Raw genomic sequence first — 57,671 nt, 5'->3', positions numbered from 1 at the left:
AATTTCGAAAATCGGCGACCATACACTGGTTCCGTTTGTTTTTTTCAAATTTATACCCCAGTAATTGTTGGCAAATATCCAGGACTTAGCGGGGGCAATGCTGCTATGTTCGTCAGGGAAAATCTCTTTGGTCCAAAAAGGAGCTGTGGCATTTGGTGTACTGTGATAGAGTCCGTTTCCAACCTTTATAAACAGCCCTTTATCATTTGCAAAGAAGCTATTTCCCTTGATACTATCTTTCCGCAAATTTTCGGGCAGCCCTTTGCTGATGTCCTGCCAGGTTTGTCCACCATCTGTAGATTTGAAAACGATGTTTACAGGCCCTGATTTAGCCCCTTCGGTTGTTTTCTCTCCCGCTACCTTTTCTTTTGGCACAAAAGAATTTAATAGAAATACCAGGAGGATAACCGGAACTAACACAAATAATCTTTTCATTTTTTTAAATTTAGAGTAAAACATATTGATTAATAATTAGCGAAAAGTAGCAGGTGGGGCAGTACATGGTCATTCCATCATAGCGATACAGCTTGCCCGTAGTTCCAACCCCTACGAACCAGACATGGTCCGATAGCGGTCAATGCAGTGCTCTTTGTCCGTTTCCTGGCAAAAACTAACATGACACTCAGGGTGTTCAAACGGGTTCCTTTATTTTTCATCTCCTGTCAAATTTTGATAAAGCGAATTACCTTGTTATTTTTCAACTGGGGAGATTTGGATTGTAAATAAAAATGTAACCTTTGTAAATAAATCGTAAATACTGTGTTTGATAGCCGAAACGTCCTCTCCGGGAAACGCAAATACCTGTTCGGGTTGATACTAACCTTGTTTATCTCTCTAGTCTGCGTGGCTTTCAGTATGGAGGATAATAATGATTTTGACATCTCCGGGAGGGAAGTTTTGCTCCGCCGGATCGGGCATGAACTGCTTTTACAGTCGGGCGACAGTACATCCAGTGTTCTTCCCGTAAAAAAGATCGCTGAAAATGAATATCAAATCAGGTTTGAGCATGAACTTACTTTTCAACCCGATTCCCTGGTAAATACTACCCGGGGGTTGCTGGCAAAAGCCCCCCTCCCGAGCGATTACTTTGTAAAAGTGCTGGACAGCGGCACCTCCAGTGTGGCCTATGGCTATGTGATATCTAAAAATAAAAAAGATGATATCATCGCCTGCATAGGGAGAAAGCAACCCAGCGCACGTTATATGATCAACATTAAATTTAAACCGACAGGAATAATATGATTGTGGCTTTTTCTCGTTCGATATGCTTGCCTATTAGCGGTTCGTTATTTTATTTCAATGTCTATTGTCACAATTTATCTGAACGTATTTGTTTTGTGAGTTTACGAATATAATACTTGGACATCCAAACGAAACCCATTCAAATCCAAATATAACTTCGGGTTTGTCTTTGAAAAGTTTTCCTATCCATTGTTCTTTCAAGTCAGGATAATTGATATTGTTTATTCCAAAATTCAACGGTGTTACGCTTGTTCCTTCACTATTGCTGAAAATTGTCTCATTAACCACATTATCAGATTGCTTATCTATTATAATTAAATGTCGGTCTTGAACCTGAATAAGATTATTTGGCTCTGTATAATCTTGAATGAAAATTTGGTGAGTTTTTGTTTCATATAAATATGCTTGTCCTTTTATTGTATTTTTATGTTTATATTCTTTTTGCTCTTCGGTCAAATTGCTTTTTCCCAATGGAAATTTTTCAGCTTTGATTTTTTGCCAAACAATGGCTTTCATTTGTCCGTGCATAAAAGGATTTTCTTTACCGATAAAAACCAAGGCTTCACTAAAATATTTTCCTAGCCCTATTAAATAATTTTTTGTCACTTCAAATCCAATCATATAGTCGGATTGACTGCAAGGACAATCTTTTATGTCCATATAATCATTTAAATAGGCAACTACATTAAGTTTTCTAACAGGAAAAGAGAGTAGTACATCTGTAGAGTAATCGTAAATAAACAGACTATCTGTTTCTGAAATGTTAGTTTTTGAAAGAAATCTCTTTCTATACGATGCATTTAATTTAAAATATTGAAGACTGTTTTTATCTACATTTTCAAGATTTGGAATAGCTAAAGAGTCTGGATGTTCGCTCAATGGATAAATGTCAGACAAGGATATAAAACCAATTTTTTTGTTTGCGTTCTCTTCTAAATCGCGTATCCAAAATAAGTCAAGCTCTTTGGTGTATGTCGTTTGGCTATCTAAGTCAGAATAATTATTGGAATTAAGTGTGTCTGAAGTTTCGAGTTTCGAATTCTGGGTTTCAGTTTTATTTTCGTTTTCTATCTCAATAGCATTTGTTTTTGTAGTTCCTGATTTATTCTCGCTACATGATAAAATAGTGAAGATTGTTATCACTAAAATTGTAAATATTCGTTTCATTCCTTTCAATGTTTGTCGCTGGTTGTGTTGTTTTACAATGATCTCTAACACTTAAATATATGCCGTTAACCGGCCTTGGCCTAAAAAAATTTCAGCATTGATAATCAAAGTAGTAGTATTCGCCTTTCCCATTTTTACGGCGCAAATACAAAATAAATATTTTCAGCCACCAAATAGCAATCCACTTTTTCCAACCCCGGCTGGCTTCTGAAATGACAATTTTGTAGTAGTCTGGCGCTTAAGGAATCGGTAAGGAACTGCGCACGGGCATCTACAAATAGTATACAAAGGCAAAACAGCACCAGGCTTATTCGACTTATTTTCTACATCAATGAATTAATCTGCTGCAAATGTACAGATGTAGCACATTGGTAGTACCTATTTACCCAGTCATGTAGATCATTTGTAGTAGTGCTCTGCTTAGATTTTTGGTTTTCTGGGTTTATTTTTGAAGCATTTATAACATTAAAAGCAAAACTGATATTCCCTATGACCCGTGAACAGGAATTAATTGCCGCTATTAAAGAGGCCGACCTCAATAATGTTGAACGACTTATTAAAGAAGGAGCAGATCTGAATTATTACGAAAGGGTATACCATGTTCGATATTGTATTCGTTGCTACCTGACCGTTCGCAACGCCAACAGATCATTAATAAACCAGACTTTACCGGATTAAAAGAAAAAATAAAATCACTATAAATGAAAAAACATAAGAACATTCCCGACGCAGCCACCTGGAATGCTGAAGATAAACAATGGGAGCTTGGACAGAAAAATGAACAGTTAAAGGAGATAGGCATTTGGGAAGCGTGGCACACGGAAGGATATTGCTGCGGTACCACTGACTATGGAGATGGTACACCGCCTTTTCTTTTCAAACGCTTCCATCCCGATGGCAAACTGGCTCAGGAAGGCAACTGGTATGGCGGTAACAAATGGCTGGGCACCTATCGTTGGATCAAAAGTAAAACGCCTTCCCCCGAAGGGTTTCCTTCAGGAGATCCCAGGCAAGGAAAAAACCTCTGGAAGGTTGAGTTCGATTACGTAGAAGAAGGCGTCTATCATGCACAACGTTTTTACGATATAAAAGATCGTCCTGTTAATATTCACGGAATTCCGTTACCGGCGCGGCCTGCATCAGTTCCTGAAAGAGCGCATTATATAGATGAGGAAGGCTCCGAAACCGGCTATGCCTGTTGGGTGATGGGACTGCTAGACGCGCACCAGGGCGCATTTATTGGCGAGTATTTTGAATGGGACCTGAATGGCGCCCCCATCGTGAAACGTCTCTACGACCGGCAAACAGGATCAGTCATTGAAGAACACACCTATGAAAACGGGAAACTATGGACTTCCAGGATATTCAACACTGACTCCCAAACACAGAGTTTCTATCACCCTGACATTGAACCCCAGGTTGTAAGCCAGAGCATACTTTACCGGAACAACGAAAAGGACAAGCAGAAAACCTATTTTGATACAGAAGGCAAGACCATCTTCGTTTTCCGATCCGAAGAGATCAGTGATCTTCATCAAAGAAAATATTACAATGGTATCCTGGTTTATGAAGGAATTCAAAGCAAAGGCAAGAAAGAAACACCTTCCAGCTTTATCTATTATTACCCGGAAGGAACCCCTTTAATAAATTACACGTCTAATGGAGATGGAACCGGTCAATGGCGGATGTATGACAAGGAGGGACATGAAATACTAAGCCTGCCGGAAGCGAAAGAGGCCAATAGAGACAAACATAATAACTGGGATGTTTTTAAGCCTTACTGGGATGACAATGAACCTGAAAAAATGGTGAATTATTGGGATGCGGTGATTGAAAAGTTTACAAACAAACATCTTAACATCGTAATAGCAGCAAGGATTGAAAACCTGGAAGTACCGCCACATCTTGCAGCCGAGCTGGCTAAGGTAGACTGGAAAAATACAAAATCGGCCATGAGTGGGTGTGAGGCTATTCCCCAGGCGATCAATGGGATGCTTTCAGATGATGAAGATGTTGCCTCTAAGTGCGAAAGTCGCATCTGGTATGAGATCGAACATCAGGGCACCGTTTATGAAGCTACTTACAAGGTGGCCACTATTCTTGCACAAATGATACCTTATTACGCGCATAATATAATTATACAGCGCCGTTTATTTCAGTTCTTATTCCAGGTACTGCAACAGGCCTATATCAGTGATGAAAAAAAGCTATACAAGGAACTGATCAAAGCCGTTCAGCAATTACTTCCAACGATCCTGCAAAACGCAAAAGATGCAGATGATGACATTGCGCTGGAATCACAATACTTACTACTGGAAGCCGGACGTAACACACCTGAAACAGAAACGTTCTTTATAGAGGAATGGCATCGCACGGAAAACACCACCTTGCGAAGAGCCTATGCCGCTTTTGCTTTGGGCGACCTGTACATTCAGACAAAGCAATCTCAAAAATTAGTTACTGCATTTACGGACGTATTTGCTGCAGAAACGGATACCCTGGTGCGATTAGTCCTCGCCATTCAACTGGTAACTGCTGCTAAAAAGGAAGCTGATGGAGCATGGCTGGCCGAACTGATTGGGGCGCTTACTGATCCCGACGCCGTCGATGAAAACTTTTATGAACTACAGCCATTTATCGGCGACTTCGATGTGCAGGAATATTTGCTGATGGTCCTTGGCTATGCCAATCCCGATGTGCTGGAAAAAAATATAGAACCCGTTATTGAGATATTGCCTGCTGCCGGCATGCTGAAACAGGAAACGCTGTTACAGGCTGTTTTCTCCGTTTTATTCCAGAAAAAATCAGCCCTTAAAAGCATTACACCCATACGTAAAAAAGCGTTGCTGGCAGCTGCTGAAGTAGCAGACCAGCATAAGAATTTATTGAATCATCAGGAGATCTTTGAAAGCTTTAACCTGCCACATGATTCTTATAAACTTCGGAAGCTGGCAGATAAGTCTTAATAAAAAACAATTAGCACGTTTTGCAAAGATCGTTGAATACCTGATCCTGAATTTTAATAAATTATGAGCTACTATATTACTACCTACGAAGTTCCCATTGACCTTCTTGAAAAACTCAAAACTTTGGCACCTGATTTTGCTCAACAGGAAGATATCTTTTATGAGTGGAAAAGGACAATTCCTCAAGTTGCGGCCACTAACGTGATGGAAGCCCCTTTCCGGGCCATTAGTAGTGGAAAAGTTTCAATGGATTTTGAACCTGATGAACATGAAAAACGCTTTTATGAGTTATTCCATAAGGTAGAAATTGAATCAGATGTCGAAAGCCAAAAGAAGCAGCAAGGAAATCGCAGGTATCTGTCTGCAGGTTATCCGGGGATTTCTGATTACGAAGAACCTGAGGAGGTTGCATTAGCATGGAAACGTATTGAAAAGGTAATTGCCCAGCATCCGGAATATGCTGTAGCTGATTTGCTGGCTCCCGATCCGTCTATGGAATTTCTGGAAATTCTGGCTGTTCCCAGTCCTCTTGAAGAATGGATCAGATTTTATTACGGGTGTGCGATGCGGAGGAGTGCCACCATAACGATTGATTGTTAACAATATTCTCCGCAGGCATCCCGGCGAATGGAAAATATCCCATTACATATTTAACCTTACTCAAATAGTATAAAAGAGAAGAAGCCGTCTTATTTATAATGGCTTCTTCTCTTTAACTTGTCTGTCGGGGTGACTAGACACTTATCGAGCTTTTGATAGAAGATTTGTCCCTAATTGATGCGTATGCCAAACAATAATTTTCAAGTGGCAAGTTCGTTTTGCCGAAAACGCCCTCTGCTTTCAGATATTGTCAAGAAGCCAACTCTGTTATTGGTTTAATATCGCTTTCAGCGGTGGATAGTTTTTAAACTCAGCTAACGCCTTTTCAGATTGTATCTGGTCTTTCATTATTTGAATGTCGTTGTATTTGTAATTAATAGCCTGTTTGTAACATTGCAATGCCTTATCAAACTCATTCATTTCAACATACAAACACAATGCATTAAAGAAAATAGCCGGATTACCAGGTGCATACGGCAGGCACTTTGCCAGGAACTTCTCATTAAGGACTTTATCAACCGGAAGGCCGGTTATGTCGTGTTGCAAAATCCACAGGGCATTGCAGTATACTTTCAAACTTAATTTACAGGGTTGGGGTGGTTGTATATCCAATGCTATTTCGTACAAACGCCTTGCCTGAATAAAAGCATCTTTATAATGAAATTTGTAAGCATATGCCCCGATATTACTGGCATAAAGACAAGAGGCACAATCACCGGAAGAACTGGTTAATCCGTACTGTCGGTTAGAGAGTTGTCGAACCAGCCTGTCTATCAGGGGTTGGTTGTTCTCCATAATAGCAGCAAAAGCAATTTTATCTACATGTGGCAATATAAAAGAATAATCCGGGGTATTCGCATCTAGCGCTTCTTCGGCCAACCGGTTCAATTTTGCATATTCCTTTTGCATATCCAGGTTTATAACCAATTGTTCTGCTGACCTGTTCACGTTTTCGTTTTCTCTATGCTTCCGGTAAAATGCCAACGTTTTCGATATATCAGGGTTGTCAAAAAGTTTTTCCAGTAACAATTCCGGAAATAAGTATTCTATCAGGGTCTCGGATGGGGTTTCAAAATCTACCTGTCCATAATGAAAGATCGCTTCCACTGCAAATCCAAACAGCTCCCGTTCCCTTTCATTTTGTTGATAAGTGCCAGGGTCCTGTTCCCATTTTTGAAGCAACCCAGGTATGGCTTCCAGGCTGGTATAATGCCAGTTAGATAATCTGGTGTCACCAGCCTCCTCAATTTCAGTGCGATACGCAAACTCAATGGGGCAAAAGGCATGTATTTCCAATAACCAGCGTTCAATATCAGCTTCAAAAGCATCCAGGGATTTTCTGCTGGCGGTAAACACCAGCATATCTTCGTCGTAATCATCAAACTCACCGGACCCAATTTCTTCCTCTTCTATTGCGGTGGGGTCATATGCTTCCTGAATATTCGTATGTAGTACATTATACCCGCCGCTGTACGCATTCAGCATCCGGCCTTCGAAATCTCCGGGATGAGGTTTAATGGGTGGTGGGGCCAGTTTAATGATCTTTTCTATCTGGTCGTCATCGGGCCTGGTAACAAAGCGAACGTATACCCCGATCCAATTGTCGAAGTTTCCATAACCTGCACCAATAAACGGAAATGGCAATGTTTGGTTGTTGATTAATGCAACCTGTTGATTCATATTGTTGGGTATAATTAAGAAATAAGGTCATGTGTATTAAACATAGCTTTTGCGTGTGTGGTCAAGTGCAACCGGGTGGTTATGCTCACTTAACAAATCAAGGATAGCATTTACTCCCTTTTGTTTTTCAAGGCATACTCCGCATCGGTGAGGAAAGTATGCCAAATATTGATTGCCTTGTCAAATTTGGATCATTTAAGCGGATTTCACCCCATTCTTACTACTACAAATGATCTACATTACCTATAATTTCTCTTTCCGCATTTATTTAGCCTAGCAAAAATCAGCACTAACTGGTTTGAAAATCTACCGTTACCGGGCACATAACAGCAAACCCGCTCAAGTAACGGGTTTTGCTTTTTAAACATCTTCTTATTTTTAACAATTCTATCATATTCAGATTAAAACAGGTTTGATACCTGTAGATATGAGATCCATTTAGAAGAGGCTTTTTTACAAGTAAACATAATAACTACAGCGACATACCACCAGTTACCTCAATACGCTGACCATTCACCCATTTAGCATCATTACTACAAAGGAAAGCCACCACGCCACCCACATCATCAGGCAACCCTACACGTCCCAGCGCCGTTATTCCTTCCACAAATTTCCGTATACCAGGATTATCCTCCATTGCCCCTCCGCCAAAGATAGCCCCAGGTGCTACTACATTTGCAGATATCCCCCTTGTGCCCAGTTCTGCAGCCAGATATCTGGTATACACATCTATTCCGCCCTTCATCATCGCGTAAGCTGATGCCCCTGGGAAAGAGACCCGCGATACCGCAGAAGAAATATTTACAATCCTTCCGCCATCCTGTAACAACGGTAACATCTTTTGAGTGAGGAAATAAACCCCTTTCAGATGAATATTCATCATCTCATCAAACTGGCTTTCAGTAGTAGCATTAATCGGCGCTTGAATACTGGTACCGGCATTGTTGATCAGAAAGTCGAAGTGGGTCGTTCCGAATGTGGTACTCAATGTATCGCTTACCTGCTCCACAAAAGCATCGAAACCTTTAATATCCGATGTATTGAGCGGCAGGGCTACAGCCTTACGCCCAAGTGCCAGAATAGAGGCCACGGTTTTCTCCGCACTCACCTTATTGCTGAGATAAGTAATAATGATATCGTTGCCTTTGTGTGCCAGGCTTAATGCAATATTTTGACCAATACCCCGGCTGCCACCCGTTACTAACGCAATTTTTGAAGAACTCATTTGTTATACTGTTTTGATTTAAGAACAGTACAAAATTCCGCCAAATGGGTAATGCGCACAATAGCAGGATCAATCCATTTTATGTATAATTCAAACTTTTGGGTTGTGAACGATAAACCCCGGGAGAAATAGAAGTTTCATTCTTAAAGAACTTCGCAAAATGTGCAAAGTCTGAAAACCCCAGACTATCTGCAATCTCAGCGATAGTCCAGTTTGTCTGACGCAATAGAATCTGCGCTTCCTGGAGAATTCTTCCGGCTATTAATGCAGATGTTGTCAGGCTTGTGGTTTCTTTCAATATTTTGTTTAGATGATTGACATGTATGGATAGTTTTTCAGCATAGTCTTTTGGAGCCCGCAGATTAATTCTTTGCCGGGGGTTTTCCACTGGAAATTGCCTTTCCAGTAACTCAATGAACAGGGATGTTGTTCGTGCAAAATTGCTGTGATTAGGATGAAGCATTGTTGTTGACTGTAACTGTTGCCCCAGATGAATGAGCTCGAGGGTATATGCACGCAACAGATCATATTTGTAAGCATAAGTAGAAGCGATGGCGGTCTGCATCTTCTCAAAGATGTCTTTTACATTCTTTACATCATTTTTCTGCAGCGGGAATACAGGATGTTCCGGTGATTTATAAATAGGCAGTTCATCCAGTACTACACCACTCCGGGTTGGATGAAGAAACTCCGATGTAAATACACAGCACCCCCCTGACTGACGTTCCAGCGGCAGCCACGTTACAGGACTTTTGGGTGTGGTAAAAACAAGTGTAGGCTGCGAAAGATCTATAATGCTATCAGGATATCCGATTTTTGAATGCCCCATTAAAAGACTGACTTTGTAAAAAGTGCGGCATTGATAAGGTTCACTGGGTGTGTTCGAAACAGTTTGCCGGATTTTCGATATATTAAATACATTGAAATGGCCGATCTCATCCTGAATACCTACAGGCAACAGAGCGTTCAGCTCGAGAGATGAGCCGGTAGCCAAGCGTTTATCAAATTCATTAAATGATAACACTGTTCATAACTTTTATTTGTAAAAATCAAATTTCAATTAAAGTTAAATCATAACCATTAAAAATCCCACCACCATTCCTTTGAAAATAATTTTCCCTTTAGTTTTCCCTGATTATTATTGATTTAGTCTATACAAATTATTAATTGTCAGAAGCATTTGGTTCGATAATCTATCGCTACTGACTGCATTAAAATTCAGTTAACACCAATATCAATCATTAAAAAGTATTTGTTCTTTTTAATGAAATCTCCCTAAATTGCCGTTGTTAAACACCTATAGCCACGAACTTAAATAACCCTATATCATTTTCCATTTTCCATTACCCATAATCACAAACCCAAAAATCAGATGAAAACAAAAATCTGTACGTTGCTGCTCTGTATGTCAGCAATCATGTTTGGCTGTAAAAAAGAAGCAGCAAAAGAAACCCACAAGGCCCGCGCCGCAACAAATGCCCGTACACTCGGTGCACGCCTCCAGGATCAGGGTGCATACCGGAAATTAATTCGTGAAGACCGCTTAAAAGGTGCAAAAACTGCGGCCCTTTGCAGCGCAGTAGACATCGCCTACTTATTCCCTGCCCCCGGAGACCAGGGCTTACAGGGAAGCTGTGTGAGTTGGGCAGTAGCATATGGCGCTAAAAGTTATTATGAAAGAGGTGAGATCGGCTGGCCACTAACCTCAAACAATCATGTTTTCAGTCCGCAGTATGTGTACAGCCAGACGCACTACGATAATTCAGAAGGAGGTGGCGGTTCCTTTTTCAGTGATGCATTGAACCTTGTGGTAAACCAGGGTGTGTCTACCCTGGACGTCACTCCTTATGATCCATGGGATGCCTATGGGTACCAGTCCACTCCAAATCTTGATCAGCGTCGCCAGGCATTCTACTTCAGGAACACCACATGGTCAGCACTTCCTACCCGCAATGTAGAAGAAATCCGCGTGCACTTATGTAACCGCGAGCCGGTAATATTAGGCTTTCCTGTATATCCGGATTTTGACAACCTTGGTCCCGGTAATGAAGTATACGACGACCTTTCCGGCACTTCTCGTGGTGGCCATGGCGTGGTAATCGTTGGGTATGACGATGCCCGCCAGGCATTCAAGATCCTCAATCAATGGACACAATGGTGGGGCTTAGATGGCTATGGCTGGATCAGCTATAACCTCATCGCCAACAACGACTGGGAAGCTTATGTGATGTACGACAGTCCGAACCCGCTGCTCGGTGAAACTTACAATGCTACCACTGCCGCCGGAATGAGTACGATCGGTTATGTCAGCGGTGACTTCAACGGAGACGGTAATACGGACATTATCCACCCCTGGGATTACAACGGCAACCTTGCTATCCTGGTACACAATATCTCCGGCGGCTCCGGCACAAACATCATCTGTAACCAAACCAGCACAGGCGCCGGCTCAGGAAACGTTGGGATGGTAGCCGGAGACTTTAACGGGGATGGTAAATGTGACCTGATCCAGGGCTGGAATAACGGTGGCCAACTGGCACTCACTGTATTCGCCTCCAATGGCTCCTCGTTCAACGTTGCCTGGAATTCCAATATGGGACAAGGCTACGGTAATATCCGCCTCCTGCCTGTGGACATGGATGGCGACGGCAAAACAGACATCGCCCAGCTCTGGAACAACAATGGTAAACTGGGTATCTTCATTTATCGCTCTACCGGCACCTCCTATTACCAGGCAGCCTACCTCCCTACGGACAACGGCACCAACAATGTTGGCTTCTTCCCGGCCGACTGGAATGGTGATGGTAAAACAGATATCATCCAATGCTGGAATAATGGTGGTGCACTCGGTATTATCGTCTATGGCTCCAACGGAAGTGGTTATACCGTCGTTCACAGTGGCACTGCACCTCAGGGCTATGGTAATGTAGGACTTGTACCGCTGGACTACGATGGAGATGGTAAAACAGACTTCGTACAATGCTGGAATAAGAACGGTATACTGAACTTAATCCTTTACAGGTCTACCGGTTCTTCATTTGAATATATCGGTAATTATGCCACTATGGAAGGCCCCACAAATTATGGAATGCTACCGGTAAAACGGGCTGGCATGAAGGATGGAATTGCGCAGATATGGAAAAATGGGTCCAGTACAGCGATCTTCAGATATGATGTGTTAAATTATCAGTAACCCCTCATCAGGTTGTAAAGTAACTAATCCATCCTCGATATGTTTGTAGAAAATCGAGTAGGAAGTAAGGGATTATTTCCCTTACTGTCCTCTCACACCACCGTATGTGCCGTTCGGCATACGGCGGTTCATTAAACGTAAACAGCTTTAGGGGCTACTATTTCTTTTAGACTTAGTAGCCCTTCTTTCTTTAAAAATGCATTGTTGAGTGCCGTCTTCAGACGGCTAAGAAGATAAATGTAATAATTCGCTTCGTATAGACTGGGAGATATTTAAATATATTGCAATGTAATAATACTTAATGAGGGATAGCCTACCTTTGCGATTCAAATATAAGAATGACATTACCTGCGCTGAAACAAGATCTGATAGATAGCTGGATAACGGCTTATGATGAATATGCAACCAGAAAGGAGATGAAGGATACATCTGTGAAGATGATGTATGCAGAAACAATCCGCTTCAGGTTAGATAAATATACTAAGGAGAAATTCCCTGCACAAGGTCCTCTTTCTACAGAAGAGCGTCCTGAACATAGTTATGCTTATGGACTGGATGAATCAGGCAAGCCCGTTTTTTCCATGTTTGAAGAGCAGAAAAGCTTTTACACTTACTCAGATTCCCTGATAGAATACCTGGAGTATGAGCCGGATTCTCCTGTTCCTGCCTGTTTACAGCGTGTGATATATGAAGGTGGCAAAAAAGTTGGTTTTCAGTCAATCATTCTGAATGATGTGAATCTTCGTCAGTTTAAGGGAATGGCAGCCAAGCCGATCATCACTAAACTACTGAAAGATGCTAAATCTGTCATCTGCATCATTGAAGCATATGATTATAAAGATGACCGTATTGTGAATGCTGATTGTTTGCATATTATGCCGGAAGTTGGGGAGTATAACCTGCGTAAAAAGTATAATTATAACGCAGGTGGAGAACTGGAGGAGGTCATCAATATGTTTAGTGACAAACGTACTTCGTATGATTATGTGAAAATACCGTCAAATCTTACATTGCAGCAACTTTCAGAGGAAGTGTCTTTGTTGATTTCCAAAGATATTATCAAGACACTTGTAGATGAAGATTTAGATGAGCCGGTTGGCATTTTAGAAATCGGTTACCAGGAAATAGGAGACTATAGTCCTGTGTTATCTGTTTTTTCAGAAAAGGAACAAAGGAAAATAGAAAAATCTGCGGATAGATTAGAGGAGTTACTGGCAAATGACGAACGTGAAAACATTATTGAGCTTTCTGAAAATACACATGAACGCTTGTTAGTAGCTTTTATGCAGGAGGTGGAAGAGCGGGAAGATTTCTCACTGGCGGAGAATATGATCAAAAAAGTAGCGGCTTTATTAAATGCGAATAAGCTGAATAAAGAAGTCGCTACAGGGCCTAAGTTTATGGCTTATTCGGTGGACTGGAGTATTGGCCCGGAAGAGTTTTCTGACCTTTTAGCCGAGTGCGGCCTACCAGACAATATTGTTAAAGAATGGAAATAAAAATAAGAAGGTGTCAAAAGTAATTGAGACACCTTCTTTAAACATTCAGAAAAACACTACTACACACTTCTCTTTCGATCTTCCTTACTTCTTTAGTGCTTATGATCATCCTTTGGGGATACTTTTCTCGGGGGTATCGGAACCGTATAGAATTTGCTGTATTATACGGTTTGAAGCCACACAATGCCTGCAAGACAGACTTCACAGATACCGAGAAAGCTCGAAGCACTCCTGCTTCGAGCTTTCTCTTTCGGGAACAATTTGTTATGACCGAGATATCAGGGTTTAAGTATTGCGATGTATACCCAGACGACGGATATTGAACATGAGGTGAATGGTATACTGACTTATGACAGGGCTATGCCTGGTTACCAGCTCAACAATTGGTCAAAAATATTTACCTCTTGTTAAAATATCCACACATCTGATTCGTCAATAAACTGACATGAAAAAATTAATCAGGATAACTATCAAATGCCTGAAGATAGCATTTGCTTTACTATTATTATTGATAATCACTGTTTTAATATATATGAGACATCCACTATTCGGGGAGAAACCTACGGGAAAGAGATTAGAATTAATCAAACAATCGCCGCATTATAAAGACGGGCAGTTCCAGAACATTCACAATACGCCGCAACTTTCAGAGGGGTATAACATGGGAGGCGTTTTATATGACTTTATGTTCAAAAAACGTTTGCGTTTGCGTCCCGTAGATTCATTACCCTCTGTAAAAACTGATCTGCTGGCGGTTGCATCCGATCAGGATGTGTTAGTTTGGTTTGGTCACTCATCTTATTTTATACAGTCAGGAGGAAAGCGTTTCCTTGCAGATCCAGTGTTTTCTGGCAGCGCTTCACCTCTGCCTGGAGGTACTAAGGCATTTAAAGGTGCTGATATTTACACAGCTGATGATTTCCCTCTAATAGATTACCTGTTCATATCACATGACCATTACGATCATTTGGATTATAAGACCATGCTCGCACTAAAGAGCAAGGTGGGTAAAGTGATCTGTGGTCTGGGAGTAGGAGCCCACCTGGAAAGATGGGGCTATAAGCCTGATCAGATCATAGAGACAGATTGGTGGCAAGATGTGGATCTGGGAGATGGATTTGTTGTACACACAGCACCTACCCGTCACTTTTCAGGCAGGAGTTTTTCCCGGAATAATACACTATGGCAATCTTATATATTGCAAACACCAGCCATGAAGATCTATATAGGAGGAGACAGCGGTTATGATACTCATTTTGCCGAAATAGGAAAAAAATTCGGTCCGATAGATTTCGCCATTCTTGAAAATGGCCAATATGACCTTGCATGGAAGTACATTCATATGCAGCCGGAAGAGGTCCTGCAGGCTGCAAAAGACCTGACGGCAAAAAGATTGCTGCCGGTGCACTCCTCCAAATTCACGCTGGGCAATCACCCCTGGGATGAGCCTTTACAGAGATTAACGGCAATTGCAGATATTCCGTTGGCTACGCCTATGATAGGCCAACTCGTAGACCTACGCAATGATAAACAGATATTTAAGGATTGGTGGAAGGGAGTGAACTAATAAAACTATTTGGTTCGAAAACGCTCCGTTACCGGGCACTTAAAACACAAAACCCGCTCTAAGAGCGGGTTTTGTGTTTTAAGCTATTTTACTTTATTTTGTAAGTATCTCATTTTCAAGTCCATATTGGTTCGATCAATGGTCAATAAGCCAATTTATTTTTCTATGACATAACCATTGTTTGAACTGATTGGTAACTGACTGTCGACGCAAATCAGAGCTATTACAACTTAATCGCAAAAAGGATAAAGAGGGCAGAGTTTCAACTTAGCTTTTTTGATAGATTCGTAGCTAACTTCAAACTCTTCAGTATTGTTGGCTTTAGGCGTCTGTGCACCTTTGATTTCTGTTAACAATGTCCGATAGCGTTCAAGGATCTTAGCCAGATTTTTACTTGATCCATCATGCTGGTACGCCTCTGTTGCTTTCTGCGTTAAGCCATCAAACGCCTTATTCGCGTTGTCGTTAATAACGACATTCGCCAATACCTCACGTTTGGCTTCAGCCAGCTTTACATTCAATGAATCTTTGGATTGTGCTTTGGTTTGCAGACAGAAAAGCAGTAGAAATCCACATAATAGTTTGTACATCTTCATAAGATTTAGTTAAAAGGAATTAAATGAGTGCTGTACAAGCAGACTAAATAGTAGCGTCTGATGTTTACTTTTGCCAGGCATTTAATCCCCGAAGCTGTAAAAATACCAACTACCTGGTAGTTTTACAAACTCACTTTCCAGATCGGGAGTTATAGTGCTCCCCTATCTCAACCTAACTTAGATCTTAAGTATAAATTACTTCATAATACAATCCATTTCTCCAAACCTTTAACAATCAATACGACTTGGTTCGAAAATGCTCTGCTACTGGGCACCCAAAAAAGAAAAGACTTTAAGTTCAACGACTTAAAGCCTTTTTCATTTCTGACTAACTTCATTTTTTATAAACTAATATCTAAATCATTATACAGGAATAGTTTTTAGGGTCGAGTTTCATCAGTCCAGTAATTTAAAACACCCCTTCCTGAGAGACATCTGGCGATGTGTTTTTACTTAATGCCAATGAAAGAGAAAATTATGTAAATTTATATATAGATGGATGGTAAATATCCATGACGGACTATGGCAGTTAAATCCCTCATATCAGTTGCATTACTCTCCGCCATTTGCTCACTATCCTGTGAACGCGCCGCAATGGTCGCCATCTCCAATAAAACCACTACCGATAAGAAAATTAAAGTCATTTATCCACCCAAATTCATATTCCCGGGTGAAGGTCAGGGACGACTTAAAACGGGCAAAGCGGATTCTATAAAGATTTACAACCTTGAATCTGGCGACATTGATGAGGATATAAAATTCATTCCTATACTTTCCCTGGATACAGTAGCAAGAACGTATTCATTCGTTCTTAAGGGAAATCAACAAGCAATGGTTGAAAACCGCTACCTCATGTATAAACCAACGTATAAACAGACCTTCATTATTGATGATACTGATACTATAAAGCTGGTACGGCGGGGGAAAAAATTCGAAAAAAAGCCAAAACTGGCGTTGGGCGGGATCTGGGAATATTGCATTACAGACAGCCTGTCACCAGGATGTCAGTGCTATAGCCAACCCGTTAAACGTGAAGAACCTGATGAGCTAAGTCAAATGCTTGATATCATAGAAAAGGCTATATCTTCCATGCCAAAGAATTAGACTTGTAATGGTAATTTGTTTGCCCTCGTACTTGCCCGTACTTATTTGGATTTACCCTGAAGCAGCGATGCGGAAGTAAACCTCAGAATTAATAACTCCTGCGTTTTTGTTTTAAGTCATCCCTTTTTTATTTAATGACTATATTAGCTATACTATGAATAACTATTGCCTATATCCCCTAATGGTCTACATGCTAGTTACCTCATGTAAACCCAAAATGCCTACGGCCAACCTACAAAAGCAGCCAGATCGTATAACACTAGCATCTGTTGATTCTAATACTCCAGATTCCCCTCCTGAAGACGTTAAAGGAATACCTACCGATATAAAAGAAATAAAAAAAGCCTATTTATATATTATTACCCAGCGGGGAAATGGAAGATTAGATTCAGTATCCTTCACGTATTCGTGCGAAGAAAACCATGGAACTATGATCTACTTTTATGAACAAGGAAAGCTACGCATGATCGACTACGACTATTCAGAGGGCGATCATTCTGGTGTAGTTGAACAATATTTCATAAAAGACAGTACACTGTTTTTTGTTTATACAGAAGATGGAGCCTGGTCTTTCGAAGCAAATGGAGGGCCGGCAACTGTGGATAGGATTAACGAAAAACGAACATACATTGTAAACCAACAGCCTGTAAAATGCCTGCAAAAATCTTATGAGATACATTCTGCCGCTCAAATAAAAACGACTCCGGAAAACATATCAAACAAAGAAGTAGATTGCTCTTCATATCAATCTTTGATGGAACCTTATCAAATGTTGATTCGATACCTGAAAAACCCTACTTCTGCATGCCCGGAGAAATACACCTTTGATAATCATTGATTCAATATGAAAAATCGTTTTTGGAAAGATGATTTAAACGAATTAATTCTATTACACTCAAAACTCCCTTTTGTAACCATCCATTCTATTGCTGTTTATGCATTACGCCATAGCCGACTACTAATATGTCTGCTTTCACCTTACTCAAATCAGGTTCTGTATGTTTGTCATATTCATCTCTCATTAAAAACACAACGGTAAATAAAATCGTTTCTGTCTTCCCTGAAGGCGCTGCATCAAATTTAGGCAGGGTATTCAATAAACGTTCTACCTCTTCTCCCATCTCTTTTCGAGCCGCATTAATTACTTTTACACCTTTAACACTTCCATCCGGAGATAACTGGAATTGGGCCGTCACTACTCCACTTGCGTTTGCTTCCTGAGCAACACGTGGATAACGAATATTCTTCGATACAAATTTAGTAAAAGCCTCTGCTCCACCCGGGAAACGTTTTTTATAAAGGCTGTCTGTTATTAAGCTACCCCAGTTATGTGGAGTAAGAATAACATAGGTATTCCCATTAGCTGTTTGTATGTATTTTTCTCCATTTACCTTTACAAGAGGTGGGTTAGACGCCGATAACAAACCTGCTGTAATAATAAGGGCCGGAACGATCAACAGGTATTTCCATGTATGTCTCCGGGAAGATCGGTTTTTGTTTAACATGATGATTTTTTTGAAAGATTTACTGAAGTGATTCGCTATGGATTTATGTATGATGATAATAACCTGAATCAACGATACCCATAACAATTGCTGCTGTTATCCGATTTATATTCCGGAGAGTCTGGTGGACAGTGGCAGATACCATGCTATTGGATTTTGTCCCCTACTTAAACGACAAATTTTCCTCAAAAAATTGCAACATTTTCTTTTCAATCCTTTTAGCAACACGATTAATATGGTCACCTTCATAAATTTCGAAGGAATGTTGAATACCGTATCTGCTTAGCTCCTTATCCAGTGTTTTAATGCTCTCAGCAATATCTATGTCTTTATCTCCCGCATCAAAACCAATGGCCCTTAGCTTCTTGATGTTATAGATATATTGATCTAAGTTATTCAGAGGACGATTGGCATCCCATTTTTGCAACACTTGTGGCTGTAACTTTCCATCCTTTACCGGAAGATCAAGATAAAACGGAGGATTCATGGGATTGGGCGACCAGGCTGCTGCTGAAGCAAAGAGTGCTTTAGTAAAGAAATCGGCTTTTTGAAATTCTTCTGTTGTCTTAATACTTTCTGCACGCAAAAAGGGTGCTGGTACAGTTTCCCCGGATAACGTTGAAGACGAACTTAAGCAACAAGGACTTAACAGATATACCGCAGAAAACACATCGGGATTCTTTTCTCCAATCCGCAATGCTCCATAACCACCCATAGAGTGACCGCATAAGCCCCTGCTTTCTTTTTGAGCAATGGTACGGTAATGACTATCAATATAGCTCACAAGGTCCTTGCCAACAAAATCTTCCCAATTCCCTGTTGTTATTGAATTAGAATACATACTTCCTTGAAAAAGCGTATAGGCATCAGGAGTAACAACAATCATTTCATGAGCCGGATCTTGTGCAAACACAGTATCTAAAATGGTTGATAATACCATCCAGTGTTTTTTGAAACCATAAAATTTCGCATCATCATCTGTATAGCCATGAAGAAAGTAAACTACAGGATAACGCTTATTTACATTGTTACTATAATTGGCAGGTAGGTAAACAGAGACATAACGGTCAGCACTATCGCCACTAAGATTACCTTCCAGCAATTTGCTGTGAATTTTGATTCGCTGAACAGCGCCTTTAGCATCTTGTTTTTGCTGCGCAAAATTATTTAAAGGGGAAACAGTTAATATAGAGAACAATGCAACAGCAAAATGAGTCATGCATTTTTTCATATGGTTACTATTAAATATGTGATTGAAGATTTCAATAGTTATTGATAGCTGTACCATCGAAACCCCAGCAGACCATGATGATCTTTGAGGTGTAGGTAGTCACCCTCCGCAAAGCGTTTATATACCCCGTACTCGAATTCCCGTCTGAAAACCCGGGCATTCGTTTTTAGTACCTGCAAGTGATAAGTCGCCTCTATGTTATTACGCTGTCTGAATGAAGCTGCTTCTACGCTTTTGACTCTTCTTTCCATGCCCAGGAGCATGCAATTGGAACAATTTATATTGGCTTTCACACAGCTCCAGTCAACTCCTGTATTTTTATAATGCTCCTCACTCACCTCCATCCAGTGGGGTGGCACAATAATACTATCAGCAGGCAACAGGTACAAATAATATAAAGTGATCTCGCTCTCCCCTTCTGCAGGATCTGAATGATATGCAAAAGTCTGCGTCTCCGTATCGGTAACATAATATTTTGTGATCGCCGGACGGGAAAGATCAAAGGCATAGTTAATACCCGCTAAAAACGGAAGCGTATAAAAGGCCATGGTCATTAGTAAAACATTCTCATTCCTTTGTGACTGATCAGGTCTCTGTTGTATTCTCCAAAACACAGCATATGCTGCTACTATAGACAGTCCAACGACCAATAAATAACCCGGTAAGGAAATATTATAAACGGAAAATACATGAGGAATTGCAAAAAAGTATACAATGAGCGAAGCCGAAAATAGCACAAAACGAGTCATTCCTCCTCTGGGGGAGCTGTTGGAAAAAGGATGATCCATTCTTGTACCTGCAGTTTTATGCAGAAGATATCTCAGCAGCGGGATGCAAAAGATGATCAATATAAGACAGCTGAAAGTAACAGACATTGGATTCGCAAAAAGCAGCCAGACACACAATGCCAGGCGGGTGATAGCAGAAAAGATAATATTGCCAATAGTCTTTATCAGGTTTTTCAATAGCGCTAAATTGTATTATCAATTTACGAATATTAAGGTATATCCCAACGATTTACCAGTAAGTCTGTCCTGAAAATACCATAAGGTCTTACAAAGTCACTTCCTTCTTTACCACTATTCCTGGTCTGTTTATCGCTGTTACAATAATCTTTGATCCATGAACCGCTTCATTCAGCATACTAACTGTATATTTCCAGGCTTTGCCTGCAACAGTAGCCTGTCCTTCTTCTATTACTACACCATCCGCATTTACTATCATCACATCCATCTTCAGAACAAGTAATTTATCTGCTTTTATCAAAATGAGATCTCCGGGTTGTCCGTGATATTCATCAATACTGACCGACTTAATTTCAGGCCCTTTAAATGCGTCTGAGAAAGCAACATTATACGCTGTTTGTCCGCCTGTAGCAACAGTATCATATAATGCTTTTATAACAGGATCTTTAATAACTGTTTTTGCATACATTGTAGCTGCCCTGAACTGTTCCTGGTTCTTCATTTGTATTTCAGTAGCTGGTACACTGGCAGCTCTGCGTCTTTTGCTAACGATGGTCTCTCCCCCTCTCTGGCGAAAGGTCATATTACCTATAGATCCGGAAAGTCCTTTTATAAGTACATTATCAATCAATATTGCCATAAAATTATGTTTTAATCATTACAGCAATGATAAGCGGAATTTCATTTCATTATTAGAAAAAATACATGGAGAGCCTGGAATTACTACGTGACGAAGCTAAAAATGATACATGAATGGTATGATACACCTTCACAGATTATAATAAGACCCTATATAAAGTAGAATTGAACAGGTATTGATAAGGTTCATCCTACGTTTATCCTACGTTCGGAACGAAGGATGAACGTAGGATGAACCTTATCAATACCTGTTCAATCCCTTTTCTTAACAATACTTCTTAGAATCTGAATACCTGTTGATGTGTCTTATCGATTAGAGACACTAAATAGATATACTTCCAGCCGGGGAACATTATAATAAATAAGCTTATTTCTTAATATTTAAACTAAAAAGTGTATTATTACACCGAAATTAAATGACAGCCTATCTGTCTTAAAGTTAACAACCTATAAATAACATAAAATTCAAATTAGTATGATTTCCTTACCTCGTTCAATTTTTATCGCTTTATTAATTGTGTTTTCCTCAACATCTGTTTTTTCAAAAATTAAAATTCCTTTAGGAGAAAGAGAAGTATTAAACAAAGTGCTTGACTTACCTGATACCGATGAATTTAAATTAAAAGACGGCAATTTTTTTGATCTGGCTACACTTCATAAAGAATTCAACATTGCTTATTTGCTTCCATTATACATCATAGAAGAACCAAAACTGGTTGGTTTTGATGAACAAACAGAAACCTTTTATGATATACCTCAAAACGAGATAGATGCAATTTTAGCATCACAAAAGGTAAATAAAGAAGATCTCAATAAATTACCTTTTTATACAAAATATGGAGGTAAAATAGTTGCGATATTGATTATTGGATTATTAATCTGGGGGGCTATTCCTTCAAAAAAAGAAAAAGTAGAACCTACGAACATATAAATTAAGCTTAAAATTACTTTCATAAATTATGAACCCTTTATTCTTTATTCCGGTAGTATTAGTTATTGCAGGCATAGTGTTTATGGTAATAATGAACAACCGTCACAAATCTGCAAAAACTGAAATAAATATCGAGCAGGAACGCGGGAATTATTCTTCCTACAAAAATGAGTTATTAAATCAGGATTTTTCTTTTCTTAAAGATTGGATGAACGGTAAAGTAATTGATGCTTTCAGTTCTGCATCTATACCTCAAAGCACAGCAAATAAAGTTCAAAAATTAATAGGTGATGGCCTGAAAAATGTAGCATTGTCAGGTTTCGGGGTAAAGCTTCACCGTATAGAAACCGACGCTTTTTGGGTTTTAAGTGGTAAAGATCTGCATTTTTTCACAACTGATACTATAGGTGAATTAGAAGAGCATTTAATCTTTGATAATTTTCGCATAGAAAAAGCCCAATTGAAAGATGGCGGATTATTAAAAGCTCAACTTGGACTTTATGCAAAACAAGCAGAAGAATATCTGCCAAAAGTTCATCTAATCACGTTTGATATTGACGGGCAGCAATTATCGCTTGAAATTCACGATAGATTAAGATATGTTGTAAATCCTATGGATATGTTGAATCTAAAAAAACAACTTCAAATCAGAGCAAAGTATCAAGTGGTTGGGGAGCAATTTTTAAAGGAATTAAGATCCAGGTTTTCTAATTTAATTACGGCCTAATATTTTATGAGTTTTCTGAAGAAAATATTTAGAGCTTTTCGGGTGGTTCTCATAATGGAAGTATGATATCTATTGCAGAGGATTTATTAAACAATAAAAAAAGTCCTTTAAAAGCTAAAAAATACATTTAACAGCACTAATTTAAATAACAAACCCGCTCTAGTAGCGGGTTTGTTATTTAAATTATCTTCACTTCTCCATATGGCTTATACAAGATAAAAAGTAAACTAACGACATCATTAATGAAGTCTTGACGGAAATAAGCAATGATCAGGGCAGAGCACAACTGCTAATAGTAAGGTAATGACCTTTAATAGCGCTGTATGGAGTGTTATAGGATTTGCTAATTATGACTTAAACAGCCCTTATGATTGTCCCAATTGGCCATTGTTCAAGTCAGATGCGAGTCGTAAGTTTGCTTACAAATAATTATAATTAACCTATAACCAGGAGCATATGCGTAAACTTGTTTCGTTTTTTCATGTTTCTTTGGATGGATATGTGGCCGGTCTCAATGGCGAAATGGATTGGATAAAAGTTGATGATGAGATATTTGACCATGTCGGTGACCGTGTCAACGATAGTGATACCGCATTGTATGGCCGTGTTACCTGGCAAATGATGGAAGGTTATTGGCCTACCGCTGCAGATCAACCTAATGCCAGCAAGCACGACATTGAGCATGCCGCCTGGTATAAGAAAGCAGAGAAAATTGTGCTATCTAAGAGCATGCAGGGGGAGCAGTTACCCAATACTGTTTTCATTAGTGAAGATGTAGAACAACGCATAAAAGCGCTAAAGCAACAGACCGGTAAGGAGATACTCATATTTGGCAGCCCTTCAGCAACACACTCATTGTTACAATACGATTTAATAGATGAATTCTGGCTGTTTGTAAACCCTGTTGTGCTGGGCAAGGGTATGCCTCTTTTCAAAAATGTACCCGAAACAATACAGCTTGCACTGGTAAGCTCAAAGACCTTCGCCAATGGAGTAGTATGCATGCATTATAAGAAGGCTTAAAAGATGCCTTTATACAACTGAAGCTAAACTTATGGACGTTACCGAAATAATAGACCTGCTTAAAGAAAAAGCAGATACCAGGTATCATGCAGGTATGCTGCGTTTCGGTATTGATAATGAAAAAGCGTTGGGCGTTAAAATACCCGAGGTCAGGAAACTGGCCAAACTAATACAAAAGGACCATGAATTGGCCCTGCAATTATGGGACACCCGCATACACGAGGCACGTATCCTGGCATCATTAGTTGCCGACCCAAAGCTGGTTACTCCTCAATTAATTGATAGCTGGACAAAAGATTTTACAAGCTGGGATATATGCGACCAGACATGCGGCAACCTATTTGACCGTACCCCCTACGCTATAGAAAAGGCACTGGAGTTTAGCAAACATGGAGAAGAATTTATTAAACGCGCCGGTTTCGTACTGATGGCCGAATTAGCAGTACATGATAAGAAAGCCGGTGACATGATTTTTATTCAGTTCTTCCCTGTCATAGAACGCGAGGCATGGGACAAGCGCAACTTTGTAAAGAAGGCCATTAGCTGGGCATTACGGCAAATTGGCAAGCGCAACAAAACATTGCTGCCCTTAGCCATACAATGTGCAGAGCGTATTTTATTGCAGGATAACACAACTGCTAAATGGATAGCGGGGGATGCTTTAAGAGAATTAACCTCTCTCAAACCTTCCCGTAAGAAAGGGCTTTAAGGTTCATTACTCATTAATCGTATCCGGAAAAATTGAGTATTAAAAAATCGGATGCGATTTTTATGTTCTGTGCAGTACGAAAGTTTTTTGTCATCCGACTAATTTGTTTTACTTTCATCAGGATGATGCTTAGACGACCCCTTCATCACCACAAGTAATGCCTAGTAGATAAACGGAACCCTTTAGATAACCCAAACCCTCAAACTCCTAAATTTTCAACCCATGAAAAGACTATTTGTCGCTGCGCTGACAGCTGCAGTTCTTGTAATGAGCATCTCATGCTCCAAAGACAGCAAAGAAACTGCCGCTCCAAGTGTAGCATCGCTTCGGGCAGAATTAAGTAAGCTCAGTACTACACCAGCTACTGAAAATACTGTGATTACTGACATGTCGAAACCATTTATGACAAACATTGACACAAAAAAATTACATCTGCTGAACCAGATTAATGCGCTGACGGGCGTAACAACCATGGGGTTAGTTGGTCCACTTACTGTTACGGGAAATTTAAGACTGATAGCAAGTAATCAGAGAGTAACAATTACCAATGCAGAAGCCCCTACGCTGGCTACTGGTGTATACATATGTGATGTATATACTGTTTACGCTGAAGTCAGTCTGCCAGCTAATTCAGCAGGAATTGTCAACTATGACCTCATGGCGAGATATGGTTACTCAAACTGGACAACTAAACTAAGAGGTGTCCTGTCTAGTCAGTCTACGGGCCCAACCGGCAATATACTGGCACTGACCACCTACTCTGTTCTACCAAGATACAATGTACTCGGACAGGCAGTAGGTGCACCCGCCATACCTGCAGGTGACCTGACTGGTTTACAATTTGTCTACTCTTATTATGAATTTTAATTAAAGTAGCCGGACAGTCATCACAGCTGTCCGGCTATCTTAAAACAGGCTATTTAAATCTATAACCCAAGCTTAAATAAAATGCCAGAGATCTTGAATACATATTAGTATACTGACTTTTAACAGTCGCTGACACAGGTAAGAGGTAAGTACAGTTCACACCGACTCTGATCCTGTTGATATTCTGAGTAATACCAAGTTCCGCTTTGAATCCCCAATTAATACGTTCAGCTGAATAACCGTCATACAACGCTTTATCGAATGCACCGGACCCCAGCAGCACATTTGCATAAGGTCCCGTACCCGCATAAAACTCTGTTTTCCGGCTTACAACTCTCGCCCGGAATGATGTATTTATCTGACCATAATTCCAGGTTTGCTCATCACGTGTTGGCACACCATCGATCGTTCCATTCTCCTTTCCTCCCAATTTTAAATAACCAACCTCGCTGGACAGATAAAACCACTTTCTCTCGAAATATTCCAGTCCGACCAAACCGCTGTATGAAGTAACTTTATTGAAGAAAAGATCAAAATCGTCGCCTATAAGGCTATTGACTGCAACGCCATTGTCAAATTTAATAACCTGGGAATAACCGGTTCCCATAAACATGGAACAAAGAAGAATGAGGGTGATTCTTTTCATATTAACAGAGATTACAAATATTTTCAAAACAGATACCAGGAAAACAATTCCCATAAAATTAACGTTTCAGCAGCAAATAAATTGCAGTTATTTGGAAGTACTTACGGTGCATGACCACCTGATGAAAGTTCAAATTGTAGATCATTGGTAGTTAGCACTTCTAGTTCATGTAGATCATTTGTAGTTCATAGATTTTATGATTGGCCACTTATAGTATTAATTTTGTCTGACACTAAACCGGAGTTCAGTGATTTGCAAAAACTATATATTATGGCTCAAAAGAAAACAATAACAGACGAAAAAATAAAAGCCTTCAAACGTCTTTATGTTGCAAGTTATTCCCTGATCCTTGCCTTTGAAGAGGAAGCAGCAAAAACAGGAAAAATGCTGGAAGAAAAAGTAGATCAGGCCATTGCCAATATGGATGAAATGATCAGTATGCTGCCAATGCAGTTTCCAACCATAATGGAAGGGAATAATAAACAGCAAATGCTGCTGATCAATCTGAAAGATCCGGAAGATGAGCCGGAACGGATTGCAACAAAAAATAAGAATGGATATACAAATTATTCGGTTCCCGGGCATGTACAGATGCTGTTTGAAGAGTCTGTGCATATGGCGTTGGAAAGCTGGAAATTCCAGCTGTGGAGTCAGGTGAATTATCTTAGCAAAGATCCTACTGTACTTGCAAAGTATAAACCATTGCTGCTGGCACATGCAAAAAAATGCATGGATAACTTCCCTTTTAAAGCGACTATGATTGAATGGGAAAGGAATTTGTATCTGCAATGTGCCAACAAAATCGGATGGAATGCTTTTTTAGAAGAGGAAGACCCGGTAAAACAGGAAGAAGCACTGGCAATACTGGAAAAAGGATTTGTGCAGTCTAACTGGTACCAGTTTAGTTATCTTAAAGATACAAAAGTACGTCTCTTAATTAAAATGGGCAGGGAAGAAGAAGCCTATGCGATCGTTCTGGAAGGATTGAGACGTAATGCTGATCATGCAGATTTCAGGGATTTTAAAACGGATGAAAAATACCTACAATGGATACGGAAGGAAGAAGAAAGAGAGGTTGCTGCAAAGAAAAAAGAAGAAGACGATTATCAGGCTTTTCTGCTGTTTGTGAAGAAAGAACAGGAAAAACTTGCAGATCAGTTTGTGAACCCGGATCATCCGTTGGTAAAAGAACATGCTGCTGTGCTTAACCTGATCAAACAAGAGATGTTGCAAATCAAGCTGCGTACTCAGTATAAGGATTCTAAATGGCAGACTCCCAGTAGCAAATTCGATAAGTGGTTTCTCGAACTTAAAAAATGGTCAGTAGAAGACATAGCGGCTTATGAAAAGGAACATACTATCCATCTGCCGGATCAGCTTAAAGTGTACCTGATGGAAATTGGTGAAGGAGGCAAATATTATTATCGTTACAATGGTGTTACAATACCAGCCAAAAAAGAACTGGCTGCTATCAGAAAACCTTTCCCTATCACAGCTGATAAAATGCATCCCATTAATCATGACTGGGAAATCAATGCATGGGTAGAACCGAATGATAAAGATTGGAAAAAGCTGAAGATCCTTCCAAAGTCCGCAGACATGCAAGCCATGTTTGGATTCCCTGATGGTGTAACAGCGAATGATGGATGCTGGTATTTCGGAGACTCTTACGGGCAGGACGGACTATTCCTGATCATGAATGGTGAGTTTGAAGGAGAAGTATGGGTAGACACATTACAATATGGTGCTGAAGCAAGAGGATGTTTTGCCCAAGCTACGCCGCAGAAATTACATTTCCTCCCATTTCTGGCAGAAAGTTTACGCCATAAATCAGCAGGATATCCCGGTAATGAATATACCGGTTCATGGATGTAAATAATTAATTGGTTCGTAAACTCACCACTACCGGGTACTTCAAAGCTCTGTAAATAAATGATTTACAGAGCTTTTTTATCTGTGAGTGTCAAGAGTTGAATTCTGCTTATCTAAATGTTTAGCATCCTGATTTAAAAATCGTAACAAGCCCTTTGTTTAGTTATATTAGAACAATAGATTCCGCTCATTATCTTCACAGGGATGATATGATCTTCTATTTGAGAACAAATTTCTGTTTTCTGTTTTTTCCCAATCAGATAATCAATAAATTGTTCTACTACGCTAAATTTAACCTGTTCCATTGTTATTGTAGGGCCATTTTCTTCAGAACGATTATCAACAATATCTGAATATTTATAGACTTTGGGTTGAGTTTCACCATCAGCAACGAATGGATTACGAAACACATATATTTCAAAATGGTTTTTCCCTCCCAGAAACTCTTCCGGATCTTTATTTTTATCATGTTTATCATATGCCTGATAAGCATGTATCTGTATACTTTGAAATGGCCCTTGCTGGATATGATAACTTTCATGCTTAATTCTTCCATTTCCTTTGTACAAATCGTCACCAGGCAAGATCCAGGTTCTTCCGGCAAATCCGTTATGAACCAGGTTCACGTTAAAATTAGCTATTACCTCTCCATGTTTTCTAAGTGCAATTATTGAAGAGATGTCAATCTCTCCAAAATTTTCACATATCTCCTGCAGTTGTTTTTCCGACCAGGAATTAACTTGTTTATATTCATCCCCAAAAATAGATAGATAATCATTTTCATTTAATTGGGTAAAAAAGCCATTGGGTTTTATGAAAGAACTAATCACCTCCATTTCATCTGCAAGTTTATCCGGCAATACTGAGGCTTTGTAAAACTGGTAAATGGTATCAAAGATATGATACCCGCTATGAGAAGCCTTCCCATATCCGAAGCAATAAGGATGGTATTTTTGCGAGATAATTTCATTTGGTAAACGCCATTGACCGTCAGAGTGATATGCCTGAATAAAGTTTATTGGACAATTTGTCCTCATTGCGACTTCATTAATTTGATCCTTAACAAATTGAAATCCTTTATGAAAACGGCGATGGGAATTAATCATAAAAACAGTTTCCGTCTTTCTTTGAAGGTCTTGATAGGCGGCGCGCAATTCAAAGTAGTCATTAAGGATTCCTTTGGCATTATCTAAATTACTTGTAATATCTACTCTCGTTGTCAGAGGTTTATCTATCAGTATATTAAGCTCATTTACCAAAGCCCATTCGGCATATGCTTTATGCACTAGTGGTTCAGTTGCAATAATTACTCCTTTAATCTGATTTTCTAAAACGAACTTTGAAAGTCTGGCATTTAATGCTGGGGGCAAAGTGTTTACAAAAGGTTGAATCAGCCATACTTCCGTTTCTAAAGTATTTCCAATAGCGCTACGTACAATCGATTCTTCACTTTCTAAATCAATAACTAAAGCCAGCTTTACATTTCGAATGTTACGTAACGCCGGAAGATATACGCGTCTGGCATGAGGACCGCATCCAATTAAAATTACACTTACTTTTTCTTCTTTATTTTTCATTATAGATAAATATTCAGATGAGATCTGGGGTTATTCAATTAGATAATTCATGACTAATCCAACCATGTGAAATTTCTCCACGCTGGTTACACGCATAATTACCCTACGAATATTAGCTTGAAAAGATGGGTTATACTATTCATACAAATCACAAGTAAAGATTCATTAACTATGGGTTCAACTTGTTTGATCATAAATCATAACAGGGTTTCAATTTTAAGGATACTTATAGGTATTATCTTCAAAATAAGTCAAAATAATGATTTATTTAGAAATTCAAATAGAGGAAAACGTTAAGATACCGTTACCAGCGAAGTTGACAAATTACTCAACAGCATAAACAAAGAAGCTCTTACCATCAAAAAGAAAATTACATACCCTTCTTCCTTATCGGGCTATAACCTACGTTAAGAAATTATGAATTGTATTTACAGACGCGGTAATTCTATAGAATGAGACTGCTCCTTCTCCAACGATTACCGTTGTTTTTGATATTGGAAAAACATACGGTTATCTTTGCATTTTGAACTTATCGCAAATGTATTCACAGCAGGAAATATCGAAACAAAAACAGACATTCTGGACAGCCTTCGGCAAATACATGCAACCAATCTTATCTGCGGAAGAACTGCCTGTAACCTGGGTTAATTACAAAACAGGAGTGCCTGGTCTCAGTTTCAAGATGGATGCTGATGATAAACGTGTATCCATTGCTATCGTCATTTCTTCGTCTGACCTGTCCCGTCAGCAGGCTCTTTATAATCGTCTTACTCAGATGAAACAGATGATAGTGGAAGCATTGGGGGAAAACGATTGGATTTGGCAGCTATCCAGTCCGGATGAATATGGTAAAATGGTCAGCACTGTTTCTAAACAACTGAAGGGTGTGTCTATTCATCGTCAGGAAGACTGGCCTGCAATGATTTCGTTTTTAAAACCACGTATCATAGCTTTGGATGCTTTTTGGAGTGCGGGCAGATACGGCTTCGAAGAACTAATATGAATGACAGATTTCGAACTTCCCGGGGATGAATTTTTAGGATTTTTTGACAAATTCGCCTTTTTGTGTAGCTATCTGATTACCCCACCCGGTAATTGCATCAAGTACAGGGATGAAAGACTTGCCAAAATCAGTTAAACCGTAAACGACTTTAATCGGCGGCTTTTCTCCATAGACTTGTCTTGAAATCAACTCATCTTCCTCTAATTGTTTTAATTGCAAACTCAGTGTCCTTTCGGTAACACCGGACATTTCCTTCCTAAGCTCGCTATACCGTTTATCTGCATCCTTTAAATGGTATAGAATAACCGCTTTCCACTTTCCACCGACCAAATCCATAGCTACACTCACAGTGCAAGGATATAATTTATTATTGACCTTTATAAAATCACTTTGACATTCTATTCCCATAAAATTTATTTGATAAGGCTATCCTAATGGATAGTTATTGCAAATCTATTGAACTATAAATAGTTTTGCAACTATACTTTTTATAGTACAATATGGTAAAAAATATGATACAAAAAGATAAACCACTCATTACTATCGTTGGTGTTTTGGGTAAGCAGGGGCGCAGTGCTGCACGCACATTATTACAGAGCGGACGTTATCGTGTACGCGGTATCACTCGGCGCGTTAATTCACCAGAGGCACTTAGTTTGGCCGAACAAGGGGCCGAACTTGTGAGTATACCTCTTGATCTGGGATATAAAAAAGACTTTGTGGAAGCGTTCCGTGGTTCGGATGGTGTTTTCATGATGACACCGGGCATTATCCCACCGGCAACTCATGAGACGGAGTTGGGGAAACAGCTGGCAGATGCAGCGGTTGAAGCAGGAGTACAACATATTATCTTCAGCAGTTTGGAAAATGTAGATAAAATTACAGAAGGAAAAATGTTTGCACCCCATTTTACAGACAAGGCCAGAATCGAAGAATATATTCGTATGCTACCAGTCACAAGCTCGTTTATTTACATGGCCTTCTTTTACACCAATCTGCTTGAATTTTATCCGCCTAAAATGAAAGGCGATACACTTGTATTTCCGATTTATTTACCAAAAGACTTCTGTGCTCCATTTGTTGATCCCCTTACTGCCACAGGTCCTGCTGTTCTGGAAATTTTTTCGAATACAGATAAGTATGCTGGTAAGTCCCTACCAGTAATCGGCGATATTATCTCACCCCAGGAGATGGTCGATACTTTCATCCGGGTCACAGGTAAGAAAGCTGTATACAGTTCTGCATTCACGCGGGAAGGTTTGCTTCATCATTTCCCGGAATTTAGTTCAAACGAGATTTTAGTACGTGAGATTCTGGGGATGGTAGAGTACGCAGTTGAATATGAATATTTCAGAAAAGATCGCGACCTGCTGTGGAGCCGACAAATAAACCCGAACAGCCTCAGTTGGGAACAATTTCTGCGCACTACTGGTTGGAAAGGCCAGAAACTTTCGTATTGATATCCGGAACAAAAGGAATCCTGTTCCGGCACAAAAAAAGGTCGGAAGCATCCGGCCTTTTTTATAATTAAGTCAGAATGATATTTCTAAAAACATGCTTTTATATCTTTCCAATACTGTTTGTTATTTGATTTGCTGATCACTATTTCCTTACATTGATTGAACGTAGCAAATGCTTTAATTGCAAGCCCAATTTTGACTATTTCCTGTTTGCTTAGCTTTAGCGGTTCGAAATGGAGGTTGTGAATGATTAAGATGCGTTTCTTTCGGTCGGCCTTTGAATCCATACGGGCAACAAAGGTATCGCCTGCCAATACAGGTAATGAAAAATAACCGTATTTGCGTTTAGGCTCGGGCACAAAACATTCTATCTGGTAATCGAAATCAAAAAAATCCTTTAGCCTATGCCGAAAAACATTCAGGGGATCAAATGGCGAAAGAATAAACACGTCATCATTCAGTTCGATTTTTTTGTTCTTATAAACCGGCAGCATATACAGGGGAGCTGTTTTTAATCCTTCGATGGATACCTCGCAAACCTCCCCTTCTTCAACCATCTTCTTTATCTCCTGTTTCACTAAGTTTTCCTTTGCCCTGCGGGCACGCCAGTTTATTTCTTTCACATAGGCAATTCCCATCGATTTGAGACAACGTCTGATCATGTGTCTGGCAAACTCCTCTGGCGTCGGCATGGTAAAATCCACATCATCCGGCAATAGATTTAAAGGCAGGTCGTATATTTTATTGAAGTCCTTCTTTCGTGTAGTCATCAGGCTGCCGTCCATGTATAATCGTTCGAGGGCAATCTTGGATGGGCGCCAGTCCCACCATCCCGAACTTGCTTCCTGTCGGTCATTGTCAAAATCTTTTACGGTCAGTGGTCCGTCCCGCTCTATTCTGTCCAGCACATTATTCATTAAATTGATCTCGGGCTGTGTCAAAGCTGGTCGCTTTAACCTGAAGCCCTCCTTCACCGGCAGAGAAAAGCGAAAGTCGTGCATTGGCATATAACCGGCATCAGAAATAAAGAATTCAAAGATTCTGCCATCTGCCTGCAATTCTTCCAGCCATTCCTGTTTATAATCAGGTGTACGGGCGGCAATAATAAGGTGATGCGCACGCTCCACAACATAGTTCGCATCTATCTGCACAAAGCCCAGATGATCGATAAGTTTGTAAACAGACTCAAGGCCTTTTCCAAATTGCCCACGTTTAGATAGTCCTGCGGCATGGAGAATAATCTTTCGGGCTTGAGAGGAAGAGAGAATAAGCTGACTCATATATCTAAGATAAATAAAAAATTACTGGCAAAGATATAGCTCAATACTCCTTTGTTTTGGTTTTTTGACGCAAATCACCTCCTATTCTGTCGTGATTACACCCGCAATATCATGTACCATCTGCAGATATTTGTGATAGAAAAAAACACAAATCACCTTAAAACGATTTTTATGAGAAAATTAAAATTACAGGTACAAATGACCATTGATGGGTTTGTAGCCGGGCCGGATGGGCAATTGGACTGGATGTGGATACCCGGAGAACGGGATGAATCCAGTTTCCGCCACGTAATTGAGCTGGCCGACAGTTGCGATACCATTTTGTTGGGACGCAAGATGACCCCGGGATTCGTCAATTACTGGGAAGATGTGGTTGACAATAAACCCGACAGCCCGGAACAACCTTTGGCGCAACGAATGGTCAATATGCGTAAGATTGTTTTCAGCCGCACACAAACAGCTATCAATGGCAGAAACCTGGAAGTTGAAAACGGAGATATGGTTACTGCAGTACAGGCACTGAAAAAAGCTCCGGGTAAGGATATTATGGTTTATGGCGGCGCCAGTTTTGTAAGTTCGCTGATCAGCCAGAACCTTATTGATGAATATTTTATTTTCGTAAGTCCGGTTGCAATCGGTAACGGACTTTCAATTTTTAAGGAGCAAAAAGTGCTGAAATTAGATAGTTCAATCTCTTACAAAAATGGAAAAATACTCAATAAATACTTTCCGGTTTAGGTTATACCATTCGACATCTGGAATTGCTACATAATATCAATCGTTAGTAATGCATGGCATTGCTAACGATTGATAAAGAAATTGTCTTTAATTTTTTAGTTGATGAAAAGCAAAACAGGATACCAACAAAAAGACAAGCACGATAACAGGCGCTATACGGGCACTCATAGGATCACCGGAAACTGTATGCGCAATAAATGCAGAAATGAAAGTGATGGCAAAGCCTGCATAGGCCCATTCTTTGCAAAAACCGGGAAGCGGTGCCAGTAATAAAATGATACCTATAATTTTCATCACACCCAGTTCGATCCTGAAATAGCCTGGGAAACCCAGATGAACAAACGCCTCTTTGACTGCTACACTACGCAGATCGGAATAAGATGAAAAGACCATTACCAGACAAACCATCACTGTTGAGACCCAATAAATTATTTTTGTAGTTTCCATGCTTTTTTTACCGGCAAAGCTATAGGACGGAGGTATAGATAAGATATTAGTTACCTCCGGGAAAGCGATATCTTAGAGGAAAGTTAGTAGCTTTGCCTTCATGAAATCTATTGTAAATGAGCAGGTTCCTGCAAAACAGGAATGCATTTTAAAGGTAAAGCACATTAGCGATGCGCTGTATGTTTTAAATGGGAAATGGAAGTTTCCGTTGATATTTACACTCAGGGAAAGTCCGCTGCGTTTTAACGAAATCCTGCAATTAGTTGAAGGTATAACACCTAAAGTACTCGCAAAAGAACTCCGGGATTTGGAAATGAATGGTTTTATTGAGAGGAAAGTATATCCCACGATGCCTGTTACTGTAATTTATGAGACAACTCCTTATAGCGATACACTGAAAAACGTTTTATATGAGTTGGGACAATGGGGTGAGCAGCACAGAGAAAAGATCAGGGAAAGTATTCGGAACAATAAGATGGACAAATAATTATCAGCATGACAAAAAATGAAGAAATCAGAGACGCATTGATTGCAATTGAATTAAAAGGCATCATCCTGCTATTTATCATGTGCTTTTTTTGTAGTAATGCCAACGCCCAAACAAAAATACGCATCAAAGACTTCTCCCAAAACTATTACGCGCAGGTAGTCACAAAGCCCGATTCATCCACCTATAACATTCAGGTGTATGAAAAAGGCACCAACAAAAGACTGATAAATGCAACTGCTGATCAGATAAGCGATGACCTGCTGGAAAATGACCAGTTAATACCCAACGTCAAGGAATTACCTTACGGAAGCCAAAGCGTTTTAATCTACGAAGATTACAATTTCGACGGAGTAAAAGACTTTGCTATCATGAATGGTATGAACAGCTGCTACGGTGGACCCTCCTTCGATATTTACCTGTACATAAATAAAGCATTCGTTTATAACGATGCCTTTTCTGAACTGTCTAACCAATACTGCGGAATGTTCCAGGTAGATGCCAAGGCTAAAACATTGACAACAATGACTAAAGACGGATGCTGCTGGCACCAGTATTCGGAATATGTTGTTAAAAACAATAAACCGGTTCCTATCAAAATAGTTGAAGAAGATGCCAGGGGCAATTCTCCTTATTTTGTGGCAGTAAATACAAAAGAATGGACAAACGGAAAGAAAAAGGAAACGAATGAGTTGTTTATGCCCTACGAAACCCTGGAGACGGTGCTGTCTTTTAAATTAATGAAAAACAACAAAACCGTTTGCCTGTTCTCTCAGGATTCCGCGCTATACTATACGCTTGTTCGTCAGGATGGAAGCATAGAGTTTTACTATCCTCACCCTCATTACGATGAACAGAATCAAACCAACATAATCGATTCGATACATTATAGTAAAACAACTATCGGTTTTAAAAACAAAGACGTTTACTACGAGATATATAAAGAAGGCAGCAATATTGGTATAAGATTAAAGATGCAAGATGGTAGTTTAATAAATCTGGAAGGCGACCCGTCAACCCTCAAAGGGAACATTGACGACTTAATTATCACTAAGAACAAAAATGTAATAATTTAACTTGTGCTGATTATGATCAACGACAAAGCTTCGCGTATTTGTTATTCTTCCATGGGCCCGGTTCAGTTGTTTAATTACCTTTTGCAATGAAACCCGGAACGCCAGTCTTCACCATACACTTATTAAGCATTAACAAACTCAGCTTAATTCCCATATAACATAATCACCCAGTGCAGCATACTAAAACAAATAGTTTTTAATTTACTATGTAAAGTTTGGATAATGTATTACCTTTCTGGCCATCTGTAACTCCAATTATGCAGCAACTAAAGAATAGCGCTCTTATAATAGCGCATCCGGGACATGAGCTAAGGGTATTTCGTTTTGTAGAATTATATAAACCACGGGTATATGTATTAACAGATGGTTCAGGGTCAGCAGGCAGTTCCAGATTACATAATACAATTGGTATTCTTAAGGAATGTGGGGCAAGTATTTCTCCAATAATGGGGTATTATACGGATAAAGAGATATACCGTATTATCCTGGAAAAAGACTATTCATCATTGACTACTTTAGGCCTGAAGATATTATCGGATTTTCAGGAGAACAACATTCAGGTAGTTGCCGGGGATGCTTTAGAAGGGTTTAATCCTACACATGACCTTTGCCGTTACTTAATTAATCTGATCATAGCCGTTAAAGAAGCCAAAGATGGAACACGGATGTTGAATCTGGAGTTTCTGTTAGACGGATTAATGAGTGAGGAGGATGCGTCATTGGTAGTCCGGCTGGATGATGATAGTTTCAATCGTAAACGTAAAGCTGCAGAAGGATATGCGGAGCTTGCATATGAGTTGCAGTCTGCTATTCAAAAATATGGCAGCACACCATTTATGGTAGAGTGTTTAAGAAAAGTAATAAGGCCGGATATTTTTTCATCCTGGGGAGATGGAATACCATTTTATGAACAATATGCCATAGAAAAAGTAAATAGTGGTGTTTATAAAAAAGCAATTTCATTTCAGGAACATCTATTACCATTAATTTATCATCTTTCTACAAATTTATCCCCCGGATGAACATACTTATAACGAACATTGAATTAGGTCTGCAAAGTGGTACTGTAGTGTATGTATTTGAACTGGCGATTGGATTAAAGAAGAAAGGATATAATGTTGAAGTATACACGCGGGTTATTGGCGATACCGGGAGGGAACTGATAAAGAATGGTATTAATGTAACGGAGAACCTCCGCCACTTAAAAAACATACCTGATATTATTCATGCTCATCACAATCTGGTAGCGATTCGTGCGCTGGACCGGTTTAAAAAAACGCCGGTAATTTTTTTCGTGCATGACAGGCGCTATTTTTTTGATATTCCTCCTAAAAGCCCCCGGATTTTAAAATATATTGCTGTAGATTATAATTGTCTGGACAGATTGCTCATTGATGCAAAAATACCTGAAAAATATACAGGTGTAATTTATAACTGGGTAAACACAAACCGGTTTAATCTAAGGAAAGAATTTGCATCCCGGCCTTCCACTGCTTTGGTATTCAGTAATTATGCGAAAGAGAATAATCATTACCAGGTGATTGCCAGTGCCTGTAAACAGTTTGGATTAACCCTGGATGTTATAGGGTCCGGAACAGGAAACTATATAAAGCACCCGGAAGAGATCCTATTAAAGTATGATCTGGTTTTCGCAAAGGCAAAAGCTGCAATGGAGGCATTATCTACCGGAGCAGCGGTTGTTTTATGTGATTTCCATGGACTTGGCGAGATGGTGGCTCCTGCAAATCTGAATTACCTGCGGAAGTTTAATTTTGGTATGAAAACACTTACACGATCTTTCGACGCAGAACTAATCATTGAGGAAATCAATAAGTTCAATGGGGATAATAACCGCCTGAATGCGGAATGGATCAGAGAGCAGGCTTCCTTCTCAAATGTGCTGGAACAAATTATACAATTATATGCTCAAACAGTAGAGGACTATAAGCAGGGAATAAGAGGTATGCCCAATACTTTTGACAGCTGGTGGTCCAGAGCCCGTATAAAACTACGTGTCTTATTACCGGTGAGAGGGATATTTAAACTGATAAGGATTTCTAAAAAGATATTGTCTGTTATTATCCATTTCGGCCCTTCAGAAAAATCCCTCTGATAGTATACAGCATTTCAATCCCCAGTTTCCAGTTAAATAGTAAAAAAGTTACGACAGATACCAGGATAGATAAATAATAAAGAGGCGGATTCCCGAAATACAAACAACCGGTTATAAAAGAAAAGACGACCATCAACCCAAGTATGGGACGAATATTTATTTGAAGCGTAATCCGTTTTTTAAAATAAGCATATCGTATCAGAAAAATCGCAAGAAATCCGCTTACTATACCCAGGCAAGGCCCGTAAAGGTTTGTGCGGGTAATGAGTAAAAAACTTATCAGGATATTTATAATACTGCCTAACAGAGAAGTAATAAATATGTTATAAGTATTTTTCCCCAGAACGAATAAAGAACCCATGAATGAGGTTAAAGCAAGAAGTGATCCACCAACTAATAAAATCGGGATATATTTCCATGCATCATGATATCTGGCCTCAATTAAATGTGTTACAAGGATTTTTGAAAAGGATGAAAAGACAATCGTCAGGCTTAATAATAAAACAATATAATAATTGAGCATCTTATTAAACTGCGATTGCAAACTGTTCAAATCATTCTTTTTTAAAACAAGATCCTGCCAGGCGGGTATGAAAAATGAGTTTACTAAAATGATAACACTGGAGAATTTTACAGCAATGGCATAAATGCCGTTCGCTTCCAACCCTAAGAATCCCGCGATAATATACCTGTCAAATCCTCCCATCAACCACCAGCTGATTGCATTATATACCAGGGGAGCGGAATAGAGAATCATTGCTCTTAATGAAGGACCGTTAAAACTCTCTATTTTTATAAAGCTGAAAAAATTGATCCGGAATAGAATATAAAATATGCAAACTGTATTGGAAAAGATTAATGAAAGCAGAATGCCCTGAAGCTTGAGATGCAACAGTGCCAATAATATAACATTGAAAAATAAGAGGAGTATGCCGTTCAGAATAGAAAGATAAGTATACATTTTAATTAAACCCAGCCCCCGCAAAAATTGTTGTAAATGGCCCAGTAACATAGAAGTGATAATAAACACACAAATCAGGCCCCTGTACATAAGCGAATTGCTGACGGGAATAGCATAATTAATAACCACAATAAGCAGGACAGCAGCTATCATTACAACGATGCTATTGCTCACGGCAGATATTTGTTTATTCCGGTCACCTTTGCTTTCCATCAACCACCTGTACAAGCCTTCCGAAATTTTTAAAGTGATAATAGCCATTATTAACTGACTACTGGTTAAAATCAGGTCAAAATATCCCAGGTCATTTTTTGCCAGAATGAAGGAATAATAGGGGATTATTAAAATGGAAATAACCTTACTTAGAATTGGCCCCGTTGCATAAAGTAAAGTATTTCGTATTAATCTTTGATTGATTGACATCTTCTATATACTGAAATGCTTATCAGCTTCCGCCCGAATATAATGCTTTTTCTCATGTTATTCTTCCGGATATTAACTGTTTATAAACGGACCTGTTTTAAGACTATATTGTTTCGGCTTCATTCCGATATGTTCTTTAAAGACTCTTGAAAAATGGCTTAGGTTGGCAAAGCCAAGTTGATAACCCACATCTGAAACAGATAGCTTTTCCTCTTTCAGCAAACGGGAGGCTTCTTTCATCCTGAATTCCTGATAATAACTAAAAATGCTGTTGCCGAAAATTTGCTTGAATAAACGTTTCAGTTTGGATGGACTCATACTGGCATAAACTGCCAGTTCTTTAATAACTGGTGGAGTTTCCAGATGTTCAAGCATTTGCTCTTTTATTCTGTAAATGGTTTGTATATCATGAATGTTTAAAGCATAAAGATGTTTTTCATCCCGCTTTTCCAATTCCATTAATAGTCTGCAAATCAGTTCTTCTGCCTTTACTCTCAGAAAAAACAGTTCAAAAGTCTTATCAACCGGGTCGGACATAATTTCATCCACAATGTTTTGTAAAGAGGGATAAATCATTTGTTCGAATAGTAAGGGCTGCGCATTCAGCAACAGGCTTTGCAAAACCGGTGATTTTTCAGACAAGTCAAATAGTCCTTTCAAATAATTTGCATCCACTTCTATATTAATAGTCGCAGTATTTGTATGGATTGGAATAACAACATCAGAATTCATACTACTGGTCGTAATTAAAACTGAAGGTATTGCCTTTGATAATGTTTCTGCTTTAGGGATAATGTTTTGAAACTTAAAAAGTATCATTCTCTTAGAAGCATTGACGTCAGGGTTTTTAAGGACCAAATCCTTATTTAATTCGTAATTCATGATTAGCATTCGGATATGCTCATTAAAAACGAATCCGGTACAATAGCCTTTACCAAACTTTTCAGGGATGTCTAATCTCCTGTTTTTTACATCCGTCCCTAATAAATGAGCAAGCCTTTTTAGGATATTCGGCTCTGTCTGCTGTTTGTCCTTTTCCATAAAAAGTCTTTTACGACTATTTTTGTGACTAATGTAGGTATTTTACCTCTAAGATACTCTCCAATTTTGCATCATGATACTGAAGAATAAAAAAATAGCCATCATCGGTGCAGGACCAGTTGGTTTGACAATGGCAAAATTACTACAGCAAAAAGGCATAGAGGTAACTGTTTACGAAAGAGACAAAGACCCACAAGCAAGAATCTGGGGTGGTACGCTTGACCTGCATGAAAGTTCAGGGCAACAAGCAATGAAAAAAGCGGGATTGCTGGAAAGTTATTATGCTATGGCGAAACCTATGGGAAGAACCCTGGCTGACGAACAAGGCAACGTATTGTTCTCTGTAAAACCTCAATATGACTGTCCTGAGATAAACAGAAACGATCTAAGAAAAATATTGCTTGACAGTTTAACAAGTGATACAGTTGTTTGGGACAGAAAATTTACAGGACTTGAAGAACACAACGGGAAATGGATGTTGCATTTTGAAAATAAAATGAATGTAACCGCAGATTTTGTTATCGGAGCTAATGGGGGAATATCCAGGGCAAGAAAATATGTTACGGATGCAGAAGTCGAATACACCGGAACTTTTATTATACAGGGCGAAGTCATTCAACCGGAAATAAAATGTGCGGAGTTCTACCAACTGTGCAACAATAACATACTAATGACCACAGGCAAAGGGATTAACTTAGTTGCAAGCCCCAATAACAATGGTGCATTGACCTACAACGTAACTTTCAGAACACCTGAAGAATGTGGATTAAACTTTCAAAATACAGACAGCGTTATTACATTCCTTTCAAATAAGTTCTCTCATTGGCACGAATGTTACAAACAATTATTCCGCTCAACATCTTTTTTTGTTGGATTGCCGACGAGAAAAATACCCCTGGATAAACCCTGGAAAAATAATCGTCCTTTGCCTGTAACGCTTATTGGAGATGCTGCACATGTAATGCCGCCCTTTGCTGGTCAGGGTGCGAATATCGGGCTGGTAGACGCATCAATTTTATCCGACAACCTCACTAACGGAAAGTTTGAAACCATAGAAGCTGCTATCAACGATTATGAACAAAAAATGGTTGTTTATGCAACAGAAGCACAACTTGAAACAAGCAAGAACGAAATAGAGATGCATCAACCCAACTTTTCCTTCCAAAAAAGATTTATCAATTAAGTTATACAATGGTTTCCTTAATTGAACATTGTTATCTGTCGTTTAGATAGTGGACCTCCACCCTCCTGCTATTCCGCATCAAAAACTATAATTATACCCCACCGTCGCCGTCACATTACTCGCCGTGCCCCTGGGTGTCCATCGCGTTTGATGCACTGCATTCATATTCAGATTATGTTTTTTCATGAACATGTACGCCGCATTCATACGCAAATTCAGCACCTTCCCCTGTTGCTGCCCATCGCTGGTACTGGTATTGTACGAGCTGGTAAATCCGGCTGTCACCTTTTTATCAAATAACCGCGTGTTCACGCCAAAAGTAGGCCCCAGTGTCAGGAATTCATTGCGTCCGATGGTATTATAACTCAGGTTAAAAGCGCCTGTAAAGCTCATCTGCCGCGGTATCAGTAACAAGGTATATGCGGTGCTGGTGTTATAGAATCGCGACCCGTTGCCTTTCCAAAGTACATTGTTCTGGATGTCCGCCGCATCCTGCACGCTCAGGTTCAGGTTGATGTTGTGGGTTTTGGTCTTATTGGCCTTTAACATATAGGTAAGTGTTAGCCCTGCACTCTGCGATATCTGTTTAAAGTTCAGCGTATCCATATTCTCATAGGGATTCGTCTGGTTAATATAATCAAACTGTGGTTTTATATGCGTGTAGGTCTGGAAGTTAGAATACGAGAAGTTGGCATTCCACTTTTCATTCGGCATATAATTCGCGTTTACCGCGCTAACCATGCGGAAGGTGGTGCCAGCCTTGGTATGGTTCAGGTCATCGCGCTGGTAACCCACGTTGCCGGATATGGTGGCCTTATCATGCAGCAGTGGTTGCGACAGGTTCACGGTGATGTTCTCCAGGTCATTGTTCATATAATAGGCGCCCAGCGTCTGGTAGCCGGGATCTATACGCTCATAGCCTATACCTATCACGCTCTTATGGAATGCGTAGTTCATCCCCGCTTTAATGGCTTTAAAGTATTGTGTGTTCTGGGCATCGTACATAAACACGCTTTCCAGCAGGTTGCCGCTACCTGCTTTGGTGGACCCACTGTTGTCCCGTTTATCCAGTTTTATGGCGCTGTTGGCATATTCCAGGGTAAACTCCAGCCCTTTGGCGGGGCGCAGCATACCGGTAACACTCACGGCAAGGTCTTCTTTAGGATAGATGTGCAAAGTATCCGGCAGGTATTGCATAGGATCTGTGACATCCTTAGCCCGCAGGAAGTTAAGGGACAGCGCATAGTTTTGCTGCTGTAAGGCTAGTTTAGCGCCATAACCCATACGCCGGTACGTAGGCAGTATGCTTCGGTTGGTGCTGTCGTAATTTACTGCGCGCAAAAGTCGCCCGTACATCAGGCTGATACTCCAGTTCTGTTGGGGAGCTATGTCCAGCCCTACGCCCGTAAACTGATGGCCGTTTAAGGTGTAGGGAGAGAACGACATGGCTACATCCCCTATATGGGCGGTCACCCCTTTATAACTGGGATGCAGGCTCAGGCGGTTAGGCGCTGTAGGGTACGAGTAACCTGCGCCGGAATTGGTCAGGTTGAACGAAAAGGGCAGGTTGATCCGCCCCAGTATATTGGTATTCAGGCTGCCGTTAAGGAACCAGCTGAATGGTTGCCTGCCACCACCGCTGCCGCTGTTGAATACAGTGCTGGCACTTAGCCCACCGTTCACTTTAAGCGGTTTGCCCTTGCCAAACATATCCCGGAAATGTTCCAGGTCTACCTGCTGCGCAGATGATAGTAAAGGCAGCAGTAAGGCAGCGGTACACAGGTATAGGATACGGGCTCTATTCATATTTCTGTACTTTAATATCCGCCATGATATAGGCAGTGCTGCCTTCCAGCACATAGTCCTTTATCTTAATGGCGCCTTTACGGCCATCTGCCGTCTGGAATAATATAATACGGGGTAATACTGTCTGGTCAAATTGCAGGCCGCCGTTGGCCCCGGCGGGCAGTTGCAGGGCTTGCAAAGGAGCATCGTTCTGCATATTGTCAAAATCGCTTACACTAAATGATACGCCACAATTGCATTGTTCCTGTTTGTTGATAAACCGTGTCACCGTAGCACCAGGTATGGCGGGGAAGGTATAACTGGTGGCAGAATCCGGCGATACAAATTTGTTATAGGTAAAGCTGCGGCTCAGCCCAAAGAATACCAGGTCTATCTCTTTCCCATCTGTTGCCAGGTCATCGTTTTTACGGTACACCTTCCGCAGCCGGGTAGAATAAAAACAGCCAATATCTGCATGGGCGGTGCTAATACCCAGTTTTACATCTGTGATCGTACGCAGGCGCGAATTAGCTTTTACCGTGATGGTCTTATTTACCGTTTGCGATTCCTTTCCATTGGTATTGGTAAGCGTTATGGTATAAGTGCCCGGATTAGCAAAATAGACGGTATTGGCAGCCGCCGTATCGCTGGCCAGTACACCGTCGGCGCACACCCACTGCTGTGTAAGATAGCTTACGCTTTTTCCGGTCAGTACCGCCGTCAATGGCGCTTCATAGTCGTCGTCGAAAGGGCCGGGGTTTACCGTAAAATCCGTGTGTAAGGGAGGCTTTACAGTGATGGTTTTGCTGGCGGTGAACTGTTGTCCTCCATTACTCACCTGCAGGGTAATAATATGCGGCCCGGGTGTGGTAAAGGTAACCACTGGTGGTACGGCTGTGTTGGCACTGGCCGGGTCGCCGTCCTGGAAGGTCCAGTTATAACTACTGGCCCCTGCGGTATGGTTAGTGAGCTTTACCTGTACGGGCGAAAAATCATTCACCTGTATTTCCGCGTCAAAGGCTACCTGCACGGCACTGTCCAGTTGCAGAATGATGGTCTTGCTGTTCCGGGTATCATCATTCCATGCCTCCAGCGTGATCTTATGCGGACCAGCCTGCGCAAAGCTGATAGTCCCAGGGTTCTCGTAGTCTGAGGTGGCAGGCTCTCCGCCTTCAAAGCTCCATTTAAAACCGGTGGCGCCTGTGCTGCGGTTGGTGATATTTACGGATATTGGTACGGTATGCGAGCTGTCTGCCAGCACGTAGGCGAAATCTATGGCCAGCGGCCGGTCTACTTCCTTATAACAGGCAGCCAGCAGCAGCAGGATAAACAAGGTATAGGGTATAAGTTTGGTCTTCATGTTATTAACTGCTTATTCCAAGCCCCTCTTCTTTTATAAAAGTTGTAAAAGAATTTTTGTACAGGATGATGTCATCAAAAGTTTCGATTATGTATACCGGCGGGTCCTCCTTTCCATCGCATCTGAAATAAAGAACTGTGCCCTGCCACTGCGCAAAAAAGAACATGTCCGGCTCCACTTTAAAGCTATTGCTATGGATGGTGTTGACGAGGTCAAATTCAACACACCCGATATTTCGTTTGATCTGATCAGCAGTGGTATGGTAACCTTGCAGCAGCTGGCCCGTATTTTTTCCAAACAGGCGTAAGTATTCCTTGTAGGCCGCCGGCAGTAGCACATCATACTCCTTTTCCAGTTGTATGATCTCTACTTCCGTGCAGCCTGCTATGGCGCCGAGGCGGGGAATATAACCTGTTATGAAATCAAAATAGGCCATGCTTAATAATGAATTTTGGTAGTGGTAACGATATGTAATCTAACTTTCGGGAACATTTGCCGGAACTGCCACAGTACATAGGAGCAGGATGGGCAAGTGATAAGATCCGTATACATTGTTATCGTCTCTTCAATATCAGCAGGGTTACGGCCTTTTTTCTTCTGTTCAGCAGCATAATATTCCAGGGCTATTATATCCGTATCCCATTTCTTTAGATATGTTGTGGGTTTAAATACCCTGTTGTTATCATCATCCATTAAAGTATAGAATGATTTCGGGATAAATTTGTCGGCCTTGGCATTTTCCATATTGGGACTATATTGTTTACTGCTCGTACAAAGATATTCTCCAAATGGGTAGATGAGGCGTGCTATATTCTTGGTTCCGGATATGTTATAGAGATTTCGGTCTCGCCAGGCTGCAACCTGGGCGTCCCAATCCGGACCTGCCAATTCAATAGTCGACAGCGGATCGTTGATATAAAACTCCCTGAATGCCTGGTACCCCTCCTCGAATTTGATAGGTAAAAATAGTCCGTCGATCTCAGCAGCCTTGGCCCTTTTGTCGTTGAGGTACATCCGCTTGTCCTCTACCAATGCCTTTTGCGCAGCACTTATGAAGACATTGATCTGTCCGAATTTCGGGTCAGAACAAACTTCCGCATCTTTTTTAAGCTTTACCCAAAAGTCGATCACCTCGTATAATGCGGTGACTGTGGACGATTCAATACTCTCCGGATCATGTATGTTGCCAATAATGGATTGATGATTGCTGATAACATCGATCGCATCAAGCATCTTTTGGCCATCAGGATCACTTAATATCCGTGCCTTAATTTTAGGAGCATTAGCCACGAGAGACGCCAATGATGTAGCATCGGAACTGAATTTAAGGATATTTGCGAGCGTTGATCCCTCCGTTAGTATGAAAGGTCCTTCCAGGAAGAACGTACTTACCTCGTATATATATTCTAACTTCTCTGCAGGACCCCTAAGTGTAGTTTTCAGGATGTTACTGTATAGCAATATTGCCGGAACAAATACTTTTTGTCTTTTGGCAACCTGCTGTCCATTAACCTTGAACTGAAATGGCAGATAAGTAGTAGGCATAATACCCACAAATTCAAATGGTCCCCTGGCGAATTCTATCTCCCCATAGCTGACATTACCGTTTCTGTCAATTTGCTGATAGCCGCAAGGGCCATTGTAGTTCCGGAAGGTGAAACGCAGACTGTCATCCGTGGTATATTTTGCCACCACATTGTTAGAATTACTATTGTATTCGGCCTCCGGGTCATAAGAGAGGTAGGTGCAATTATCGACCTTCTTGCTGATAGCCGAAAGCTCATTGTCGTAAGCCCTATAAGCCCATTGGCTCAACGTGTCTACCATGTTCGTGAAATTGTCATCACCACCTGTTGAAACGCCTAATACCTTATGAGGGTCATTTATCTTAGTGATGATACGTCGTAATACTCCGTTATTTTCATTCAGGAAACTTAACAGGGGCTTCCGCTGATCTTCCGGCGTACTTCTGAAGATATCCATGATTATATTCTCACAATAGTTCACCTGCAAAAGTCTATTGCTCCCATCTCCGCAAAGGGTAGAATTGGACAAATCCGTTAGCAGACATTTGCGCGTATCCAATGAAAGGTCAACCATTGATCCCTCAATAGTTGTGGTAGCGTTAGGCAACGGCGTCGCGTACAACTGTTCCAGCCTTGGCAGTAATTGTGCGCAATTGAGGTTCGCCAGCGAAACTCCGCTTTGTGAGCCCAGAAAGGTGAAGACGTTTCTAATAGACTGACTAACAAAATTAGCACGGCCTTCAAGTGTATTTTGCGCGTCCGGGACATCCCCCGTTAAATGCGCGGTGTTATAACTTTTCAGGGCATTTATCAGGTTCTGGTCTATACCGGGACTGTGGAAATAGCCATCCATGAGAAATGCCTGGGGGCGGTTCCGTGTCGTGATCCTTGCTGTGGTTTGGTCTGAGTTAGCTTGTGCTACCTGTACGGAATACTGGGCTAGTCCGTATTTATACATATTAAAGAAGAAGCAAACGATGTACTTGTCCTTCTTGAAGATATTAGCAAAGGCGGTATTACCAGGGACGTTGATTATCTTGTTTAATACTGAGTAAACTATCTTTTTCTCACTTCCGCTCAGATCCGTTGTGCTTTTATCTTTTATTTCATTGTCAAATGATATGGTGCGTACCGTTGCCCAGTCAATATTCTCCTCCAGATCAATATTGTCATACTTGTACATGCCAGATAACACAAAGTATATCTTGTAGTCCTTGTATTGCGTGTTGTCGAGGTATGTCTTTCTAAGCTCGCTGATCCAGGTATTCACCCGGTCAATGTCCCATGATATGTCACCATTTGTCATCGATTCACCGAACCATCCGTTATTGATCCATATTTTTCTGACTTTGTCATTGGTGAAATGGGTGAAGAAGGAAACCGGCGCCGGTTCATCATCCATTATCATATAGTTAGCCTGTGATGCTTTCCCTTCCTGGATAAGACGTTCATTTACTGCTATCTGTGCAGCGAGTTTTGCCCGGATGCTGGCAGCTTTGGCATCGATGGTACTGTCATTAAGCGTTGCGCCGTTTACTGCATTTGTAGCGGTAAATAACACCAGCAGTAAAATCCTTATGCTTAGATAAACCTGTCTCATATATAACTTGTTACTCGGCATTGATGATGATGATGATCCTTTCCAGCAGTGATGCTTTGATCTCCGCTATTAAGTCCTCGTTACTCTTGTTTTTCTCCTTTTCCTCCATGATCGTTTTCAGCATACTCTTACCGTTCAGCGCTTTGTCAGCGGCAAAGAACTGGCTGATCGAGTTAGCGTCGCTGTAAAAAGCCTGCAGCGCCTGAGCGATTTTGTAGACTTTGACAGCACCATTTGCCGCGAAATACTGATCTGAAAGATTATTGTAATTCTTTATGTCGTCGGTCATATCTTCTGTTGCCAACGTTACTTCTTTTATGTTGCCTATTACGATCGGGATGTCCTCAGAGACAGTTGCCTGCAGTCCCTGGTTCTCAAATATTTCCCTCTTTAATTTGGCAGTATAATCATCCAGGTCGCTTTGCTTGTTCATTCCCTGCATATCCGATTTCAGCCCCTTGATGGCATTCACCATCACATCTGCCACTGCAGCTATCAACGCATCCTTCTCCTTATTCACAGCTATCACTTCCTTCTTCGCATCCTCAAATTTCTGCTTCGCCGCATCCACCTTTCCTTGTGCGGCGGCCCGCTCTTCCGGTGTCTTCGCATCATCTAACTCTTTCTTCGCGGCGTCATATTCAGCTTTCGCCTGCACCAGGTTATCTGCAGCCAGGTTCATGCGCGTCTTCAGATCTTCAGGCAACTCTTCTTCCGCCAGTTTTTTTATCTGCTCCGCCATCTCTTTTACTTTCAGGTAATCCGCATCTATTGTCAACTGTATCAGGTCATTGATCACGCTGGCCAGGTTGACAATCGCCTGTATCACAGAATCTACATTTGTTCCCTGCAGTTTCGTTGAATCAAACGTCGTCATCAGCATCCCCTTCATCAACTGCCGGTTTGTATTCACCTGTATATTGTCAAACTTCACCTTCACCCGGTTGTATCCCAGGAATGGGATCGTGATATAACCAGTGCCACTATACGAAGCCCCACTGTTCTTTAATGTCATGAACCGCACAGGAAAATCGCCCGCCATGATCTGATCATCCGGCTTCAGCGTTTTTAAGGCGGTATCATTAGCCAGTTTAATGTCTGATAAAAGGCCGCAGGAACCACTGTCCACAGCATTCTTCGCCGGCATCTCAAAGGCGTGCAATTCTCCCAGTGTTTTACTACCCAGGCTACAGGAGCCGCCTACACGGTATTCATATTTATGACCGGGTATGGCATCTCGGATTACCGCCTGAGTGCTGTCGCTTTTTACATTAAACCATTCTGCTTTGTCATTATCCTGCTCACGGTATTCCACCAGGTATTCAAACATCTTCGGCTGGGGTGCCCAGGTAATGGTGGCTTCACCATTGGCTACAGTGGCGGCTACCTGTTGCGGAGGCTGACAATCTTCCTGCAGGGTGAAGTAGAAGATCTCGCTATAGCCATTATTGGTAAATACGTCAAATACATCCGCGCCCAGTTTCGCTATAGCGCGTATCCGCCAGCCATAACGTTTGCCGGGTAGCAGTGGCGGTTCTGCCGGACCGTATAATAAAGTAGTGGCGTTGGTGTTAGTCTGGTACAACGGCGGCATGGTGCCAAAAGCGGCCTCCGGTAAAATAGCCGTATCCCATAATTCTACCAGTGTAAACTCGTATTCTGTCAGGAAAGCGGCATTCGGACTCCCCATATGCCGGGGTGTCCAGTTAAACACAATGTTCAACGGCTCACGGAACGCTACGGCTTCTCCCTTACGCGGCAGGTTCAGCAAAGGCGGTTCGCTGGTGCTGATCCATACAGGAGGCGCGCAGCTCTGTTTATCATTGCTGATCAGTTGTCCGCTGTTGGCTTCCACCACATCCACGCAAAAGGTGTAAAAACCATCCGGCAGCTTACCGCTCTGTAATAACTGCGAACGGGGTATGCCGGATATTTCCATGTTGTCCAGGTTAAAATAGGGTGCCAGGTCGTTCAGCGACAGCTGTACCGGCAACCCGGCGTCCAGCTGCACCAGGGGATAAGAACCATAGTCGCGGTTGCGCAAGGACACTGTAGTGCCCTTGATGTTCAGCCGCAGGCGCACGTTCAGCGTCGGCTTCTGCAAATCGGTATTCAGCAGGGTAACGATCATCCTGGCCTGTGAGCCGTTATACAGGTTGCTGAGCTGTGCGGATACCGGCTGCAGGGTCTGAACCTGTACTCTCACCGGGTATTGCTGTGCGGCAAGCGGGCGGCATATCATACATAATAATATGACCACGGCTATTTGTATACTGCGTTTAGCTGTCAACGGTATCTTCTTTATTGAGTTATGATGATCTTCCTTATTGCATTGCCCAGCGGCGTTTCCAGCAGCAACACATAGGTGCCTGCCGTTATATTCAGCTGGTAGCCTATGTTGAATTGCGCGCTTGAGCTTTCCTTACGGTCATTCACCAGCTGGTTGCTGATGATATTGAACAGGCGCAGGCGTATCTCCGATGCTTTATCCAAAGTCACACGCACAGTGAATTGTCCGGTATTAGGATTGGGCAATACTTCAAATGCGGTAATGAATGGCTGCTGTGCGCCGCCCGGGGCCGGCAGGGACTGTGGTTCCAGTACGGCGATGTCTTTGGTGAACACCTGTTCACACTCACCGGTATAGGAATGTAAGCGGATGCGATACACGCCAGTGTCCGCAAAACGCAGTGAGGCCAATAGCGTGGTGTTCTGCAACACCGTTATGTTGGACGGTATTTCCCACAGCGTACGCTCCGGCAGAGGATGACTGATATTGACCAGCGACACCTCTTCATTACGGAATACCTGTGTGGATACCACAAATTCTGCCGCTATATCCGTTTCCTGTTGTTGTATGTTAATCGTATCATGGCCAATACAACCTTTGCCGTCCATAACGCTTACCCAGTATTTCCCGGTCTTGCTGAGTGTAACCTGTGGTGTAGCCGCCTGGAAGGTGGGCTGGCCACCCCAGGTATAAGTAGCAACAGGATCTGTTATAGCAGCATTTACCGTATAGCTTTGAGCGTTACAAAGGGTTTTGTCGGCCCCCAGCTGCACCTGCAGCGGCGATGCATCAGGCAGGTTAAAGGATTGTACGCGTTTACAGTTGTTGGCATCCTGGATGGTAAGGGTGTATTTGCCTGCACATAGCTGATCTATCCTGTTGCCGGTGGCGCCGTTGCTCCACGCATACTGGTAGGGAGGAATGCCCCCGCTGATTAGTGTATTAATGGCGCCATCGCAATAACCCGCGCACATCGGCGCTGTGATGTCTGCATTTATCACCATGCCATTGGGTATAAATACATCAGCCTTGTTTTGCGTTTCGCAGCCGCGTACGTCTTTTACAAACACCAGGTAAGCACCTTCTGTTAAGTTGCTGATACTGCTGGTGATTTCGCCATTGGTCCATTCATAATTGAAGGGAGCAGTACCGCCGGTAACTGTGGCAGTTACCGCGCCATCCTGTCCACTGGCACAGGTTACCGGTGTGGTGGTCAGTTGTACCTGCAACACGTTCGGCTCAACGAGTACGAAGGGTACAGCTGCTTTTTCAATATTGTTCGAGTCTGTAATGATCACTTTATAGGTACCGGTTGTTAACCCGCTGGCCGTTGGTGTCGTTTGCCCAATGGCGTTATTACCCTTATACCAGGCAAAGCGATATGGCAGCGGGCCGTCTATGCGTACGCCACCACTGGCCGTAGCTGTCAGCACCCCATCTGCATCTCCCTTGCAGGATACATAATGCTGTTCTGCGATGGTTACCTCCAGCGGGGGCGGTTCGTTTAATGAGAAGCTGGCAATCACCGTACAACCCTGCATGTTAGGATCAGGACCGGTATAGTTAGCGTCTGTGATGGTAACGGTATAATCGCCTGCAGGTATACCGGACAACAGGTTTTCATAACCACCGGCCACTACCTGGCCGGTACCACTGCCCAATGGCGTGCCATCCACCTTTTGCCAGCTAACGTTGTATGTAGGGGTACCACCCTGCAGCAGTATTTTAATACTACCATCCGAATAACCATTGGCAAGGGGCCGGGTCAATACCGGCTGTACCACCTGCAACGGAGCGGCGGGTTGTGCTACTGCGGAATCACCTGATAAGGGGCAGCCATGGTAATCCGTTATATCCACAGTATACGTGCCGGCATGTAAACCGGTATTATGGGCGGCCTGACTGCCATTGCTCCAGTTGTACCGGTATGGCGTTGTACCGCCGCTTACCAGGGCTTCCAGCGTACCATTGCTGCCATCATAACAAGTGGCGGGCGTGGTGTTGAATTGTACCTGTAACGGAGCCGGATCTACGAGATCTGTAGTATCAGATAGTATAGTGATGCCATTGGCATCCTTAGCTTTTACCTGGTACAGACCGGCGGGCAGGTCAACTGCCGTCATCTCCGTTTGTCCGATAGGTACGGTCGTGCCGTTCAACACCTGGTACCATTCGTAGGTATAATAAGGCGGGGTTTTAAATGGTATACCGCCACTTACCTGTGCAGTAAGCCTGCCATCAGTCTTGCCGGTACAGCTAACACTGTCCTTGATCTGTATATTGGCTACCAATAGCGGCGGTTGGGTAAGTACAAAGGTATTATTGAGCGTACAGCCATTCCTGCTGTCAGTGGCTGCAGCGTTATAATTAGCGTCTGTGACAGTCAGCGTGTAATCGCCGTCTGCCTGGTTGCTGATAGTGGTGGTATATATACCGTTGCCGTCTGCAGTGTTTACAGGCGTTAATAAAGTGCCATCTGCTTTCCGCCATTCAATATTATAGGAACCATCTGCATTTGGAGTGCCACCCTTCAGGTGTACCGTAATGCTACCATCCGTATAGCCGTATGCTTTAGGGTTAGTGATGGAAGTTGCATCCACGGCCAGGGGAACATCCGGTTGTTTAATGTTGACGTTAACCTCCGTGTTGCCGGAAGGCGCTTTACCGGGACATCCGTTCTGGTCTTTTACCTGTACCAGGTAGTCGCCCATGCTCAGACCGTTGATGGTATTAGTATTCGCATTGAACGGCTGCGTCCGATAACTGTTATCTGCGGCCTCTTTATACCAGGCCACATATCCTCCCCATCCTCCGCTGGCGCTGAGGCTGATGCTGCCATCACTACCAGCGTAACATTTTACATTGGCAGGTGTGGGAGTGGAAAACGTGACCTGCGTGGGTTCCGTCAGCGTAAAGGTAGATGGGCTCACTCCCTCAATTGAGGTAGGGCGGCCGTTATAGCCTCCGGTGACTGTTATCTGGTAGTCACTGGCGGATAAAGTATTGGTGGGCCAGGTATAGGTGCCATCTGCTGCTATACTGGTACTTATGTCGTTGTGCAGGGTACCGCCGGTACCTACCCGCAGGTCCTTCACTTCCATGTTCAACGTTTCACCGGGATATAAGGGGCGGTCAAAAGTGACAGAGAAACCACCATCATTAGCGCCGGTACAGGAAATGTTTTTTGGTGTCACGCTCGTAATAATCGGTGCCGACAGCCGGTAGTCCAGTGTAACCGTGGCGGATTCCCGGTCCGGGGCACAGGCTGGTATCATTTTAACCCGTACTAATTTGTTGAGGTTTTGCTCCCAGCTGGCTCCAAAAAGACTTTTGCCGGATATGCGTAAAGGGTTGGTATTGGAAGTCAGGTACTGCCAGGCGCCATTATCAACCTGGTATTGCCAGATGTATTGCGAGGTTGGTATCCCGGAGGGGCCGGTGAGCGTGATCTCCTGATCAGTAGGTAGTATATTGGAGCCGGCTACCGGACCATATACGATGTCAGTCATGACCTTATTATAGGTCACTCTAATGCTACCGCCTATCTGTGAGAATACATCTGAAATTGTTTTATCATAATCTACGCCGGGAATTTGGTCGTCAAAAGGAATGTCTATCGCTTTAAATAACGCCGTACCTTTTACTATCGCATAGCTGGCAACGTGTATGTACGATATTTTTTTGGCACTGCTGTGCACCGCATTGAACGTCCTGGAGACAGGGGTAAACGTGGTAGTGTTCGCAGCAGTCCATATAAAGGCGAATAGCTGCTCAGATGTGCCGTCTGTATAGTACGCCGATACATCATAATCCATAGCCGAATTGCCGGGATATGGTTCATTTGTCACAATCTCTAAATTGTATACATTGGAAAGCGGCTTAATGGTCGCATGTATACTTGATTCCTGGTGAAAGCCTGGAAATAAACCGCCAATATAAACATCATAACAAGTACGATCGATGTTGGGAAAATCGTAACCATCATAGGTTGATGCCTCTGTTTTATTACATGCAGAGAATCGTTTGCCCCAGGTTGCAAAACCTGTTACCGGATTATCTGCGGAAAAGACAATTGTCTTGGTGGGTATAGTTCTCACCACGCCAACAGGGAGATCATTCAGGTATCCTGATGACAGCATATTTGCTGAGCCGTTGGCATAGACTACAGATAATTCATAGAGACTATTGCAGACCGCCGTACTGCCGAAGCCCATGATGGCGTTGTCAACTGTCAATTGGTATCTGGCTTGTTGCTGTGCGCTTATCCTACCGGTAAACGCCAGCAGTGGAAGACATAACAACAATAGGGTTCTTTTTATCATAGGTCGCATAAGTAAGAGGTATGCAGGGTATTAATAACTTGTTTGAACTTTCTTAAGCGGGCCGCTTAAACCGTTTTTGTTCACAGCCCGTACGCCATACTCATAAACAGTATTGATCTTCAGTGATTCGTCTACGACCATTTTCACATTTGCCGGAACCACCTTCCAGAGGCTAAGCGACTGGCTGCCTGCGCCTTTATATAACTGGTATTCGTTTATACCATCGTTATTGTCTTTCCAGGATAGTTCAATGTAGCGCTGTTCCCGGTTCACATAGACATTCACCGCCTTTATGCTGATACCACCCGGGTCTGCCGGTACTGTTACGGTAATGGGTTGGGTAGGCGGCGATTCAAGACCGCTGCTGTCCTTTGCCATCAGTATGTAAGTGTAGGTCTGCCCGCCTTCGGCAAACCGGTCCACGTAATATTGGGTGCCATCCCGGAACGTTTGCAGTAATACCCACTTACGACTGGTATCCGCACGGGCTTTCCGGTACAGGAGGTGCGCGTCTATGTCTTCATCTCCACTGTTCACCCAGGATAGTTTTACCAGGCCATCTTCTACCTTATAGGCGCTGAACAGCGGAGCGGTAGGTGGCACCACATCCGGTTTCTTCAGTTCCAGGATAGCGGAATAGCCGGATTGGTTATACCGTTTATCCAATGCGGCTACTGCATAGTATATTTTTCTGTTAAGGGATTTTACGGGAACCGTGTCTTTATAAACGGTATTCATATAGATGGAATCCACTAAGGGCGACAGTTCTTCATTCAGTCTGCCGGCGCGGAATACTTTGTACCCAAACATATCCTTTTCCGTATTGGCTTTCCAGCTAAGCGTTACCACACCATTGCTGTCAATAGTAGCTGCAAGCCCTACAGGCGGTGCGGGCGGAGTAGAATCTACCGGTTGCACCAGCACCGGGAACGAGGTCGTAGATTCGCCCTCTTTCGCCACTGCCGTAATGGTAAAATAGTTGGAGGGCAACAGCTGATCATATTGCAGGCTACGCTGATCCGGGGCAATATTGGTCAGCACCGTCTTGTAAGGCCCATTTTCACGCGCGGCCTGGTTCAACGCAAAACCTTTGATAATTGTGTTACCCGCCGTTTCAAACTCCCAGGTAAGCGTCATTTTTCCCTGTGCGGAGATCTCGTTGCTGCGGATGTTGGGTACGTATATCAATACATGTCTGCCCTTGCCGGTGGTTACTGCAGAAGGAGGTCCCTTTTCGCCAAAAGCGGAAATACCCCTTACCCTGAATTGGTACACCGTGTTGTTGTCTTCCAGCGAGTCTATAAAATACATACGGGGAGAAGGCTTGCCCTCTTTTTCATTGAGGTTGGTCACTGGCAGAGAGCGGGCCGGTGCAAAGGTCTTCCCTCCGTCTTTGGAACGTTCCACTATCCAGGAGGTATAGTAATGTTTTAAAAGACTGTAATCCCAGCTAAGCGCTACCTGTTTATCACCAAACACAGCACCTACATCTCCTGGTACCGGCAGCGGCGCATAGTCCTGTATGCCAATGAACACGCCGGCAGAATCGTTGAGAGACCTTACCCGGTACAGGTATTTCTCATTGGGGCGGGCTTCCTTGTCTTCCCAACCCCAACCCGCCATCACAGCGGCTTCAAAACTATTGTCTGCAGCATATAGGGAGAGTGAGAAACGCTGTTCCTGCTCGGCCGACTGTGCCATGATGCTTGCAATGCCTTTATCACCACCACCACTAACTTCAAAGTCCTTACCATACAATGCCTGCGCAATGATGGCGGCATACTGGTCATGCTGCACGATATTTTCCCACTCGTTTAATGGTTTGGGCCGTAGCGGTTGGGAATTCAATACTTTAACCTCCGGCGATGGCAATAGCTTCCCATCCCGGGTAACGGTATAGCGGGTAAGCTCAAAGCCATATTGGTTGCCCTGTTTCCAGGCACGGGAGGTGGTCATGCCCCAGCGCAGCAATATGCTGTATTGCCGGGCGCTGGCAGTAACCGCTATCCTGGAACTGTCTTTACGCTGGGCGCGCAGCGGCATAACAGCGGTAAGTATAAGCAATATAAAAGATAGCCTGCGCATTAGAAGCCGGTGGTTTTAAATGGATTGTGATAATTAAATACAGCACTGCTGGTTTTCGTACCGTCAGGCAGCACATATTGGTATTGTACTTTGTAGGCGCCATACCGTATAAAAGGGAAATGCCCGTTTATCAGGTAGTCATATTTGAAGGCATCCGGTTTGCCCAGGTACCTGTTTACTACTTTGTATTGCAACTCAGTGAAGTCCAGTCTGTACACCTGTGGAAGGTTATAGATATACGGCAATCTTGTTTTTATCCAGCTGGTCACTTTACCGGTAGATGCCTCCGCCAGGTAAGTGGGCGTCAATATCAGGGCCTTACTGGGACTTACTCCTAATTCATCCGTATTACGGTTATTAATCAGGATGTTGTTATCAATAGGATAGTTGGCATATAACAGCGGGTTGATGTCACTTGTATAATATGCATCATCCATCACCGCTTCCACATTTACCATCGGTTTGTACCCGGTGTAATTGGTACCGGTCATTTCCGCTACTTCAAAACCTTCATATTCGCCTACATCTGCCAGCAGGCGTATTACATCCGTGGATACTGTTTCGCCTACGCCATCTTTCAAATGCAGCGATTGCATCTTCTCCGCAAACGTGCTGAATTGACTGGTATGGAAACCATAATGCAGCAATGATTTGGCCACGTCGCCTCTGGAAACTGTCTGTGCCTGGTTATTAGCCACAGAATAGCTGCCGTCCTCACCCGCATCCTGCTGCTGCTGGTAAGCTGCCACCGCATCCGTGCTTTGTGCGCCGGGCGGGATGGCTATTACGTCAAACTGGTAAGCAGAATTCGCCTTCAGGGCCGACGGGGTAAAATGAAGCGTTTGTGAAACGGAGTCATATGTCATATCCACTTTAGTGATCTGACCGGCGGCATCTTTAAAATTGATCGCATATTGCCATCTGGCGTCAAACAGGTAGGCCTGTCCCATACTCAGGTTA

Annotated in this window: 48 protein-coding genes (2 of these 48 cut by a window edge); 23 read left to right on the top strand and 25 right to left on the bottom strand. The window is 41.9% G+C overall.

All coding sequences use genetic code 11. The annotated features are described in order from the left end of the window. Positions 1-435: the start of a WD40/YVTN/BNR-like repeat-containing protein gene (locus tag BMW86_RS20090; protein ID WP_218149172.1), read on the bottom strand. Its footprint begins 615 nt before the window's first position; only the first 435 of its 1,050 coding nucleotides appear in the window; it begins with the start codon at positions 433-435; its stop codon lies off the left edge, out of view. Between the two features lie 324 nt (positions 436-759). On the opposite strand from BMW86_RS20090, the gene BMW86_RS20085 reads away from it, so the two are divergent. Further along, on the top strand, positions 760-1,242 hold the full coding sequence (locus BMW86_RS20085; RefSeq protein ID WP_218149171.1) for a hypothetical protein: 483 nt from the start codon (positions 760-762) through the stop codon (positions 1,240-1,242). A 54-nt stretch (positions 1,243-1,296) separates the two neighbouring features. Here the strand turns inward: BMW86_RS20085 and BMW86_RS33060 are convergent, their stop codons facing one another. Continuing rightward, on the bottom strand, positions 1,297-2,409 hold the full coding sequence (locus BMW86_RS33060; protein WP_218149170.1) for a hypothetical protein: 1,113 nt from the start codon (positions 2,407-2,409) through the stop codon (positions 1,297-1,299). Between the two features lie 489 nt (positions 2,410-2,898). Here BMW86_RS33060 and BMW86_RS32580 point away from each other — a divergent pair, with 489 nt between their 5' ends. From BMW86_RS32580 to BMW86_RS20065, 3 genes are all read left to right on the top strand, one after another. After that, positions 2,899-3,087: a hypothetical protein gene (locus tag BMW86_RS32580; RefSeq protein WP_143056633.1), complete on the top strand. Its 189-nt coding sequence runs from the start codon at positions 2,899-2,901 to the stop codon at positions 3,085-3,087. A gap of 23 nt (positions 3,088-3,110) precedes the next feature. After that, the gene (locus BMW86_RS20070; RefSeq protein WP_089783489.1) at positions 3,111-5,375 is read left to right on the top strand and encodes a hypothetical protein; all 2,265 of its coding nucleotides are present in this window, start codon (positions 3,111-3,113) and stop codon (positions 5,373-5,375) included. Positions 5,376-5,438: 63 nt separating this feature from the next. Then, the gene (locus BMW86_RS20065; protein WP_089783488.1) at positions 5,439-5,975 is read left to right on the top strand and encodes a hypothetical protein; all 537 of its coding nucleotides are present in this window, start codon (positions 5,439-5,441) and stop codon (positions 5,973-5,975) included. 267 nt (positions 5,976-6,242) lie between these two features. Here the strand turns inward: BMW86_RS20065 and BMW86_RS20060 are convergent, their stop codons facing one another. The 3 genes from BMW86_RS20060 to BMW86_RS20050 all read right to left on the bottom strand — a co-directional run bounded on the left by BMW86_RS20060 (position 6,243) and on the right by BMW86_RS20050 (position 9,904). Continuing rightward, the gene (locus BMW86_RS20060) at positions 6,243-7,655 is read right to left on the bottom strand and encodes a tetratricopeptide repeat protein (RefSeq protein WP_089783487.1); all 1,413 of its coding nucleotides are present in this window, start codon (positions 7,653-7,655) and stop codon (positions 6,243-6,245) included. Between the two features lie 472 nt (positions 7,656-8,127). Next, positions 8,128-8,880, bottom strand: coding sequence for an SDR family NAD(P)-dependent oxidoreductase (locus tag BMW86_RS20055; RefSeq protein WP_089783486.1), 753 nt, complete (start codon positions 8,878-8,880; stop codon positions 8,128-8,130). A gap of 79 nt (positions 8,881-8,959) precedes the next feature. Then, complete coding sequence (locus BMW86_RS20050) at positions 8,960-9,904, bottom strand: helix-turn-helix domain-containing protein (RefSeq protein ID WP_089783485.1); 945 nt, start codon at positions 9,902-9,904, stop codon at positions 8,960-8,962. 348 nt (positions 9,905-10,252) lie between these two features. Between BMW86_RS20050 and BMW86_RS20045 the strand changes: the two genes are divergently transcribed. The 3 genes from BMW86_RS20045 (at position 10,253) to BMW86_RS20035 (ending at position 15,139) form a co-directional block, all read left to right on the top strand. Then, positions 10,253-12,073 carry an FG-GAP-like repeat-containing protein gene (locus BMW86_RS20045; RefSeq protein ID WP_089783484.1) on the top strand — a complete coding sequence of 607 codons (1,821 nt, stop codon included), beginning with the start codon at positions 10,253-10,255 and terminating at the stop codon, positions 12,071-12,073. A gap of 338 nt (positions 12,074-12,411) precedes the next feature. Beyond that, positions 12,412-13,572 carry a hypothetical protein gene (locus tag BMW86_RS20040; protein WP_089783483.1) on the top strand — a complete coding sequence of 387 codons (1,161 nt, stop codon included), beginning with the start codon at positions 12,412-12,414 and terminating at the stop codon, positions 13,570-13,572. 532 nt (positions 13,573-14,104) lie between these two features. Next, positions 14,105-15,139, top strand: a complete 1,035-nt coding sequence (locus BMW86_RS20035; protein WP_255372960.1) for an MBL fold metallo-hydrolase — start codon at positions 14,105-14,107, stop codon at positions 15,137-15,139. Between the two features lie 230 nt (positions 15,140-15,369). Here BMW86_RS20035 and BMW86_RS20030 read toward each other — a convergent pair whose 3' ends face one another. Beyond that, positions 15,370-15,735: a hypothetical protein gene (locus BMW86_RS20030; RefSeq protein ID WP_089783481.1), complete on the bottom strand. Its 366-nt coding sequence runs from the start codon at positions 15,733-15,735 to the stop codon at positions 15,370-15,372. A 522-nt stretch (positions 15,736-16,257) separates the two neighbouring features. Between BMW86_RS20030 and BMW86_RS20025 the strand changes: the two genes are divergently transcribed. Further along, positions 16,258-16,839, top strand: a complete 582-nt coding sequence (locus tag BMW86_RS20025; RefSeq protein ID WP_143056631.1) for a hypothetical protein — start codon at positions 16,258-16,260, stop codon at positions 16,837-16,839. A 217-nt stretch (positions 16,840-17,056) separates the two neighbouring features. Continuing rightward, positions 17,057-17,677: a hypothetical protein gene (locus BMW86_RS20020; protein WP_089783479.1), complete on the top strand. Its 621-nt coding sequence runs from the start codon at positions 17,057-17,059 to the stop codon at positions 17,675-17,677. Between the two features lie 85 nt (positions 17,678-17,762). Here the strand turns inward: BMW86_RS20020 and BMW86_RS20015 are convergent, their stop codons facing one another. The 4 genes from BMW86_RS20015 to BMW86_RS20000 all read right to left on the bottom strand — a co-directional run bounded on the left by BMW86_RS20015 (position 17,763) and on the right by BMW86_RS20000 (position 21,180). Continuing rightward, positions 17,763-18,344 carry a TonB family protein gene (locus BMW86_RS20015; RefSeq protein ID WP_143056630.1) on the bottom strand — a complete coding sequence of 194 codons (582 nt, stop codon included), beginning with the start codon at positions 18,342-18,344 and terminating at the stop codon, positions 17,763-17,765. 163 nt (positions 18,345-18,507) lie between these two features. Continuing rightward, positions 18,508-19,575, bottom strand: coding sequence for an alpha/beta hydrolase (locus BMW86_RS20010; RefSeq protein ID WP_089783744.1), 1,068 nt, complete (start codon positions 19,573-19,575; stop codon positions 18,508-18,510). Between the two features lie 38 nt (positions 19,576-19,613). Next, on the bottom strand, positions 19,614-20,540 hold the full coding sequence (locus BMW86_RS20005) for a hypothetical protein (RefSeq protein WP_143056629.1): 927 nt from the start codon (positions 20,538-20,540) through the stop codon (positions 19,614-19,616). Positions 20,541-20,628: 88 nt separating this feature from the next. After that, on the bottom strand, positions 20,629-21,180 hold the full coding sequence (locus BMW86_RS20000) for a hypothetical protein (protein ID WP_089783476.1): 552 nt from the start codon (positions 21,178-21,180) through the stop codon (positions 20,629-20,631). Positions 21,181-21,654: 474 nt separating this feature from the next. Between BMW86_RS20000 and BMW86_RS19995 the strand changes: the two genes are divergently transcribed. The 5 genes from BMW86_RS19995 to BMW86_RS19975 all read left to right on the top strand — a co-directional run bounded on the left by BMW86_RS19995 (position 21,655) and on the right by BMW86_RS19975 (position 25,436). Then, complete coding sequence (locus tag BMW86_RS19995; RefSeq protein ID WP_089783475.1) at positions 21,655-22,110, top strand: hypothetical protein; 456 nt, start codon at positions 21,655-21,657, stop codon at positions 22,108-22,110. Between the two features lie 28 nt (positions 22,111-22,138). Continuing rightward, positions 22,139-22,837: a hypothetical protein gene (locus tag BMW86_RS19990; protein ID WP_089783474.1), complete on the top strand. Its 699-nt coding sequence runs from the start codon at positions 22,139-22,141 to the stop codon at positions 22,835-22,837. A 456-nt stretch (positions 22,838-23,293) separates the two neighbouring features. After that, on the top strand, positions 23,294-23,860 hold the full coding sequence (locus BMW86_RS19985; RefSeq protein ID WP_089783473.1) for a dihydrofolate reductase family protein: 567 nt from the start codon (positions 23,294-23,296) through the stop codon (positions 23,858-23,860). A 31-nt stretch (positions 23,861-23,891) separates the two neighbouring features. Continuing rightward, positions 23,892-24,569, top strand: coding sequence for a DNA alkylation repair protein (locus tag BMW86_RS19980; protein ID WP_089783472.1), 678 nt, complete (start codon positions 23,892-23,894; stop codon positions 24,567-24,569). Positions 24,570-24,791: 222 nt separating this feature from the next. After that, positions 24,792-25,436, top strand: a complete 645-nt coding sequence (locus BMW86_RS19975) for a hypothetical protein (RefSeq protein ID WP_089783471.1) — start codon at positions 24,792-24,794, stop codon at positions 25,434-25,436. 49 nt (positions 25,437-25,485) lie between these two features. On the opposite strand, the gene BMW86_RS19970 is transcribed toward BMW86_RS19975, so the two are convergent. After that, positions 25,486-26,082, bottom strand: a complete 597-nt coding sequence (locus BMW86_RS19970) for a hypothetical protein (RefSeq protein WP_143056628.1) — start codon at positions 26,080-26,082, stop codon at positions 25,486-25,488. Between the two features lie 270 nt (positions 26,083-26,352). On the opposite strand from BMW86_RS19970, the gene BMW86_RS19960 reads away from it, so the two are divergent. After that, positions 26,353-27,957 (top strand): hypothetical protein, encoded by a 1,605-nt coding sequence (locus BMW86_RS19960; protein ID WP_089783468.1) that lies wholly within the window; start codon positions 26,353-26,355, stop codon positions 27,955-27,957. A 131-nt stretch (positions 27,958-28,088) separates the two neighbouring features. Here BMW86_RS19960 and BMW86_RS19955 read toward each other — a convergent pair whose 3' ends face one another. Continuing rightward, positions 28,089-29,531, bottom strand: coding sequence for a Gfo/Idh/MocA family oxidoreductase (locus BMW86_RS19955; RefSeq protein ID WP_089783467.1), 1,443 nt, complete (start codon positions 29,529-29,531; stop codon positions 28,089-28,091). 523 nt (positions 29,532-30,054) lie between these two features. On the opposite strand from BMW86_RS19955, the gene BMW86_RS19950 reads away from it, so the two are divergent. Further along, positions 30,055-30,534 carry a DUF4268 domain-containing protein gene (locus BMW86_RS19950; RefSeq protein ID WP_255372959.1) on the top strand — a complete coding sequence of 160 codons (480 nt, stop codon included), beginning with the start codon at positions 30,055-30,057 and terminating at the stop codon, positions 30,532-30,534. Between the two features lie 33 nt (positions 30,535-30,567). Here the strand turns inward: BMW86_RS19950 and BMW86_RS19945 are convergent, their stop codons facing one another. Next, entirely contained in the window at positions 30,568-30,942 is a 375-nt protein-coding gene (locus BMW86_RS19945) for a winged helix-turn-helix transcriptional regulator (RefSeq protein WP_089783465.1), read from the bottom strand. 104 nt (positions 30,943-31,046) lie between these two features. On the opposite strand from BMW86_RS19945, the gene BMW86_RS19940 reads away from it, so the two are divergent. Then, complete coding sequence (locus tag BMW86_RS19940) at positions 31,047-31,994, top strand: NmrA/HSCARG family protein (RefSeq protein WP_089783743.1); 948 nt, start codon at positions 31,047-31,049, stop codon at positions 31,992-31,994. A gap of 86 nt (positions 31,995-32,080) precedes the next feature. On the opposite strand, the gene BMW86_RS19935 is transcribed toward BMW86_RS19940, so the two are convergent. Continuing rightward, on the bottom strand, positions 32,081-33,274 hold the full coding sequence (locus BMW86_RS19935) for a winged helix-turn-helix domain-containing protein (RefSeq protein ID WP_089783464.1): 1,194 nt from the start codon (positions 33,272-33,274) through the stop codon (positions 32,081-32,083). 171 nt (positions 33,275-33,445) lie between these two features. On the opposite strand from BMW86_RS19935, the gene BMW86_RS19930 reads away from it, so the two are divergent. Beyond that, a complete protein-coding gene (locus BMW86_RS19930; protein WP_089783742.1) occupies positions 33,446-34,012 on the top strand; it encodes a dihydrofolate reductase family protein in 567 nt (188 codons plus the stop codon). Between the two features lie 87 nt (positions 34,013-34,099). Here the strand turns inward: BMW86_RS19930 and BMW86_RS19925 are convergent, their stop codons facing one another. Beyond that, positions 34,100-34,459, bottom strand: a complete 360-nt coding sequence (locus tag BMW86_RS19925) for a DoxX family protein (protein WP_089783463.1) — start codon at positions 34,457-34,459, stop codon at positions 34,100-34,102. A 100-nt stretch (positions 34,460-34,559) separates the two neighbouring features. Here BMW86_RS19925 and BMW86_RS19920 point away from each other — a divergent pair, with 100 nt between their 5' ends. From BMW86_RS19920 to BMW86_RS19905, 4 genes are all read left to right on the top strand, one after another. After that, positions 34,560-34,946, top strand: a complete 387-nt coding sequence (locus tag BMW86_RS19920) for a winged helix-turn-helix transcriptional regulator (RefSeq protein ID WP_089783462.1) — start codon at positions 34,560-34,562, stop codon at positions 34,944-34,946. 8 nt (positions 34,947-34,954) lie between these two features. Further along, positions 34,955-36,022: an XAC2610-related protein gene (locus BMW86_RS19915; protein WP_089783461.1), complete on the top strand. Its 1,068-nt coding sequence runs from the start codon at positions 34,955-34,957 to the stop codon at positions 36,020-36,022. Positions 36,023-36,279: 257 nt separating this feature from the next. Then, the gene (locus BMW86_RS19910) at positions 36,280-37,044 is read left to right on the top strand and encodes a hypothetical protein (protein ID WP_143056627.1); all 765 of its coding nucleotides are present in this window, start codon (positions 36,280-36,282) and stop codon (positions 37,042-37,044) included. Beyond that, entirely contained in the window at positions 37,041-38,135 is a 1,095-nt protein-coding gene (locus BMW86_RS19905) for a glycosyltransferase (protein WP_089783459.1), read from the top strand. Before BMW86_RS19910 ends, BMW86_RS19905 begins: the two co-directional genes overlap by 4 nt. On the opposite strand, the gene BMW86_RS19900 is transcribed toward BMW86_RS19905, so the two are convergent. Together BMW86_RS19900 and BMW86_RS19895 are read right to left on the bottom strand one after the other, a co-directional pair. Beyond that, a complete protein-coding gene (locus BMW86_RS19900) occupies positions 38,101-39,519 on the bottom strand; it encodes a lipopolysaccharide biosynthesis protein (RefSeq protein WP_089783458.1) in 1,419 nt (472 codons plus the stop codon). The two genes, BMW86_RS19905 and BMW86_RS19900, sit on opposite strands and share 35 nt — an antisense overlap. Before the next feature lie 72 nt (positions 39,520-39,591). After that, positions 39,592-40,560 (bottom strand): helix-turn-helix transcriptional regulator, encoded by a 969-nt coding sequence (locus BMW86_RS19895; RefSeq protein ID WP_089783457.1) that lies wholly within the window; start codon positions 40,558-40,560, stop codon positions 39,592-39,594. A gap of 73 nt (positions 40,561-40,633) precedes the next feature. Between BMW86_RS19895 and BMW86_RS19890 the strand changes: the two genes are divergently transcribed. Beyond that, a complete protein-coding gene (locus BMW86_RS19890) occupies positions 40,634-41,743 on the top strand; it encodes an FAD-dependent oxidoreductase (RefSeq protein ID WP_089783456.1) in 1,110 nt (369 codons plus the stop codon). Positions 41,744-41,821: 78 nt separating this feature from the next. Here the strand turns inward: BMW86_RS19890 and BMW86_RS19885 are convergent, their stop codons facing one another. The 8 genes in view from BMW86_RS19885 to BMW86_RS19850 are tightly spaced (at most 41 nt apart) and all read right to left on the bottom strand, a layout consistent with a single transcriptional unit that may run on beyond the window. After that, positions 41,822-43,549 carry a hypothetical protein gene (locus tag BMW86_RS19885; RefSeq protein WP_089783455.1) on the bottom strand — a complete coding sequence of 576 codons (1,728 nt, stop codon included), beginning with the start codon at positions 43,547-43,549 and terminating at the stop codon, positions 41,822-41,824. Next, positions 43,542-44,888, bottom strand: coding sequence for a PKD domain-containing protein (locus tag BMW86_RS19880; protein ID WP_089783454.1), 1,347 nt, complete (start codon positions 44,886-44,888; stop codon positions 43,542-43,544). Before BMW86_RS19880 ends, BMW86_RS19885 begins: the two co-directional genes overlap by 8 nt. 4 nt (positions 44,889-44,892) lie before the next feature. After that, positions 44,893-45,324, bottom strand: a complete 432-nt coding sequence (locus BMW86_RS19875; protein WP_089783453.1) for an SMI1/KNR4 family protein — start codon at positions 45,322-45,324, stop codon at positions 44,893-44,895. 2 nt (positions 45,325-45,326) lie between these two features. After that, positions 45,327-48,014: a deaminase domain-containing protein gene (locus BMW86_RS19870; RefSeq protein ID WP_177189316.1), complete on the bottom strand. Its 2,688-nt coding sequence runs from the start codon at positions 48,012-48,014 to the stop codon at positions 45,327-45,329. Positions 48,015-48,024: 10 nt separating this feature from the next. Continuing rightward, positions 48,025-50,274, bottom strand: a complete 2,250-nt coding sequence (locus tag BMW86_RS19865) for a fibronectin type III domain-containing protein (RefSeq protein ID WP_143056626.1) — start codon at positions 50,272-50,274, stop codon at positions 48,025-48,027. A 41-nt stretch (positions 50,275-50,315) separates the two neighbouring features. After that, positions 50,316-54,626 carry a hypothetical protein gene (locus BMW86_RS19860; protein WP_177189315.1) on the bottom strand — a complete coding sequence of 1,437 codons (4,311 nt, stop codon included), beginning with the start codon at positions 54,624-54,626 and terminating at the stop codon, positions 50,316-50,318. A gap of 30 nt (positions 54,627-54,656) precedes the next feature. After that, positions 54,657-56,711: a fibronectin type III domain-containing protein gene (locus BMW86_RS19855; protein ID WP_089783449.1), complete on the bottom strand. Its 2,055-nt coding sequence runs from the start codon at positions 56,709-56,711 to the stop codon at positions 54,657-54,659. Further along, on the bottom strand, positions 56,711-57,671 hold the end of the coding sequence (locus tag BMW86_RS19850; RefSeq protein ID WP_089783448.1) for a hypothetical protein. The gene runs 3,716 nt beyond the window's last position; 961 of the gene's 4,677 nt are visible here — the last part of the coding sequence; the start codon falls outside the window, past its right edge — the gene reads right to left on this strand; the stop codon is at positions 56,711-56,713. Before BMW86_RS19850 ends, BMW86_RS19855 begins: the two co-directional genes overlap by 1 nt.

This window comes from Chitinophaga sp. YR573, from assembly GCF_900110995.1.
Taxonomy (GTDB): domain Bacteria; phylum Bacteroidota; class Bacteroidia; order Chitinophagales; family Chitinophagaceae; genus Chitinophaga.
The sequence above is the reverse complement of the archived record's forward strand: the minus strand, read 5'-3'. Positions and strand labels throughout refer to the sequence as shown.

What these genes read in the sequence shown, in the direction of transcription:
- BMW86_RS19890 (WP_089783456.1), top strand. Translation starts at nt 40,634, where the DNA reads ATGATACTGAAGAATAAAAAAATAGCCATCATCGGTGCAGGACCAGTT.
- BMW86_RS19970 (WP_143056628.1), bottom strand. Translation starts at nt 26,082, where the DNA reads ATGAAAAGAATCACCCTCATTCTTCTTTGTTCCATGTTTATGGGAACC.
- BMW86_RS19975 (WP_089783471.1), top strand. Translation starts at nt 24,792, where the DNA reads ATGAAAAGACTATTTGTCGCTGCGCTGACAGCTGCAGTTCTTGTAATG.
- BMW86_RS20000 (WP_089783476.1), bottom strand. Translation starts at nt 21,180, where the DNA reads ATGGCAATATTGATTGATAATGTACTTATAAAAGGACTTTCCGGATCT.
- BMW86_RS19885 (WP_089783455.1), bottom strand. Translation starts at nt 43,549, where the DNA reads ATGAATAGAGCCCGTATCCTATACCTGTGTACCGCTGCCTTACTGCTG.
- BMW86_RS19900 (WP_089783458.1), bottom strand. Translation starts at nt 39,519, where the DNA reads ATGTCAATCAATCAAAGATTAATACGAAATACTTTACTTTATGCAACG.
- BMW86_RS19980 (WP_089783472.1), top strand. Translation starts at nt 23,892, where the DNA reads ATGGACGTTACCGAAATAATAGACCTGCTTAAAGAAAAAGCAGATACC.
- BMW86_RS19910 (WP_143056627.1), top strand. Translation starts at nt 36,280, where the DNA reads ATGCAGCAACTAAAGAATAGCGCTCTTATAATAGCGCATCCGGGACAT.
- BMW86_RS19960 (WP_089783468.1), top strand. Translation starts at nt 26,353, where the DNA reads ATGGCTCAAAAGAAAACAATAACAGACGAAAAAATAAAAGCCTTCAAA.
- BMW86_RS20035 (WP_255372960.1), top strand. Translation starts at nt 14,105, where the DNA reads ATGAGACATCCACTATTCGGGGAGAAACCTACGGGAAAGAGATTAGAA.
- BMW86_RS20045 (WP_089783484.1), top strand. Translation starts at nt 10,253, where the DNA reads ATGAAAACAAAAATCTGTACGTTGCTGCTCTGTATGTCAGCAATCATG.
- BMW86_RS19945 (WP_089783465.1), bottom strand. Translation starts at nt 30,942, where the DNA reads ATGGGAATAGAATGTCAAAGTGATTTTATAAAGGTCAATAATAAATTA.
- BMW86_RS19985 (WP_089783473.1), top strand. Translation starts at nt 23,294, where the DNA reads ATGCGTAAACTTGTTTCGTTTTTTCATGTTTCTTTGGATGGATATGTG.
- BMW86_RS19905 (WP_089783459.1), top strand. Translation starts at nt 37,041, where the DNA reads ATGAACATACTTATAACGAACATTGAATTAGGTCTGCAAAGTGGTACT.
- BMW86_RS19875 (WP_089783453.1), bottom strand. Translation starts at nt 45,324, where the DNA reads ATGGCCTATTTTGATTTCATAACAGGTTATATTCCCCGCCTCGGCGCC.
- BMW86_RS19915 (WP_089783461.1), top strand. Translation starts at nt 34,955, where the DNA reads ATGACAAAAAATGAAGAAATCAGAGACGCATTGATTGCAATTGAATTA.
- BMW86_RS19930 (WP_089783742.1), top strand. Translation starts at nt 33,446, where the DNA reads ATGAGAAAATTAAAATTACAGGTACAAATGACCATTGATGGGTTTGTA.
- BMW86_RS20030 (WP_089783481.1), bottom strand. Translation starts at nt 15,735, where the DNA reads ATGAAGATGTACAAACTATTATGTGGATTTCTACTGCTTTTCTGTCTG.
- BMW86_RS20020 (WP_089783479.1), top strand. Translation starts at nt 17,057, where the DNA reads ATGCCTACGGCCAACCTACAAAAGCAGCCAGATCGTATAACACTAGCA.
- BMW86_RS19920 (WP_089783462.1), top strand. Translation starts at nt 34,560, where the DNA reads ATGAAATCTATTGTAAATGAGCAGGTTCCTGCAAAACAGGAATGCATT.
- BMW86_RS20065 (WP_089783488.1), top strand. Translation starts at nt 5,439, where the DNA reads ATGAGCTACTATATTACTACCTACGAAGTTCCCATTGACCTTCTTGAA.
- BMW86_RS19860 (WP_177189315.1), bottom strand. Translation starts at nt 54,626, where the DNA reads ATGATAAAAAGAACCCTATTGTTGTTATGTCTTCCACTGCTGGCGTTT.
- BMW86_RS19940 (WP_089783743.1), top strand. Translation starts at nt 31,047, where the DNA reads ATGATACAAAAAGATAAACCACTCATTACTATCGTTGGTGTTTTGGGT.
- BMW86_RS19935 (WP_089783464.1), bottom strand. Translation starts at nt 33,274, where the DNA reads ATGAGTCAGCTTATTCTCTCTTCCTCTCAAGCCCGAAAGATTATTCTC.
- BMW86_RS32580 (WP_143056633.1), top strand. Translation starts at nt 2,899, where the DNA reads ATGACCCGTGAACAGGAATTAATTGCCGCTATTAAAGAGGCCGACCTC.
- BMW86_RS19870 (WP_177189316.1), bottom strand. Translation starts at nt 48,014, where the DNA reads ATGAGACAGGTTTATCTAAGCATAAGGATTTTACTGCTGGTGTTATTT.
- BMW86_RS20025 (WP_143056631.1), top strand. Translation starts at nt 16,258, where the DNA reads ATGGCAGTTAAATCCCTCATATCAGTTGCATTACTCTCCGCCATTTGC.
- BMW86_RS19895 (WP_089783457.1), bottom strand. Translation starts at nt 40,560, where the DNA reads ATGGAAAAGGACAAACAGCAGACAGAGCCGAATATCCTAAAAAGGCTT.
- BMW86_RS19855 (WP_089783449.1), bottom strand. Translation starts at nt 56,711, where the DNA reads ATGCGCAGGCTATCTTTTATATTGCTTATACTTACCGCTGTTATGCCG.
- BMW86_RS20040 (WP_089783483.1), top strand. Translation starts at nt 12,412, where the DNA reads ATGACATTACCTGCGCTGAAACAAGATCTGATAGATAGCTGGATAACG.
- BMW86_RS20010 (WP_089783744.1), bottom strand. Translation starts at nt 19,575, where the DNA reads ATGAAAAAATGCATGACTCATTTTGCTGTTGCATTGTTCTCTATATTA.
- BMW86_RS19925 (WP_089783463.1), bottom strand. Translation starts at nt 34,459, where the DNA reads ATGGAAACTACAAAAATAATTTATTGGGTCTCAACAGTGATGGTTTGT.
- BMW86_RS20015 (WP_143056630.1), bottom strand. Translation starts at nt 18,344, where the DNA reads ATGTTAAACAAAAACCGATCTTCCCGGAGACATACATGGAAATACCTG.
- BMW86_RS20060 (WP_089783487.1), bottom strand. Translation starts at nt 7,655, where the DNA reads ATGAATCAACAGGTTGCATTAATCAACAACCAAACATTGCCATTTCCG.
- BMW86_RS19955 (WP_089783467.1), bottom strand. Translation starts at nt 29,531, where the DNA reads ATGAAAAATAAAGAAGAAAAAGTAAGTGTAATTTTAATTGGATGCGGT.
- BMW86_RS19990 (WP_089783474.1), top strand. Translation starts at nt 22,139, where the DNA reads ATGAACCCTTTATTCTTTATTCCGGTAGTATTAGTTATTGCAGGCATA.
- BMW86_RS19995 (WP_089783475.1), top strand. Translation starts at nt 21,655, where the DNA reads ATGATTTCCTTACCTCGTTCAATTTTTATCGCTTTATTAATTGTGTTT.
- BMW86_RS19880 (WP_089783454.1), bottom strand. Translation starts at nt 44,888, where the DNA reads ATGAAGACCAAACTTATACCCTATACCTTGTTTATCCTGCTGCTGCTG.
- BMW86_RS20055 (WP_089783486.1), bottom strand. Translation starts at nt 8,880, where the DNA reads ATGAGTTCTTCAAAAATTGCGTTAGTAACGGGTGGCAGCCGGGGTATT.
- BMW86_RS33060 (WP_218149170.1), bottom strand. Translation starts at nt 2,409, where the DNA reads ATGAAACGAATATTTACAATTTTAGTGATAACAATCTTCACTATTTTA.
- BMW86_RS20070 (WP_089783489.1), top strand. Translation starts at nt 3,111, where the DNA reads ATGAAAAAACATAAGAACATTCCCGACGCAGCCACCTGGAATGCTGAA.